50 protein-coding genes and 1 pseudogene (1 of these 51 running past the window's edge) are annotated in these 57,671 nt (G+C 71.0%); 28 read left to right on the top strand and 23 right to left on the bottom strand.

All coding sequences use genetic code 11. The annotated features are described in order from the left end of the window. Positions 1-203 precede the first annotated feature (203 nt). Together HW837_RS42005 and HW837_RS42000 are read left to right on the top strand one after the other, a co-directional pair. Entirely contained in the window at positions 204-1,148 is a 945-nt protein-coding gene (locus HW837_RS42005; protein ID WP_045560291.1) for an alpha/beta fold hydrolase, read from the top strand. A gap of 322 nt (positions 1,149-1,470) precedes the next feature. Continuing rightward, positions 1,471-2,478, top strand: a complete 1,008-nt coding sequence (locus HW837_RS42000; RefSeq protein WP_177262175.1) for an NAD(P)H-binding protein — start codon at positions 1,471-1,473, stop codon at positions 2,476-2,478. 121 nt (positions 2,479-2,599) lie between these two features. Here the strand turns inward: HW837_RS42000 and HW837_RS41995 are convergent, their stop codons facing one another. Next, positions 2,600-2,923: a hypothetical protein gene (locus tag HW837_RS41995; protein ID WP_177262174.1), complete on the bottom strand. Its 324-nt coding sequence runs from the start codon at positions 2,921-2,923 to the stop codon at positions 2,600-2,602. Between the two features lie 542 nt (positions 2,924-3,465). Here HW837_RS41995 and HW837_RS41990 point away from each other — a divergent pair. From HW837_RS41990 to HW837_RS49295, 4 genes and pseudogenes are all read left to right on the top strand, one after another. Then, entirely contained in the window at positions 3,466-3,789 is a 324-nt protein-coding gene (locus HW837_RS41990; protein WP_196790105.1) for an LLM class oxidoreductase, read from the top strand. A gap of 269 nt (positions 3,790-4,058) precedes the next feature. Continuing rightward, positions 4,059-4,835, top strand: a pseudogene (locus tag HW837_RS50165) (protein-L-isoaspartate O-methyltransferase family protein); the annotation flags it as partial. 232 nt (positions 4,836-5,067) lie between these two features. Continuing rightward, the gene (locus tag HW837_RS50160) at positions 5,068-5,367 is read left to right on the top strand and encodes a hypothetical protein (RefSeq protein WP_313895662.1); all 300 of its coding nucleotides are present in this window, start codon (positions 5,068-5,070) and stop codon (positions 5,365-5,367) included. A 632-nt stretch (positions 5,368-5,999) separates the two neighbouring features. Further along, complete coding sequence (locus HW837_RS49295; protein ID WP_313895659.1) at positions 6,000-6,737, top strand: phosphotransferase; 738 nt, start codon at positions 6,000-6,002, stop codon at positions 6,735-6,737. Between the two features lie 159 nt (positions 6,738-6,896). Here the strand turns inward: HW837_RS49295 and adh are convergent, their stop codons facing one another. The 5 genes from adh to xylB all read right to left on the bottom strand — a co-directional run bounded on the left by adh (position 6,897) and on the right by xylB (position 13,811). Beyond that, positions 6,897-8,420, bottom strand: a complete 1,524-nt coding sequence (adh, locus tag HW837_RS41975) for an aldehyde dehydrogenase (RefSeq protein WP_045560294.1) — start codon at positions 8,418-8,420, stop codon at positions 6,897-6,899. Positions 8,421-8,560: 140 nt separating this feature from the next. Next, positions 8,561-9,844, bottom strand: a complete 1,284-nt coding sequence (locus HW837_RS41970; protein WP_045560295.1) for a GAF domain-containing protein — start codon at positions 9,842-9,844, stop codon at positions 8,561-8,563. An 85-nt stretch (positions 9,845-9,929) separates the two neighbouring features. Continuing rightward, entirely contained in the window at positions 9,930-10,529 is a 600-nt protein-coding gene (locus HW837_RS41965; protein WP_193381820.1) for an N-acetylmuramoyl-L-alanine amidase, read from the bottom strand. Between the two features lie 333 nt (positions 10,530-10,862). Further along, positions 10,863-12,071, bottom strand: coding sequence for an ROK family transcriptional regulator (locus HW837_RS41960; RefSeq protein WP_193381819.1), 1,209 nt, complete (start codon positions 12,069-12,071; stop codon positions 10,863-10,865). Positions 12,072-12,365: 294 nt separating this feature from the next. Continuing rightward, the gene (gene xylB / locus HW837_RS41955; RefSeq protein WP_193381818.1) at positions 12,366-13,811 is read right to left on the bottom strand and encodes a xylulokinase; all 1,446 of its coding nucleotides are present in this window, start codon (positions 13,809-13,811) and stop codon (positions 12,366-12,368) included. Between the two features lie 145 nt (positions 13,812-13,956). Between xylB and xylA the strand changes: the two genes are divergently transcribed. Both xylA and HW837_RS41945 read left to right on the top strand, forming a co-directional pair. Continuing rightward, positions 13,957-15,123 carry a xylose isomerase gene (gene xylA, locus HW837_RS41950; RefSeq protein WP_045560299.1) on the top strand — a complete coding sequence of 389 codons (1,167 nt, stop codon included), beginning with the start codon at positions 13,957-13,959 and terminating at the stop codon, positions 15,121-15,123. A 350-nt stretch (positions 15,124-15,473) separates the two neighbouring features. Continuing rightward, the gene (locus HW837_RS41945) at positions 15,474-15,779 is read left to right on the top strand and encodes a hypothetical protein (protein ID WP_045560300.1); all 306 of its coding nucleotides are present in this window, start codon (positions 15,474-15,476) and stop codon (positions 15,777-15,779) included. 21 nt (positions 15,780-15,800) lie between these two features. Here HW837_RS41945 and HW837_RS41940 read toward each other — a convergent pair whose 3' ends face one another. Then, positions 15,801-17,102, bottom strand: coding sequence for an SWIM zinc finger family protein (locus HW837_RS41940; RefSeq protein ID WP_045560301.1), 1,302 nt, complete (start codon positions 17,100-17,102; stop codon positions 15,801-15,803). Further along, complete coding sequence (locus HW837_RS41935) at positions 17,099-19,966, bottom strand: DEAD/DEAH box helicase (protein WP_045560302.1); 2,868 nt, start codon at positions 19,964-19,966, stop codon at positions 17,099-17,101. The genes HW837_RS41940 and HW837_RS41935 overlap by 4 nt, the downstream gene beginning before the upstream one ends. A 221-nt stretch (positions 19,967-20,187) precedes the next feature. On the opposite strand from HW837_RS41935, the gene HW837_RS41930 reads away from it, so the two are divergent. Then, positions 20,188-20,400, top strand: coding sequence for a hypothetical protein (locus HW837_RS41930; protein WP_078853702.1), 213 nt, complete (start codon positions 20,188-20,190; stop codon positions 20,398-20,400). A 43-nt stretch (positions 20,401-20,443) separates the two neighbouring features. On the opposite strand, the gene HW837_RS41925 is transcribed toward HW837_RS41930, so the two are convergent. The 3 genes from HW837_RS41925 to HW837_RS41915 form a co-directional block, all read right to left on the bottom strand. Then, positions 20,444-21,301: a hypothetical protein gene (locus HW837_RS41925; protein ID WP_045560303.1), complete on the bottom strand. Its 858-nt coding sequence runs from the start codon at positions 21,299-21,301 to the stop codon at positions 20,444-20,446. A gap of 158 nt (positions 21,302-21,459) precedes the next feature. Next, positions 21,460-21,756: a hypothetical protein gene (locus tag HW837_RS41920; protein WP_045560304.1), complete on the bottom strand. Its 297-nt coding sequence runs from the start codon at positions 21,754-21,756 to the stop codon at positions 21,460-21,462. A 156-nt stretch (positions 21,757-21,912) separates the two neighbouring features. Then, entirely contained in the window at positions 21,913-22,512 is a 600-nt protein-coding gene (locus HW837_RS41915) for a class I SAM-dependent methyltransferase (protein WP_045560305.1), read from the bottom strand. A 152-nt stretch (positions 22,513-22,664) separates the two neighbouring features. On the opposite strand from HW837_RS41915, the gene HW837_RS41910 reads away from it, so the two are divergent. The 7 genes from HW837_RS41910 to HW837_RS41880 all read left to right on the top strand — a co-directional run bounded on the left by HW837_RS41910 (position 22,665) and on the right by HW837_RS41880 (position 29,509). Next, positions 22,665-23,441: an MHYT domain-containing protein gene (locus HW837_RS41910; protein ID WP_045560306.1), complete on the top strand. Its 777-nt coding sequence runs from the start codon at positions 22,665-22,667 to the stop codon at positions 23,439-23,441. A gap of 48 nt (positions 23,442-23,489) precedes the next feature. After that, positions 23,490-26,024: a sensor histidine kinase gene (locus tag HW837_RS41905; RefSeq protein ID WP_193381817.1), complete on the top strand. Its 2,535-nt coding sequence runs from the start codon at positions 23,490-23,492 to the stop codon at positions 26,022-26,024. Then, positions 26,021-26,458, top strand: coding sequence for a roadblock/LC7 domain-containing protein (locus HW837_RS41900; RefSeq protein ID WP_045560308.1), 438 nt, complete (start codon positions 26,021-26,023; stop codon positions 26,456-26,458). Before HW837_RS41905 ends, HW837_RS41900 begins: the two co-directional genes overlap by 4 nt. 20 nt (positions 26,459-26,478) lie before the next feature. Next, positions 26,479-26,895, top strand: a complete 417-nt coding sequence (locus HW837_RS41895) for a DUF742 domain-containing protein (RefSeq protein WP_193381816.1) — start codon at positions 26,479-26,481, stop codon at positions 26,893-26,895. Positions 26,896-27,082: 187 nt separating this feature from the next. Then, on the top strand, positions 27,083-27,688 hold the full coding sequence (locus HW837_RS41890; protein WP_060885654.1) for a GTP-binding protein: 606 nt from the start codon (positions 27,083-27,085) through the stop codon (positions 27,686-27,688). 224 nt (positions 27,689-27,912) lie between these two features. Further along, positions 27,913-28,326: a roadblock/LC7 domain-containing protein gene (locus tag HW837_RS41885; RefSeq protein ID WP_045560310.1), complete on the top strand. Its 414-nt coding sequence runs from the start codon at positions 27,913-27,915 to the stop codon at positions 28,324-28,326. A gap of 130 nt (positions 28,327-28,456) precedes the next feature. Continuing rightward, positions 28,457-29,509: a DUF6397 family protein gene (locus HW837_RS41880; protein ID WP_237270611.1), complete on the top strand. Its 1,053-nt coding sequence runs from the start codon at positions 28,457-28,459 to the stop codon at positions 29,507-29,509. A 33-nt stretch (positions 29,510-29,542) separates the two neighbouring features. Here the strand turns inward: HW837_RS41880 and HW837_RS41875 are convergent, their stop codons facing one another. Beyond that, positions 29,543-30,418 carry an acyl-CoA thioesterase gene (locus HW837_RS41875; protein WP_193381815.1) on the bottom strand — a complete coding sequence of 292 codons (876 nt, stop codon included), beginning with the start codon at positions 30,416-30,418 and terminating at the stop codon, positions 29,543-29,545. A gap of 19 nt (positions 30,419-30,437) precedes the next feature. Next, entirely contained in the window at positions 30,438-32,951 is a 2,514-nt protein-coding gene (locus HW837_RS41870; RefSeq protein ID WP_060885658.1) for a DEAD/DEAH box helicase, read from the bottom strand. A 166-nt stretch (positions 32,952-33,117) separates the two neighbouring features. Here HW837_RS41870 and HW837_RS41865 point away from each other — a divergent pair, with 166 nt between their 5' ends. Further along, complete coding sequence (locus HW837_RS41865) at positions 33,118-33,912, top strand: metal-dependent hydrolase (protein ID WP_045560508.1); 795 nt, start codon at positions 33,118-33,120, stop codon at positions 33,910-33,912. A gap of 65 nt (positions 33,913-33,977) precedes the next feature. On the opposite strand, the gene HW837_RS41860 is transcribed toward HW837_RS41865, so the two are convergent. The 3 genes from HW837_RS41860 to HW837_RS41850 form a co-directional block, all read right to left on the bottom strand. After that, positions 33,978-34,448: a DUF5709 domain-containing protein gene (locus tag HW837_RS41860; RefSeq protein ID WP_193381814.1), complete on the bottom strand. Its 471-nt coding sequence runs from the start codon at positions 34,446-34,448 to the stop codon at positions 33,978-33,980. Positions 34,449-34,934: 486 nt separating this feature from the next. Beyond that, positions 34,935-36,716, bottom strand: coding sequence for an ABC transporter ATP-binding protein (locus tag HW837_RS41855; protein WP_045560315.1), 1,782 nt, complete (start codon positions 36,714-36,716; stop codon positions 34,935-34,937). Beyond that, positions 36,713-38,617, bottom strand: coding sequence for an ABC transporter transmembrane domain-containing protein (locus HW837_RS41850; RefSeq protein ID WP_045560316.1), 1,905 nt, complete (start codon positions 38,615-38,617; stop codon positions 36,713-36,715). The genes HW837_RS41855 and HW837_RS41850 overlap by 4 nt, the downstream gene beginning before the upstream one ends. A 372-nt stretch (positions 38,618-38,989) precedes the next feature. Between HW837_RS41850 and HW837_RS41845 the strand changes: the two genes are divergently transcribed. The 3 genes from HW837_RS41845 (at position 38,990) to HW837_RS41835 (ending at position 43,073) form a co-directional block, all read left to right on the top strand. Beyond that, positions 38,990-39,685, top strand: coding sequence for a hypothetical protein (locus HW837_RS41845; RefSeq protein ID WP_193381822.1), 696 nt, complete (start codon positions 38,990-38,992; stop codon positions 39,683-39,685). Positions 39,686-39,764: 79 nt separating this feature from the next. Beyond that, a complete protein-coding gene (locus HW837_RS41840; protein ID WP_237270609.1) occupies positions 39,765-41,468 on the top strand; it encodes a peptide-N4-asparagine amidase in 1,704 nt (567 codons plus the stop codon). Between the two features lie 144 nt (positions 41,469-41,612). Next, positions 41,613-43,073 (top strand): cation:dicarboxylate symporter family transporter, encoded by a 1,461-nt coding sequence (locus HW837_RS41835; protein WP_045560318.1) that lies wholly within the window; start codon positions 41,613-41,615, stop codon positions 43,071-43,073. 100 nt (positions 43,074-43,173) lie between these two features. Here the strand turns inward: HW837_RS41835 and HW837_RS41830 are convergent, their stop codons facing one another. Beyond that, positions 43,174-43,629, bottom strand: a complete 456-nt coding sequence (locus tag HW837_RS41830; RefSeq protein ID WP_060885662.1) for a MarR family winged helix-turn-helix transcriptional regulator — start codon at positions 43,627-43,629, stop codon at positions 43,174-43,176. Between the two features lie 158 nt (positions 43,630-43,787). Here HW837_RS41830 and HW837_RS41825 point away from each other — a divergent pair, with 158 nt between their 5' ends. Further along, the gene (locus HW837_RS41825; protein ID WP_045560320.1) at positions 43,788-45,626 is read left to right on the top strand and encodes an ABC transporter ATP-binding protein; all 1,839 of its coding nucleotides are present in this window, start codon (positions 43,788-43,790) and stop codon (positions 45,624-45,626) included. Between the two features lie 43 nt (positions 45,627-45,669). Further along, positions 45,670-46,557, top strand: coding sequence for an endolytic transglycosylase MltG (gene mltG, locus HW837_RS41820; RefSeq protein ID WP_045560321.1), 888 nt, complete (start codon positions 45,670-45,672; stop codon positions 46,555-46,557). Between the two features lie 158 nt (positions 46,558-46,715). Here the strand turns inward: mltG and HW837_RS41815 are convergent, their stop codons facing one another. Further along, positions 46,716-47,792, bottom strand: coding sequence for an NAD(P)-binding domain-containing protein (locus HW837_RS41815; RefSeq protein ID WP_093789972.1), 1,077 nt, complete (start codon positions 47,790-47,792; stop codon positions 46,716-46,718). Between the two features lie 201 nt (positions 47,793-47,993). On the opposite strand from HW837_RS41815, the gene HW837_RS41810 reads away from it, so the two are divergent. Beyond that, positions 47,994-48,416 (top strand): secondary thiamine-phosphate synthase enzyme YjbQ, encoded by a 423-nt coding sequence (locus HW837_RS41810; protein ID WP_093789971.1) that lies wholly within the window; start codon positions 47,994-47,996, stop codon positions 48,414-48,416. A 1,208-nt stretch (positions 48,417-49,624) separates the two neighbouring features. Here the strand turns inward: HW837_RS41810 and HW837_RS41805 are convergent. The 5 genes from HW837_RS41805 to HW837_RS41785 form a co-directional block, all read right to left on the bottom strand. Next, complete coding sequence (locus HW837_RS41805) at positions 49,625-50,896, bottom strand: Nramp family divalent metal transporter (RefSeq protein WP_045560324.1); 1,272 nt, start codon at positions 50,894-50,896, stop codon at positions 49,625-49,627. 178 nt (positions 50,897-51,074) lie between these two features. Then, positions 51,075-51,803, bottom strand: coding sequence for a GntR family transcriptional regulator (locus tag HW837_RS41800; RefSeq protein WP_045560325.1), 729 nt, complete (start codon positions 51,801-51,803; stop codon positions 51,075-51,077). A 105-nt stretch (positions 51,804-51,908) separates the two neighbouring features. Further along, positions 51,909-52,655 (bottom strand): alpha/beta hydrolase, encoded by a 747-nt coding sequence (locus HW837_RS41795; protein WP_093789970.1) that lies wholly within the window; start codon positions 52,653-52,655, stop codon positions 51,909-51,911. Beyond that, positions 52,648-53,733 (bottom strand): maleylacetate reductase, encoded by a 1,086-nt coding sequence (locus HW837_RS41790; RefSeq protein ID WP_045560326.1) that lies wholly within the window; start codon positions 53,731-53,733, stop codon positions 52,648-52,650. The genes HW837_RS41795 and HW837_RS41790 overlap by 8 nt, the downstream gene beginning before the upstream one ends. A 110-nt stretch (positions 53,734-53,843) precedes the next feature. Then, positions 53,844-54,800: a VOC family protein gene (locus HW837_RS41785; RefSeq protein WP_045560327.1), complete on the bottom strand. Its 957-nt coding sequence runs from the start codon at positions 54,798-54,800 to the stop codon at positions 53,844-53,846. 215 nt (positions 54,801-55,015) lie between these two features. Here HW837_RS41785 and HW837_RS41780 point away from each other — a divergent pair, with 215 nt between their 5' ends. The 5 genes in view from HW837_RS41780 to HW837_RS48220 are tightly spaced (at most 5 nt apart) and all read left to right on the top strand, a layout consistent with a single transcriptional unit that may run on beyond the window. After that, entirely contained in the window at positions 55,016-55,894 is an 879-nt protein-coding gene (locus HW837_RS41780) for an N-acyl homoserine lactonase family protein (RefSeq protein ID WP_196790107.1), read from the top strand. Beyond that, positions 55,891-56,817 carry an NAD(P)-dependent oxidoreductase gene (locus tag HW837_RS41775; RefSeq protein ID WP_093789969.1) on the top strand — a complete coding sequence of 309 codons (927 nt, stop codon included), beginning with the start codon at positions 55,891-55,893 and terminating at the stop codon, positions 56,815-56,817. The genes HW837_RS41780 and HW837_RS41775 overlap by 4 nt, the downstream gene beginning before the upstream one ends. After that, complete coding sequence (locus HW837_RS41770; protein ID WP_045560329.1) at positions 56,814-57,212, top strand: cupin domain-containing protein; 399 nt, start codon at positions 56,814-56,816, stop codon at positions 57,210-57,212. The genes HW837_RS41775 and HW837_RS41770 overlap by 4 nt, the downstream gene beginning before the upstream one ends. Before the next feature lie 5 nt (positions 57,213-57,217). Continuing rightward, the gene (locus HW837_RS41765) at positions 57,218-57,667 is read left to right on the top strand and encodes a carboxymuconolactone decarboxylase family protein (RefSeq protein WP_045560330.1); all 450 of its coding nucleotides are present in this window, start codon (positions 57,218-57,220) and stop codon (positions 57,665-57,667) included. Then, a protein-coding gene (locus tag HW837_RS48220; RefSeq protein WP_045560331.1) for an NAD(P)-dependent oxidoreductase crosses the window boundary here: on the top strand, positions 57,660-57,671 show its 5' end (the start). Its footprint extends 909 nt past the window's final position; only the first 12 of its 921 coding nucleotides appear in the window; it begins with the start codon at positions 57,660-57,662; its stop codon lies off the right edge, out of view. Before HW837_RS41765 ends, HW837_RS48220 begins: the two co-directional genes overlap by 8 nt.

Genomic DNA, 57,671 nt, shown 5'->3' with positions numbered 1-57,671 from the left:
GGCACGCCGTGCTTGGTCTGGCCATACATCGAAGGCAAAGCCGACCCACCCTTCTTGACAACCCAGTACAGAACCGCCTAGGTTTCTTACTGTTCAGTCCACAACGGTCCTGAGCTCACCAGCTGCTTCAGAACCAAATACTTCGGAGGACCTCATGACCGCGGTCAGTACGTACAGCCCCGCACCGGAAGGCGCGATGTCCCGTGATTGCTGCTGACGAGACGTTCGACGGCACGTGGCCGTATCCCGCCCGCTTCAACGAGGCGGCCGGATTCCGCCAGCACTACGTCGACGAGGGCCCCGAACAGCCCGGTCAGACGATCGTCATGCTGCACGGTGAGCCCACGTGGGGCTACGAGTGGCGCCACCTGATCGGGCCGCTGTCACGTCACCATCGGGTGGTAGTTCCCGACCACATGGGCTTCGGCAAGAGCGAGACCCCGCCGGACCGCACGTACGACGCGAGCGAACACATCCTCAATCTCGAATCGCTGCTCGTCGACACGCTCGACCTCACGGACATCACCCTGGTGGTCCGTGACTGGGGCGGCCCCATCGGCACCGGGTTCGCATTGCGTAATCCCGGCCGGATCTCCCGGATCTTCGCGGTGAACACCGTGCTGCCTCTCGCCGAGGGCATCGAGGATCTGATGAAGGCCAACGGCGCCGAGAGCCGGTGGTTCCAATGGGCCCACTCGGCGCTCGCGGACGGTTCGTTCGAGCAGATCCTCGGAAACGCGGGTCACACCATCGCCCAGCTGATGATCGACCTGCAGCATGTCGCCCGGCCGGAGATCGCCACGCCGACCTGGATCCGCGCCTACTCCAGCCCCTTCCCCACCCCCGCCGAGTCCCGCGGTGTCATCGCTTTCCCCCGGCAGGTCCTGGAGGGCCCGCAGGGCCCCCCGCCCGGCCCGCCGCCCATGGAAGCCATCGCCGCACTGCGCGCCGTGCCGGCAATGCTGGCCGTCGGGATGCGCGACACCGCACTGCTGCCCGAGTACGTGATCCCCTCGTTCCGGCTCAGCTACCCCGACGCACCCGTGGTCGAGATCCCGGGCGCCGGCCACTTCCCGACCGAGGACGCTCCCGAGACGCTGCTGGCACTGCTGGAGCTGTTCCTGCAGACGACGCCCGCCCGCACCTGAACCCTCAATGCCGAACGGGCGGCTCCGCGCGTGCGAAGCCGCCCGTTCACCGTGCGGCAGGTCGTGGCTACGAAGCCGAGCCGCCGCCGGGACGACGGTGCCCGGCCACGACACTCCGTCGTCGACGGCGCCCCCGTCCTCCGACTACACCTCGCCCAATCAGTTTCCAGACGGCTTTCAGTCATGCCCAGCGAGCAGGCAGCAGGAGCATCGCGCCGAGGTCAACGCCACCCTCCTCGACGTCCTCGCCCGCTTCGGCGACTCCACATCCTCGGCTTCCTGAACGGCCGACCCACCCCCCCACTAGATGAAGGACACAACAATGACGGAACGCAATCCCATTCTGATCACCGGCGCCGGCGGCCAAGTCGGCGGCGTGAGCAGGCTGATGATCGACATGCTGCTCGAACAGGGCCACCCGGTGCGCGCGTTCGTGCGACGGGACGACGAACGCGCGCAGTCGCTGCGCGAGGCCGGGGCCGAGGTCTTCGTCGGCGACCTGCTCAAACTCGCGGACGCGGCCGCCGCGCTGAAGGGTGTCAAGCGCATCTACTTCAGCATGACCCCGCAGCCGTACTACGTCGATGCCCTCACCGTGATGGCCGCGGCGGCGCGAGCCCAGGGCGACATCGAGGCCTTCGTGCACCTGTCCAACTACGAGCAGTCGTACATGACGCTCGAGAAGATGACCGCACCGGATGAGGAGCGGCATTCTTGGCTCGGCGGACTGGTCACGGACTGGTCGCCGCAGCAGCGGGCGCACTGGGTCTGCGAGCGGGTGCTGGACTGGTCCGGCCTGCCGACCGTCAACGTGCGTCCGACCCTGTTCGCCGAGAACCCCCATCTGACCTGGATGCAACAGGGCCCGCTGAGCAACGGTGAACTGCGCCTGCCCTTCGGCAAGCAGCGGCTCGCGCCCATCGCCGTTCATGACGTGGCAGAGGTGTGCGTGAAGGTGCTGGTCGACCCCGCACCGCACATCTCGAAGTCCTACGCGCTCACCGGCCCGGAGCTGAAGGACATGTACGGGTTCGCTGAGGACTACGCAGCCGTGCTGGGACGCCAGGTCACCTATATCCCTGAGGAAGTGGAGGCCTGGAACGAGGCCTTCCTTGACGAGACCCTCCTGCAGGAGGCCCTGGGCGATCCGGGTGCGGCCCGGCACGTGGCGGCGCACCTGAGGATCCAGACCAGGCTGATCGCCAGCGGGCGGTACGACGTCCTCTCCGACCAACTGGAAACCCTGCTCGGGCACCCACCGCGGACCGTGCGGTGGGCGCTGGAGAACAATACTCGCCTGCGCGAACTGGCGGGTGCTCCGAACCACTGAGCGCTCCGGAGCAGAACATGACGCCACACCGGAGTCCTCGGCCTGAGAGTGCGGAACGTGATCTCTTGTCCGTTTCGTGGTTGAGGTTGGGGAAGGATCGCTGGGCGCGGGTGGGCGGCTCTCAGGCGTCGGGGCGGGCGAACGAGCCGGGTTCGGCTTCGATGAGGATGCCCCGGCTGAGCAGGCGTTTCAGTGTGGAGCGGATGCCTTCGGTGTGCTTCGGGAGGATCGGCAGGTCGAGTGCCTGGCAGAGGTCGCGGGCGCGCACCGGTCGGCCTGCGTCTGCCAGGGCGGTGAGGATCTGCTGGTAGGCGGGGTGGTCCGGGATGTCGGGGCGGTCCGGGCCGCTGGCGGGTGAGGGCGGCGGGAGGGCGAGGAGGGTCTTGCGGGTGATGCGCAGGTTCTCGCTCTCCGCGTCGAGTTGGACAGCACCTACGCTGCCCACATCATGCCCGGCGTGATCCTGCTGGGTCCCGGCCCCGGCGGGGTGATGACCGCGGCCTTCCAGGGGACGACCTCAGGCCTGCACCGCGATGACACGGGCGTCACCTCAGCGCTGATCAACACCGGTCAGCAGGTGGGCGGCTCGATCAGTACGGCGCTACTGACCTCCGTTGCCTCGACGGCCACGACCGACTACCTGACTTCGCACAGGGCCAGCGCGCCGGCCGCGGCGCAGGCCGGGATCGGAGGGCTACACGGCCACCTTCGCGTGGGGCTCCGGGTTCTTCGTGGTCGGTGCGGTGATCGCGGCGCTCCTGATTCCGAATCGGGCTCTGGAGCCGTCCGAGGGCGAGCCAGTGATGGCCCACTGAGCCTGGATCCACCCTGGAGATGCCCTGCCACCTGCGATGACTGTAGTTCTCAGGACATGCATCAGCACAGGAAGGCAGGGCATCTCCAGGGTGGTGGACGGCCTCTACCGAACGGACGCCTCCTGCCCGCCTTTGCCGTGTGCGACAGCCCGGCCCCATCATCGGGCCCGAAGTGTTCCTCGCACCGGAGCACAAGGTGGTGTTGGCCGGCGACACCGAGGAGGCGCGCGCCATCGGTCGCCAGACGCTCGAGATGTACCTCGGCCTGAAGAACGCCCTCGCCAACTGGAAACGGATGGGGTTCAGCGACGAAGACCTCGCCAAGCCTGGCAGTAACCGCCTCGTGGACGCAGTCGTGGCCCACGGCATCGCCGATGCCATCGCGGCGAGGGCGAAACAGTACCTCGATGCGGGCGCGGATCACATACCGCTGCAGGTACTGACGTCACCCGACAAGCTCGTGCCCGCACTCGCCGGGCCACTCGGCCTGCAGTGAACCGTGAGCGCTCGGAGGATCCTGGCGTTCTGGAGGCGGTCAGCCGAAGTCGGGACCACTCCCGCGGATGCGGGTCGCACGGACGCAGAGGTGCTTCCACACTTCGGGCTGGGGGCCATCCCCGCGGGTACGGGGAGCACGTCAAGGTCGGCACCGCCGGGATCGGAGACGCGGGACCACCCCCGCGGGTGCGGGGAGCACGACGGGCTTCGGCCCACGGCTTCCCTCGCACTGGGGCCGGTTCCTCCAGACGGGAAACGCGAAGACCGATGGACTCGCTGAGGTGTTCGGCGGGCAGCGATGGGCGGACACCGCGGCGAGCATCCCGCGACGGACCGCCTCGTCGGACTGTACGCCGGCCGACTCCAACGACTGCGACCCGGAGAACACGAGGCCTGCGACCCTGCGTACGACTGAGGAAAGGAAGGCCGCAAGCGATGGAATGGCTAGCGCATGCCCAGCGCCTGGCGCGCGAGGTCGTACGGCCGGAATCGCGCTGGCACTCCGCCGTGGCCACCGTGCCGCGACACACGTACGTCCCTCGGTGGTGGGAAGCGGACGGCGACGTCTGGATCCTGCGGGACGGCCAGAGCAACCCCGACGCCTGGCTGGAGAACGTCTACACGGACACGACACTCGTCACCCGCGTCGACACCTGTCACGCCGACACCGCCAGCATCGAAGGCATCGGCATCATCAGCGACGGCACGCCCACGTCCTCATCGACGCTGCCCAGCCTCGTCGTCCGGATGTACCGGCACGCGATGATCGCCGACGACAATCAGATCCTGGTCACCACGGGCACCGGCTACGGGACCGCTCTCGCCTGCGCCCGGCTCGGCAGCGACCACGTCACGAGCGTCGACGTCGACGAGTGGCTGGTGAACATCGCCCAGGACCGCCTGAGTCTGATGGGCGAGCGCCCGCGCGTCGAGGTCTGCGACATCACTGGGCCGCTGCCCGGCGAGTACGACCGGATCGTGGCCACGGTGTCCGTGCGGCGCGTGCCGGTGTCCTGGCTCCAGGCGCTCCGGAGGGGCGGGCGGTTCGTGACGACGCTCGCCGGCACGGGCCTGATCCTTACCGCGGACAAGACCGAGGACGGCGGCGCCGTGGGGCGTATCGAGTGGGACCGTGCCGGGTTCATGCCCACCCGGCAAGGCGACGACTACGAGCACCCGGCGGACGACGTCTGGAGGGGAGCGATGAAGGGGGAGGGAGAGGTGACCTCCACCAGCCGGTACCCGCTGCTGTACCCCCCCGGATGCCTGGGACGTCATGTCGATGCTCGCGCTCACCCTCCCCGGCATCGACTACCGGCACGCCCAGGACAGCGACACCCGCACGGTGTGGCTGCTCCACCCGGACGGGTCATGGGCTCGCGCCACAGCATCCGGGTTCCTCGACTCGCCCACAGTCCATCAGAGCGGCCCGAGGCGCCTGTGGGACGAGCTGGAACGGATACGGCACCGGCTCAACCGCGAAGGCGCGTTGCCGGTCTACGGGGCGCAGGCCCAGGTCGACCCGGACGGCACCCTCACCCTCTCGCGCGGCGCGTGGTCGATGACCGTGAACTGACGCCGCGTCTCGAAGGCGTTGCCCGGTTGTCCCGCCTGCGTAGTGACAGCCGACTTGGGCCTTCGGCGCATGGCAGCGGCCCGGCCTCCGGAGGGGGAGGAGGAGGCCGGGCCGCTGCTGGGGGATGGAAAGTGGTCTACGGGGGATATGCCGCCGGGGCCTGCTCGCCGGTTTGCCGTACGCCAAGAACGCGGTGGAGGTCGGCGGTCACGACCTTGTACGCGACCCGCTCACCTCAACACCTCGGCGAGAGCCGCGCCCCGGGGCAGCCGAAGGTGCCGGAACCGGCGGAGGGGTGTGGGCGTGCATCCCTCCCGGAGCAGGGCCCGTACTGTGGTACGGGGCACCGTACGGAGCATGTGATGCACCTCGGACAGCGCCCGGGCCGGGCAGCCGGATCCTTTTCCAGACAGCGCGCGACGATGCTTCGCAGCGGTTCGCGGACTCCGTCCAGACATGGTGGCTCGTGGATGATCTGGAAGCACGTCATGTAAGGACTCTCGGCGTCGAACGGGCCTCCGCCGGTGGCCGCGAACACAAGGACTGACCCCAGGGAGAACACGTCCGAGGCCCCGGTGACGTCGCGTGGCGAACTGCACTGCTCCGGAGACACGACTTTTGATCGAGTTCGCGTGCTCACAGCGGAGCTGCCCGTCGAGGCCGGCGGCCACCCCGTGACATTCTGGGGTGAGATTCCGGCGCACGAGGTCGGCAGCGCCATGGATGTCGTCATGCTGCTGAAGCAGCTGCACCGATTGCCCGTGCCGGATCTGCCACGTGACCGGCTGGACCCGTTCGTCCGAGTGGCAGAGCGGATCGAGGCGGCCACGTCGCTGTCGGAGGACGATCGCGCCTGGCTGCGTGATCGGCATGCCGGCCTTCGCGAGCAGTGGGAGCAGCGGCCTCAGGGTCTGCCTGAGTGCGTCGAGCACGGGGATGAGTGGGTGGGCAACGTCGCCCGCACGACAGTCGGGCCGGTACCGGTACTTGTTAGCATGCTGCGCGAGCACATCCAGTGCTTCGGTGTCGCAGCCGACGGAAGAGTGTTCCAGAACGCAGCCGGGAACTACGTCGATTTCGCTGCGTACGGCATCACGTGGAGGCGCGCACGCGAGGCCCCCCTCACGCTCGAGGAGCACGCCCTCGAACTTGTCAAGCGCCCCTACGACCTGCGTCATGCCGGCATCTCGTTCTGGCTGGCATCAGGTGTTGACCCCGCAGAGTGCGCACGCCGAGCCGGGCAGAGCATCCAGGTCCTCTTCCGCTACTACGCAAAGTTCCTGGCCGAAGCACGGGATCACGCCAACCGGCTGATCGAGGAGTCGATGAAGCAATGGGAGGCACCGGACAGCGGTCGTGAAGGCGTGTAGGCGGGAACTGGCCCGGATATATCCCGGAACAGCTGGTCAGACATGGGATAGCTGCGCAAGATATTGGGAGTAGAGGTGCATATCGTCTCAGGGGCCAAGTCTTGGCCCCGGAGGGCGCCTGACTGATGTTTGACCAGGTCAGGCGCCCTTTTCCTGTGCCTAGAAGAAGCCCAGCTTCTTCGGTGAATACGACACCAGAAGATTCTTGGTCTGCTGGTAGTGGTCCAGCATCATCTTGTGGGTCTCGCGGCCGATGCCGGAACCCTTGTAACCGCCGAACGCGGCGTGTGCCGGGTAGGCGTGGTAGCAGTTCGTCCAGACGCGGCCCGCCTGGATGGAACGGCCCGCGCGATACGCGGTGTTGGTGTCGCGCGTCCAGACGCCCGCGCCCAGACCGTACAACGTGTCGTTGGCGATCTTGATCGCGTCGTCGAAGTCGTTGAACGAGGTCACGGAGACGACCGGACCGAAGATCTCCTCCTGGAAGATCCGCATACGGTTGTCACCCTCGAAGATCGTCGGCTGGACGTAGTACCCGCCCTTCAACTCGCCGTCGTGCTCGATGCGTTCCCCACCGGTCAGGACCTTCGCGCCCTCCTGCCGACCGATGTCCAGATAGGAGAGGATCTTCTCCAACTGGTCGTTGGAGGCCTGGGCGCCGATCATGGTGTCGGTGTCCAGCGGATGCCCGGTCTTGATCTGCTCGGTGCGGGCGACGGCCGCCTCCATGAACTCGGCGTAGTTGCCCCGCTGCACCAGCGCCCGCGACGGACAGGTGCACACCTCGCCCTGGTTGAGCGCGAACATCGTGAAGCCTTCGAGGGCCTTGTCGCGGAAGTCGTCGTTCGCCGACCAGACGTCGTCGAAGAAGATGTTCGGGGACTTCCCGCCTAGTTCGAGGGTCACCGGCGTGATGTTCTCCGAGGCGTACTGCATGATCAGACGCCCCGTCGTCGTCTCGCCCGTGAACGCCACCTTCGCCACTCGCGAACTGGACGCCAGCGGCTTGCCCGCCTCCACCCCGAACCCGTTGACGATGTTCACCACGCCGGGCGGCAGCAGATCCGCCACCAGGCTCATCCAGACGTGGATGGACGCCGGGGTCTGCTCGGCCGGTTTGAGCACGACCGCGTTGCCCGCCGCCAGCGCCGGCGCCAGCTTCCAGGTCGCCATGAGGATCGGGAAGTTCCACGGGATGATCTGGGCGACCACACCCAGCGGCTCGTGGAAGTGGTACGCCACCGTGTCGTCGTCGAGCTCCGCCAGCGAACCCTCCTGCGCGCGGATCGCCCCCGCGAAGTACCGGAAGTGGTCGATGGCGAGCGGGATGTCCGCGGCCAGCGTCTCCCGCACCGGCTTGCCGTTCTCCCAGCTCTCCGCCACCGCCAACTGCTCCAGATTCGCCTCCATCCGGTCGGCGATCCTCCGCAGCACGTCCGAACGCTCGGTCACGGACGTGCGCCCCCAGCCGGGCGCGGCCGCGTGCGCCGCGTCCAACGCCCGCTCCACGTCCTCGCTCGTCCCGCGCGCGATCTCCGTGAACGGCAGCCCGTTCACCGGACTCGGGTTCTCGAAGTACTGCCCGCGCGCCGGCGGCACGTACTCACCGCCGATGAAATGGTCGTAACGCGCCTCGAAGGAGACGACCGCGCCTTCCGTACCGGGCGCTGCGAAACGGGTCATGAATACCTGCCTCCCGAGAAGCGCCACCCGCCGTTGGGCGGCTCTCGCGAAGAGGCTAGGAACCGCGATGTTGCATCGACGTTGCGCTTCGAGGAGCGCCGCCGCCCTCGAACGACCGAACCGCCCCCTACGTCGCAGCCCTACGTTCGCCGAGCCCGACGGTCTCCCCAGCCCGGTGGTGCCGACAGTTCCGACTCCAACTCGCGCAGCCGGGACCGTACGGCCGGAGCGGGTCGTACGGCCGCCAGTGCCCGCCACACCTCCAGATCGTCCTCGCCCCAGGGGGCGTGCGCCCAGTCCGCCAGCAGGTCGGGGTCGTGCCCGGCTATCAGCGCCGTGCGCAGCCCGTCCGCGAGTCTGCGCCGCAGCCGTACGACGGCCGGCGCCTGCGAGCCCGGCAGCAGCGGCCCCGCGTACGCCGACGCCGCCGCTGTCACCGCGCCCGTCTCCAACCGCCGTTCCACCACCGACACATCGGACTCGACGGGCACGGTCAGCCGATACGGCCGTGACCCCAGCAACCCCGACCCGAGGAGACGGCGCAGCCGCGCCAGTTCGGCCCGCAGCGTCACCGGCGTCACCGACTCGTCCTCGTACAGCGCGCAGAGCAACTCGTCGCCGGACAGCCCCTCCGGGTGGCGGGCGAGCAGCACCAGGATCTCGCTGTGTCGACGGCTGAGCCTGATCTTCCGTCCCCGGACGAGGAGTTGGGCCTCGTCGCGGCCCAGAGCGGTCAGTTCGAGCGTGTCCGCCGCAGCGCCGGGCGGCGCGAGCAGGGCGAGCTGGGACTCGGCGGCACGGGCGACCGCCTGGACGAAGCCGAGACTGTGCGGATGCGCCAGGCCGTCGCCGCCGGTGATGTCGACCGCGCCGAGCACCCGCCCGGTGCGTGGATCGTGCACCGGAGCCGCCGCACACGTCCATGGCTGCACCCGCCATATGAAGTGCTCGGCGGCGAACACCTGAACGGGCCGGTCCACGGCGACCGCGGTGCCCGGAGCGTTCGTCCCGACCGCGGACTCCGCCCATCGCGCACCCGGTACGAAGTTCATCCGGTCGGCCCGCCGTCTGGTCGCCGCGTCTCCCTCCACCCACAGCAGCCTGCCCTGCGCGTCGCACACGGCCAGCAGATGCTCGCCGTCGGACGCGAACGTGCCCAGCAACTCGCGGACCAACGGCATCACCCTGGCCAGCGGATGTTCCGCGCGGTAGGAACCGAGGTCGCCGTCCGTCAGTTCCACCGGAGCGGTGCCCTCCGGTCCGACACCCGCCTTCGCCGAACGCCGCCACGAGTCCGCGACGACGGAACGCACCGGTCGTGCCACCGTGCCCCGCTGTGTGAACACCTCGTGCGCGCGCCGCAGCACCCGCACCCGCTCGACGGGGTCGGCTCCCGGCTCCAGAGCCACCCATGGATCGGTCAACTCGGCCTCCTGGACATGCGCTCGTGGCTGGAACCCATCGTCACCGCCCGACCCGCACCCCGACAAGCCGCGCGCTCCGACAGCGTCAGGCGGCGCCGACCAGACGTATGTAGCGGTCCCAGTCCCAGTGCGGCCCCGGATCGGTGTGGTCGGTGCCCGGCACCTCGTGGTGGCCGATGATATGGGCGCGGTCCTTCGGGATGCCGTGCCTGTCGCAGATCTCCGCGGTGAGCGCCGCGGACTGCTCGTACATGGCGGCGGTGAAGTACTCGGGCCGGTCGATCCAGCCCTCGTGCTCGATGCCTATGCTCCGCGCGTTGTAGTCCCAGTTGCCCGCGTGCCAGGCGATGTCGTGTTCTCTGACGCACTGGGCGACCAGTCCGTCGCCCGACCGGAGGAGATAGTGCGCGGAGACCTGCTTCGCCGGGTTCCAGAAGACGGGCAGGGCGTTCTTGTAGGTGGTCTGCGTGACGTGGATGATCACCAGGTCGATGGGTTGTCCGGCCGGCCGGTCGGCCGCGGTGTAGTTGGCCGTGCTCGCGGGCTCCCACCGGGCGGGGGTGTGGTCGAGGGGCGGAGACTCGGCGTCGGCCCGGGGGCTCGGGAGCAACGCGTAGGGGATCGCGGCGAGGGCGGTGCCCTGCAGCAGCAGCCGCCTGCTCGGCAGCGGCCTGGCTCGCTCCATGTGACTCTGCCTTTCCTGCCGGTGGGTGGGTGGGTGGTCCTGTGCTGGTCGTCGCATCCGTGATCGAAGACGCAGCAGTACGCCGAGACGCAGCAGTACGCCAAGAGGCGTCAGTACTCGAAGACGCAGCCGCAGGTCGAATGGCTGCGCCTCACGTGGATCACGGTACGGCGATCGTGGACCGGGCCGTCCGAGCATGTGGATAACGGTGGAAAACCGGCGAGTTGTGGAAAACTCCGTCACCCGGCAGAGGGAACACGCGCTCACGGAGGCCGGTCGAGGACTGTGCCGACGCGCTGGCCGGGCACAGCCCTCGACCGCTTGTCCTCAGCGCTACGGCCGCACCCCGACTGTCGCCGGATCGTCCAGCACCCCACGCACCACCGAGTGCGCCGCGCCCAGCAGGGGTCCGTCGGAACCCAGCCGGGACACGGTCACGGAGCACGCCGGACCGGCCGTCCGCCGCGCCAACTCCCGCTCCAGCGAGGGCAACAACCAGGGCGCGAGGGCGGCCAGAGCGCCGCCCAGCACCACGGTCCTTGGGTCCAGCAGATTCACCGCGCCGGTCAGTGCCACCCCGAGCGCGGTGCCTGCGCCGCGCAGGGCCCGGTGCACATGCTTGTCGCCGGCGGCGGCCCGCTCGGCGAGGAACTCGACCTGGTGTTCGCCCGGTTCCAGTCCGGCCGCCCGGAGCACGGCCTCCTCACCGGCGTACTGCTCCAGGCAGCCGCGGCCACCGCACGCGCAGTCGGGGCCTTCGGGCCGCACGGGAACATGCCCCAACTCGCCCGCGAATCCACGTGTCCCACGGAGCAGCCGACCGTCCACGACGACCGCGCCACCGATGCCGATCTCCGCGGAGACGTGCAGGAAGTCGGACGGTGTGCCGTCCCCGAGCCAGAGCTCCGCGAGACCGCCGAAGTTGGCCTCGTTGTCCACGGTCACCGGCAGATCGTCGGGCAACAGGGCGCCCACGTCCGTGTCGTGCCAGTCGAGGTTCGGGGCGCGGACCACCGTACGGGTGTCGCTCGCCACCAGCCCGGGCACGGCGACCGCGAGCCCCGCGGGCCACAGTCCCTCGCCCTCCGCCTCGGCGACCACCTGTCGGACGAGCTGGGTCAATTCCTCGATGACCGGCTCCGGCGCCCGGCCGCGGTTGGTGCCGTGCCGCTCCGCCCGAGCCCGCACCTCGCCCCGTAGGTCCACGGCGCAGACCGCGAGATGATCGACGCCGATCTCCGCGCCGATACCGGCGGGGCCGCGCCCGCTGAGGGCCAGCGCCGAGCCGGGCCGTCCCACCCGGCCCGGACGCTCGGGGCCCAACTCCTCCAGGAGCCCGGAACGGATCAGCTCGTCCACCAGCGTCGACACGGCGGCCCGGGTCAGGCCGATGTGCGAGGCGACGCCGGCCCGGGACAGCGGCCCCTCGGCGTTGACGGTGTGCATGACCCGGGAGAGGTTGCGGCGCCGCATGCCCTGCTGGTTGTCGGGCAGGCGGCGGCCGGAGCCGCCGGCGTGGGTCTCGTGCAGTGGTGCGGTCATGCCTCCCTCGGCTCCCGTCGATGCGTCCCGGTGGGTGTCCCCGCCGATGTTCCCGCGGGTGTCCCTGTGCGTTTTCCTGTCCGTGCTCTGTAGATCATGCCGGAATCGGATTTTCCCACTCGGGAGACCCCCTCGCCGCTACGGGACGGCGCCCGCCGCTTCGTGACAGCCCTCGCTGCAACGGGACAGCCCCTCGTCGGCCAGTCGGTGGCAGCCCGGTCGGTCTCTGCCCGGTCGGTCTCTGCCCGGTCGGTGGCAGCCCGGTCGACCGCTGACCGGTCGGAGGCAGTGCGGTCAGTCGCTCTCCGGTCCGCGTTCCAGCAGCGGTGCCGCGTCGGACAGCACCCGGGAGATCCTGGCGAGCGTCTCCTCGTCCCGCTCCACGGCCTCCAGTACCGGCCCCCGGGTGGTGTCCCAGCGGCGGGCCACCGCGGCGGGGTCCTCGCCGGTGAGCAGCCCGGCGGCCTGCGCGGCGGCGCCCAGCGCGACCAGTTCCTTGGCCTCGGGGACCTGCACGGCCCGTCCCGAGAGGCGGCGCACGGTCTGCTGCCAGGCGGTGCCCCGCGCGCCCCCGCCGATGAGCAGCAGCGGTGCGGAGGTGTCCGCGTCGGAGTCGAGCACCAGGTCCAGGGCGCCGAGCAGCGAGTGCACGGCGCCGTCGTACGCGGCCTGCAGCAGCTGTCCGCCTGTCGTGTCGTGGCGCAGCCCGTGCAGCAGGCCCGAGGCGTGCGGCAGGGCCGGGGTGCGCTCGCCGTCCAGGTAGGGGAGGAGGGTGACCTCCCTGCCGGGCTCCACGGACTCGCGGTCGAGGCCCAGCAGGGCGGCGACCCGGTCGACGGCCTGGGTGCAGTTCAGGGTGCAGGCCAGCGGCAGCCAGTCGCCGTGCGCGTCGGCGAAGCCCGCGACCGTGCCCGTCGGATCGGCGGGGCGGTGCCTGGAGACGGCGTACACCGTGCCGGAGGTGCCCAGGCTCAGCACCGGGGTGCCGGGGCGCAGCCCGAGCCCCAGCGCCGCGGCCGCGTTGTCACCCGTGCCGGCGGCCACCAGGGTCCCCTTGGCGAACGGCAGCTCCTGGGCGTCCCGTACGGTCCCGGCGACCTCGCCCGGACGGACCACCCGGGGCAGCAGCGCCGGGTCCAGCCCCACATGGGCGAGCACCTCGGCGTCGTACGCCTCCGTCGCCGACGCCCACCAGCCCGTCCCGGAGGCGTCGCCGCGATCGGTCGTGCCCTGGCCGGTGAGGCGCTCGGTGAGGTAGTCGTGCGGCAGACGCACGGCGGCGGTCGCGCGGACCGCCTCGGGCTCGTGCTCGGCCAGCCAGGCCCACTTCGTCACGGTGAAGGACGGGCCCGGCACACTGCCTGCGCGCTCCGCCCAGGCCTTCGCGCCGCCCAGTTCCTCGACCAGGCGGGCCGCCTGCGGCGCCGAGCGCACGTCGTTCCACAGCAGCGCAGGCCGCACCGGCTCGCCCCGGGAGTCGAGGGTGACGAGGCCGTGCTGCTGGCCGCCGATCGACACCGCGGCGGCCTCGCGTGCCGCCTCCCCGCACTGGTGCAGCGCCTCGCACAGCGCGTCCCACCACTGCCGGGGGTCACTCTCCCGGCCGGCCCCGGAGGACACGGTGTGCGATGCCTGCCCGCTCGCCACGACCCGGCCGGTCGACGCGTCGACGACCAGGACCTTGGTGGACTGTGTGGACGAGTCCACACCGACGACAAGCGGACCCTCGGCAGCTGACATCGGGCTCTCCTTCTCACGCGGCTCGCGACGGCCGCTGACGCGGCTGACGTCTCCGTCCGGCGACATCTTGTCTTCCCAGAGACGCGTCCGCATACTAATTTGTAAATCGCCATGACGAAATAGTCGGAGCACAAGGAGCCGCGGCATGAACTACCAACCCACCCCCGACGACAGGTTCACCTTCGGCCTGTGGACCGTCGGCTGGCAGGGAAGGGACCCGTTCGGCGACGCCACCCGGCGCGCCCTCGACCCGGTCGAGACGGTGCAGCGTCTGGCGGAGCTCGGCGCCTACGGTGTGACCTTCCACGACGACGACCTGATCCCCTTCGGGTCCTCCGACAGCGAGCGCGAGGAGCACATCAAGCGCTTCCGCGCCGCCCTGGACACGACCGGCATGACCGTGCCCATGGCCACCACCAACCTCTTCACGCACCCCGTCTTCAAGGACGGCGCGTTCACCGCCAACGATCGCGACGTCCGCCGCTACGCGCTGCGCAAGACGATCCGCAACATCGACCTGGCGGTCGAGCTCGGCGCCAAGATCTACGTCGCCTGGGGCGGCCGCGAGGGTGCCGAGTCCGGCGCCGCCAAGGACGTCCGGGACGCGCTCGACCGCATGAAGGAGGCCTTCGACCTCCTCGGCGAGTACGTCACCTCCCAGGGCTACGACCTGAAGTTCGCGATCGAGCCCAAGCCGAACGAGCCGCGCGGCGACATCCTGCTCCCCACCGTCGGCCACGCGCTGGCCTTCATCGAGCGCCTGGAGCGCCCGGAGCTCTACGGCGTGAACCCCGAGGTCGGTCACGAGCAGATGGCCGGGCTGAACTTCCCGCACGGCATCGCGCAGGCCCTCTGGGCGGGCAAGCTCTTCCACATCGACCTCAACGGCCAGTCCGGCATCAAGTACGACCAGGACCTCCGCTTCGGCGCGGGCGACCTGCGCTCCGCGTTCTGGCTGGTCGACCTGCTGGAGAGCGCCGGTTACGCGGGGCCGAAGCACTTCGACTTCAAGCCGCCGCGCACCGAGGACCTCGACGGTGTGTGGGCGTCGGCCGCGGGCTGCATGCGCAACTACCTCATCCTCAAGGAGCGTGCGGCCGCCTTCCGCGCGGACCCGGCGGTCCAGGAGGCGCTGCGTGCCGCGCGGCTGGACCAGCTGGCCCAGCCCACGGCCGTCGACGGACTGCAGGCCCTGCTCGCGGACCGGACGGCGTTCGAGGAGTTCGACGCCGAGGCCGCCGCCGCTCGCGGCATGGCCTTCGAGCAGCTCGACCAGCTGGCGATGGACCACCTGCTGGGTGCGCGCGGCTGATCACGCGCGCGTGGGGCCCCTTTCGGTCGTTCTCTGCGCGGGAATTCTCCGGAATCATGCGATCCACGGCATGAGTCCTGTCAACTCCCGTGCAGGGCTCGCGTCCTGGCTGTTTCGCGGCGACTCTGGACGGTATGGGCATGCCGCCGCCACCGTCCCAGCCGCCCCGACCGCCGGACGGCACACCGCCGTCGCCCGGCGGCGGTTTCGGGCCCCCGTCAGGGAGCTTCGGTCCGCCGCCGGGCGATCCGACCGGGGGAGGTGGTGGCTGGCAGCCCCCGGGTCAGGGCGGGGGCTGCCAGCCACCCGATCCGCCCGGTGGGCCCCCTCCCTACGGGCGTCGCAGGCTGGTGCTCATCGCGCTGGCCGTGGTCCTCACCCTGGGTGCCGTCCTCGCCGTGGTGCTGGTGGCCTCCGGGGGTGAGGGATCGCCGGACGACAGGCGGTCGGGCGGGCCCGGTGGAGGCGCGAGTTCTTCGCCGACCCCGTCGCTGAGCCTCCCGTCCGGACTGCCCAGCGGCCTTCCGACGCTGCCCTCGGGTTTCCCCAGCGAACTGCCCAGTGGGTTCCCGAGCGATCTGCCCTCCGGATTCCCGACCGGGTTGCCCAGCGACCTGGACTCGCTGTTCCCGGACCCGGTCGGCCGCACCGGCTGACGGGCGCGCTCTCGGGAGACGTCAGCTGTCGGGCTCACCGGCGACCGAGGCCAGTGCCGTCGCCGGATCATGGGCCGCCGGGCCCGCCGGCGCCCACCGGCCGCGCTCCTTGCGGTACGGCCACCAGCGGCCGTCCCGTCCGAGGCGCAGCTGCGCCGACCCATCCACGACGGTCCAACGGTTGTGCGCGGCCCTCAGTGGAGGCCGCTCGCCCTCGTCCCACGCCGCCTCCAGAGCGGCACGCGCGCGTGCGAGTGACTCCGCCGGTACATGCCACTCCTCGTCCAGTGCGGCGAGACCGGCCGCCCCGCCGTACCGCCAGGCACGGACGGCGAGCGCCAGCCCCTCCCGGCCGCGTCCCGACCCCTCGGCCAGTCGCGCCCCGATGCCCGCCCCCGGGGCACCGGCGGCCAGCCGCACCACGTCCTGGCGGAACGGCGACTCGTCGTCGAGCGGCTGCTGCCCGTGACCGGGGTGGAGAGCCTCGGACAGCAGCCGATGTGCCTCCCGGGCCGTCTGCGCCGCCAGGAACTCGAGTGCCACCGGGTCGAGTCCCGGCGCCGGCCCGGCCTCGGTGTCCAGGGAGGGCGGCAGGCCGGGCTCCGTGGGCAGCTCGGGCGGCTCGGGGAGCGGCGGCAGGAGATCTCCCGCCGCGAACGCCTCCGCGGCGTCCACGCCGCCCCGGTGGTCTTCCCCGAGGATCGTCCCGGGACCGCTCGGCGCATCCTCGGCACCCGCCGCGGAAGCGGTTCCCCGCACGTGGAGGTCATCCAGCAGGGCGCGTTCGGCGCGGCCGCGCATCAGCAGCAGGACGAACGGGTCCTGATCCAGCAGGCGGGCCACCTGGTAGCAGAGCGCCGCGGTGTGTCCGCAGTGGTCCCAGGCACCGCAGTCGCACTCGGCCTCCAGATCACCGAGCCCGGGCAGCAGTTCGACCCCGGCCGTCGCGGCGTCCTCGACCAGATGCGGCGGCATCTCACGGTCGAGCAGGGCGGCGACGTGCCCGGCCCGCTCGACCGCCATGTCCAGAAAACGGTCCCACTGATCCCCGGACAGCTCCTGGAGCAGGACGTCGGCACGGTGGCCGGTGCCGTCGCGGTCCTGGACGACCGCCGTGACGCGCCCGGGGCGCACCGACACCGCGCCCACGGCTCCCGCACGCGCCAGCCTGCGCCCCGCCTTCACCTGCTGCCCGTCCAGCGCCGCGTCCTCGAGCGCCCGCAACCAGGCCCGGCCCCACCACGTCCGCGCGAAGCCCCCGCCGCGTACGGGAGCCAGTGCGGCGAACGTGCGCTCCTGGTCATGTCCCGCGTGTTCCGTCATCCCGCGCCCCCTCGCAGCTCCACCAGATCGGCCAGCTCGGCGTCGGACAGCTCGGTCAGTGCCGTGTCGCCCGCGCCGAGCACCGTGTCGGCCAACTCCCGCTTGCGCAGCAGCATGTCCGCGATGCGGTCCTCGATCGTGCCCTCCGTGATCAACCGGTGCACCTGCACCGGCCGTGTCTGTCCGATGCGGTACGCCCGGTCCGTGGCCTGCGCCTCGACGGCCGGGTTCCACCAGCGGTCGTAGTGCACGACATGCTCGGCCCGTGTCAGGTTCAGACCCGTGCCGGCCGCCTTCAGCGACAGCAGGAAGACGGGCACCTCGCCCGCCTGGAAGCCGTCCACCATCGCCTCGCGCTCGGGCACCGGTGTCCCCCCGTGCAGGAAGCGCGTGGTCACCCCGCGCGCCGCCAGATGGCGTTCCAGCAGCCGAGCCATCCGGACGTACTGCGTGAAGACCAGCACGCTCGCGCCCTCGGACAGGATGGTGTCCAGCAGTTCGTCCAGCAGTTCCAACTTCCCCGATCTGCCCGGGATCCGCGGACTGTCCTCCTTGAGGAACTGGGCGGGGTGGTTGCAGATCTGTTTGAGCCCGGTCAGCAGCTTCACGATCAGTCCCCGCCGCTCCATGCCGTCGGCCGCGGCGATCTCCGCCATGGTCTCGCGCACCAACGCCTCGTACAGCCCCACCTGTTCCCTGGTGAGCGACACGGCGTGGTCGGTCTCGGTCTTCGGCGGGAGCTCAGGCGCGATCCCCGGGTCGGACTTGCGGCGGCGCAGCAGGAACGGCCGTACGAGCCGGGAGAGCCGCTCCGCGGCGGCGGGGTCCCGGCCGTTCTCCACGGCGTGTGCGTACCGGGAGCGGAAGGTGCCGAGGCGTCCCAGGAGACCCGGGGTGGTCCAGTCGAGGATCGCCCACAGTTCCGACAGATTGTTCTCCACCGGGGTGCCGGTGAGCGCCACACGCGCGCGTGCGCCGATGGTGCGCAGTTCCCGCGCCGTGGCCGAGTAGGGGTTCTTCACGTGCTGCGCCTCGTCCGCCACGACCAGACCCCAGGGCACGTGGGCGAGCCGGGGTGCGTCGAGCCGCATCGTGCCGTACGTGGTCAGGACGAACTCCGCGTCGGCGAGCCCGTCCAGACCGCGTCCGGATCCGTGGAAGCGGCGCACGGGAACGCCCGGTGCGAATTTCTCGATCTCCCGCTGCCAGTTGCCCATCAGGGACGCCGGACAGACGACGAGGGTGGGGCCCGCGGTCGAGGTGTCCGACTGCCGGTGCAGATGCAGGGCGATGAGAGTGATCGTCTTGCCGAGCCCCATGTCGTCGGCGAGACAGCCGCCGAGCCCCAGGGAGGTCATCCGGGCCAGCCAGCCGAGTCCGCGCAGCTGGTAGTCGCGCAACGTCGCGGCGAGCGCGGGAGGCTGGCCGACGGGTTCCTGCCCTTCGGGGTCCGACAGCCGTTCCCGCAGCGTCGCCAGCCATCCGGTGGGCAGCACGTCGACCACCCGGCCGTCCACCTGCGTCGTACCCGTCAGAGCGGCGCTGAGCGCGTCGACGGGCGACACCTTGCGGTCCTGCTGCGCACGGGCGTGGCGGATCTCCTCCGGATCCACCAGGACCCACTTGTCGCGCAGTCGCACCAGCGGGCGGATCGCCTCCGCGAGCTGGTCGAGCTCCTGCCGGGTGAGCCGCTGATCGCCCAGCGCGAACCGCCAGTCGAAGGCGAGCAGCGCGTCGGCCGACAGGTACGACGGGGTGGCCGACGTCGTTCCGCCGGGGCCCTGCTCGTCGTCGTCCGGGGGACCGACGACCGCGCGGGCGGTCAGCCCACGGGCCGGCTCCCTGGGCCAGTGCACCTCGACACCGGCTGTCGCGAGCAGACGGGCACCCTCGCCCAGCAGTTCGGTGACCTCCTCGTCGGCGAGTTCCACGGCGTCCGGCACGGCTGCCGACAGCAGCGGGCCGAGCGGGGCCCAGACGCGTGCGGCGCGGCGCAGAGCCAGCAGGGCGTCCGTCCGCGCGCGCGGGCCGAAGGCGGCCGCGTCGGCCCACACCGCGGAGGCGTCCGCGACGAGCGCGGGGTCGCTCACACTGTGCAGCTGGGGAACGACACGGAACGTGGGCTTCGTCCCGGCCGGGTCGTCGTCGGGGAGCGAGGCGAGCCCGGGAATCTCGACGCGCAGGGAGACGCGGACCCCGGCGTCGTGTCCGGCGGCAACGTCGGCGGCCCAGGAGCGCTGTTCCGGAACGGCCTGCGGATCGCGGGCGGCGAAGGCCGGGCCGCCCGCCGCGACGCTCGCGGCGGGGGAGCGGGGCAGTGAGTCCACGACGGCGTCGAGGAACGCGCGCAGCAGCCGCTCCGGCTCGGGCAGCCGCAGTGGCTCACCGTCGTCCACCGGCAGCGCGTGCGCCTCGGGAGGCATAGCTGCGGCCAGCTCCCTGACTCGGTCCAGGTCCTCCGCTCGCAGCGGTCCCGCCCGCCAGGCGTCCTGTCCGTCCGTGGTGACGCCGGGCAGCAGCAGACCGCGCGCGGCGAACCGAAGGGCCAGCAGTGCCGCGGCGCCCCAGAAGGCCGTCGAGCGGTGGGCGCCGGTGCGGGCACGCGCGCGCGTGAGCACCGGAAGCGCGGCGTGCACCGGGAGCGACACGACGGGGACCGTGAACCGTCGGACGCCGACGCCGTCATCAGACCGGACGAGTGTCAGCTCCCCGTCGCAGCCGTGGGCGACCGGGGGCGGTGCCGAGCCGTCCGGTCGCCAGAAGGCGACGCGTCCGACGCGGGCGAGGTCCGCGGGCACGAAGACGGCGTGGCAGCGGGCCAGTTCGAGGACTTCGGGGAGGGTTGCCACGGGGTTCGTCGGCACTGGGATACCGGACTCCTCAAATTTGACTACTCTAGTCGGAATCGCCGAGGTTACCTCACCTCAAACCGCCGCCCGGCGTGTTGCTGAGTGACGTGGGTCACTTTTCCCGCCCGGCGGGAAGGGCATCTCAGGGTTGTACGGGGGTTCGACTCAGGGACGCGTCAGGGTCGTGGTCCGGAACCGCGGGGAGTCCGATCCCGTTTTCAGGACAGAGAGCGGCAGTGGCCGCGAAGGAGGCGACGGAGATGTCGAAGAGCACGAAGATCGTCGCAGGGGGTGCGGCAATCGGGATCGTCCTGCTGATCCTGCTGCCGTTCCCCTTCTGGGCCAATCTCCTGATAGTCCTGGGGATCCCCACGGCCGCGTATCTGGCGCTGGACCCCTCGCAGCGGCGCCGGCTGCGCCGCACGGGGCGCAAGGAGCTCGGCCGCTGAGGTGGCACCGGCCCGCGTCGGCGGGCCGGTGCGGCACACGAGATCAGTTCGGGCGTACGGCGATCTTGTCGAGGGACTCCAGGAGACCGGGCAGTTCCGGGCCCCTGCCCACCGGCAGCACCTCGCCGGGTTCCTCGTCGAGAAGGACGAAGGCGATGTCGTCGGTTCTGGCCACCATCGACCAGCCGGGACCGTCGGCACGAAGCGTCCGGGCGTCGCCCGGCGCGAACGAGGAGCGGACCCGCCCGAGAGGGGGAGGGGACTCCACGTAGGCCCGCGCCTCCGCGAGCACACGGCGGATGCCCGTGCGGGGAGCGCCGTCGTCCTGGCCCGCACCCGGCCCGGTTTCCGCCGTGTCGCCGGTCGCCGGACGGCCCGATCCGTCCTGCCCGGCGAACGCGGAGTCGTCGATCTGCTCCCGCCACATGGCCCACTGCAGAGCGATCTCGTCGGCGCCCAGCCGCCGCTGGGCGGGACCCCAGACGCCGGTGTCCGGCGGACTCAGCGGAGGCCGGTCCGACACCTCGGGATCGGGGTCGTGCGGAGCGGGCACCCCCGGGGCCGCCACGGCGACCGCGAGGGGCCAGCCCGGCAGGGCCGCCACGACGGAGTCCTCGTCGGGCGACAGGTCGTACTCCATACCGCAGTCCCACGACGCGATGGCCACGGCGACCAGTGACACGTCGTCGACCGCCACCGTCCACCTCGCCCCCTCGCCGTCCTGGCCCAGGACGATCCCGTAGCCGTCCGCGAGCGGCGCGAGGCCCAGGGCCGCGCAGGCCTCCGGGTAGTCGTCCCCCAGCACACTGGGGAAGTTCGCGGGCGTGAGCAGTACCGCCGTCAGCACATACAGCGCATCGTCGTCCCCGGCGGTGACGGCGTCCTCGTCCGTCCCGGCCATGCCGGCCTCCCATCGCTCTCGCTCGTCCGTCGGCGCACCCTAATGCGCCCGGCGGGCCCTTGTCACGAGCGGGAACCCCGTGCGGAGCTGCGGATATCCGGGGCGAGCTGCAGGTATCCGGGTGGACAGGGGCGAAACGACCGGAGACCCTCACTCGTTCAGGCGGCGGGCAGCCCCAGAAGTGACCGCGCGACCGTCTGCGGCGACTCGTCGCGCTCCCGCGCCAGGGCGATCACCGCCCGGCACGCAAGCTCGCTCACCCCGAAGGACAGGGCCTCGGGCGACACCCAGGTCGTGGCCTCGTCGATCTGGTCCTGGTCGTCCTCGGCGCACGCCGCGATGTAGACGGCCGCCGCCTCGAACAGGTTGTGTGTGCGTTTTGTCTCCTGCGCGGTGGTCTCCGCGCGCAGCGAGTCGAGGAATCTGCCGAAGGACTTGCGCATGCTGCCGAACATATGGGCTACCTACCCCCGCGTCAGTATCACAGCTCGTCTCGTCCTACTCAACGTAGAGACGGACCCGCGGCCACAGAAGGGGGAGGGCGGGGTGAAGCGCGGCGAACGGCGCATTCGGGACCCTGCGCGGCGCGATACCCCGGGCGAGAGCGGTGCTCAGCCCACTCGCGCGGCGAGCGCCAGGAAGCGGTCGTCCTCGTCGGCGTAGGACGTCATGCGCCAGCCCGAACCCGCCAGCAGCGGCCTCAGGTTCGCCTCGGCGCGCAGGTCCTCCGGGGTGAGGTGCCGTCCCTGCCGCGCGGCGAGCGCCGCCCGGCCGATGGGGTGGAACAGCGCCAGAGTGCCGCCCGGCCCGACCACCCTGGCCAGCTCCCGCAGACCCTCCGCCGGGCTCGGGAGATGTGCGACGAGCCCTGCGGCGAACACCGCGTCCAGCGACGCCGTCCGCAGCGGCAGGCGGCCGGCGTCGGCGCACACCAACCACCCGTCACGGCCCCGCCCGGCCCGTACGGCGGCCGCCAGCATCGCGGCCGTCAGATCGGCCCCGAGCACCACTCCCGAGGCCCCCACGGCGGCGCGCAGCGGCGGCAGCGCCCGTCCCGTGCCGCACCCCGCGTCGAGCACCCGGTCGCCCTCGCGCAGACGGAGCTCGGCGACCGCTGCGGCATAGGCGGGCCCGTCGTCGGGGAAGCGGGCGTCCCAGTGGGCCGCCCGTGCCGTGAAGAACTCCTGGACGTGTGTGCGGTCGTCGCTCATGCTCCGCATGATCCCTCACCGGAACGGCGGACGAGGTGACGCGCATGTTCGGACGGGACGCGATCGCTCCCGTGCATATATGCGCCACATTCCAGCAGCTTTCGAAATGCGCCCCCTCCGTCCTCCCGTGCCCCCACTAGCGTCCCGGGGCCATGGGACACCTGGACCACGCCACCTTCGGCTGGCTGACCCCCGCGCTGTCGTACGCCATGGCCTGCATCGGCGCCGCCCTCGGACTGCGCTGCACGGTCCGCGCGCTCGCCACCACCGGCAGGGCCCGCCGCAACTGGCTCGTCACCGCGGCGTCGGCCATCGGCACCGGCATCTGGACCATGCACTTCGTGGCGATGCTCGGCTTCGGCGTCAGCGGCACCGAGATCCGCTACGACGTGCCACTGACCGTCCTGAGCCTCCTGGTCGCCATGCTCGTGGTCTGCGCCGGCGTCTTCGCCGTCGGCTACGGCCGCGACCGTGCCCGGGCGCTCCTGCTCGGCGGGCTGACCACCGGCCTCGGCGTCGCGAGCATGCACTACCTGGGCATGGCGGCCGTACGGCTGCACGGCGACGTCACCTACGATCCGGCGCTCGTCGCTCTGTCCGTCGTGATCGCCGTGGTCGCGGCGACCGCCGCCCTCTGGGCGGCACTCAACATCAGGTCGCCCGTCGCGGTCACCGTCGCCTCCCTCGTCATGGGCGGAGCGGTGAGCAGCATGCACTACACCGCGATGTGGGCGGTGAGCGTGGAGGTCACCCCTTCTGCGACGGTCCTGCCCGGGGCCACGGCGATGCAGTTCATCTTCCCCCTCGCCGTCGGCCTCGGGTCCTACCTCTTCCTCACCTCGGCGTTCGTCGCGCTGTCGCCGACGGCCGGGGAGCGCGAGGCCTCGGCGTCGGCCCAGCGGCCGGTCGAGAACGCCGCCGCCCACTAGCCGCGCCACGGCCTTCGAACCCGCCCCCGAACCCTGATCGAGGAGGCCATGCGTACACCCCGCAGGACCCCGACAGCCGCTGCCGAGGCGCCGGCCCAGCCCGCGATACGGGGACGCCGCGCCCACGCCGGGCCACCGGCCGACGAGCCGCTCGCACCCGACGGGACCGGCGCCCCGGCGACCGGCCCACCCACCTCGGCGGGACGCCGGCACCTGCGTCCCCGCACCGTCCGGGCCAAGATCGTCTGTCTGCTGATGGTGCCTGTCGTCTCCCTGCTCGCACTGTGGGCGTACGCCACCGTCACCACCGCCCAGGACGTCGCCCGCCACCGCCAACTGCAACGCGTCGACGCCTCCGTACGAGGCCCCGTCGCCGACGCTATCGCCGCGCTCCAGGCCGAACGCGCGGCCGCCGTCCGGTACGCCACCGGACCCTCCACGGAGCGCGGGAACACGCTGCGCGGACTCACGCGGCGCACCGACCGGGCGGTGGACGCCCTGCGCCTGGGGGACCGCCACACCGTCGCCGACGGCACCGACCTGCCCGCAGGGGTGGCCGAACGCCTCGCCGGCTTCGTGACCGGCGCCGAGGATCTGCGCCCGCTGCGGACCTCGGTCCTCGACCGCCGCAGCGGCTGGGCCGAGACCTACGAGCGGTACACCACGACCATCGCCACCGCCTTCGGCGTGGGCGGAGCGCTCACCGGCATCCAGGACGCCGAACTCGGCTCCGACGCGCGCGTGCTGCTCGAGTTCTCCCGCGCGGGCGAGGCGCTGGCACGGGAGGACGCGCTCCTGTCCGGCGCCCACATCGCCAGAACCCTCGACCGCGAGCGGTTGCGTCTGTTCACCGGCGCCGTCGACACACGCCGCACCCTGACCGAAGCCGCCGGCGTGGACCTGCGCGGCACGGAACGCGCCGCCTGGCAGGAGCTCGCCGGAGGAAACGCCTACGCCGACCTGCGCGCCCTGGAGGACGAAGTGCTTGCGAGTCACGCCGGGTCCCAGGTGCTCCGGGCCGTCCCCGAAGCGGCCTGGACGTCCGCCCACGCGCGCGTACAGAAGGACATGCGCGCCATCGAAGTGGACGCCGGCCGCGAAGTCGCCGACCGGGCCGACCCGTTCACCCGCGCACTGCTCACCCCGGCCGGGGCCGCCGTGCTCCTCGGCCTCGCCGCGGTAGTCGCCTCCCTCGTCATCTCCGTACGCATCGGACGCGGTCTGGTCGTGGAACTGGTGAGCCTGCGCAACGGCGCCCTGGAGATCGCCCGCCGCAAACTGCCCCACGCCATGCGCAGACTGCGCGCCGGCGAGGAGATCGACGTCGACACCGAGGCCCCGCCCGGCCCACCCGCGGAGGACGAGACCGGCCAGGTCGCCGAGGCCCTCGGCACCGTGCACCGAGCGGCCCTCCACGCGGCGGTCGAGCGCGCCGAACTCGCCAGCGGCATCTCCGGAGTCTTCGTGAACCTCGCCCGCCGCAGCCAGATCCTCGTCCACCGCCAACTCGGTCTGCTCGACAGCATGGAACGCCGCTCCGACGATCCCGACGAACTCAGCGACCTCTTCCGCCTCGACCACCTCACCACCCGCATGCGACGCCACGCGGAGAGCCTGATCATCCTCTCCGGCGCCGCGCCGGGGCGTGCCTGGCGCATGCCCGTCTCCCTGACGAACGTGGTCCGGGCGGCGGTCTCCGAGATCGAGGACTACGCGCGCGTGGAGCTGCGACAGCTCCCCGAAGCGAAGATCGCCGGCGCCGGGGTCGCCGACCTCACCCACCTCCTCGCGGAACTCGTGGAGAACGCCGCCCAGTTCTCTCCACCCCACACGCGCGTGCGGGTCACCGGCGAACCGGTCGGCAACGGCTACGCCCTGGAGGTCGAGGACCGCGGCCTCGGCATGGGCAAGGAGACGCTCGCCGAGGCCAACCGCCGCATCGAACAGTCCGAGGCCCTCGACCTGTTCGACAGCGACCGGCTCGGCCTGTTCGTCGTCAGCCGCCTCGCCGCCCGCCACGACATCAAGGTCCACCTGAGGCCCTCCCCGTACGGCGGCACCACGGCCGTGGTGCTCCTGCCCACCAGCCTGCTCCACAACGGCGCGCCGGAACGTTCCCCCGAAACCCGCGCCGAAGCACCTGCGCGGCCCGAGGAACGCGAGTACGCGCGCGTGTCCGCGGCCCCGCACCCGGAACCCGTCGAGCAGTCCGCGGAACGCCGCGCCCTGACGGCACCCGTCGCCTCCACCGGTCGCGGCACCGGGGACGATCCACCCGAACCGCCGCCCGGCGTCACCGCCCTGAGGCCGCACCGCCGCCCGCCGGAACCGGAGGACACGGGCGACCTGCCGCGCCGCGTACGCCAGTCACACCTCGCGCCCCAACTGCGCGAACGGCACACCGGACAGCCCGCGTCCGCGGCCCCGCCCGGAGCGGACGACGAGCGGACCCCGGAACTCGTCAGGGACCGCATGGCGGCCTACCGCGACGGCTGGGCACGAGGCGGCGGCAGAGCACCCGGCCGATCAGCGGGCCACGGCCCCACGACGGGCAGCGACAGCAGCGAAGGAGACCCCGCATGATCCAGGACCCGAGCACCAGGGCCACCGAGCGCTCCGGTGAACTCGACTGGCTGCTGGACGACTTGGTACTGCGCGTGCACGAGGTGCGGCACGCCGTCGTCCTGTCCAACGACGGCCTCGCCGTCGGCGCCTCCAGCGACCTCAGGCGCGAGGACGCCGAACACCTCGCCGCGGTCGCCTCCGGCTTCCACAGTCTCGCCAAGGGCGCGGGCCGCCACTTCGGCGCCGGGGGCGTACGCCAGACGATGGTGGAGATGGACGACGGCTTCCTCTTCGTGGCAGCCGCCGGGGACGGTTCCTGTCTCGCCCTCCTCACCGCCGTCACCGCCGACATCGGCCTGGTGGCGTACGAGATGGCGCGGCTGGTGAAACGCGTCGGAGAGCACCTCCGCACACCCACCCGCGCCGGCGCACGCCCGCCCACGGCCGGATGAGCCAGGGACGGGCCGTGCTCATGACCGAAGGCAGTGACACCGGCGTCCCGCACGAACCGCCGGGCGGCCGTTGGTACGACAATGAGGCCGGGCCGCTCGTCCGCCCCTACGCCATGACGGGCGGCCGCACCAGGCCCGGCCCCGGCGGGACCGGCTTCGACCTGATCGCCCTGGTCTCGCTCGACAGCGGCGCACCCGCGGGTGACGACACCCTGCTCGGTCCGGAACACCGGGCGCTCCTGGAACTGTGCCGGACCGAGACCCAGTCGGTCGCCGAACTCGCCGCGGGTGCCGACCTGCCCGTCGGAGTAGTACGCGTGCTCCTCGGGGACCTCCTGGAGTCGGGCCGAGTCACCGTCAGCCGCCCCGTGCCGCCCGCGCAACTGCCGGACGAACGGATCCTGCGCGAGGTGATCGAGGGCCTGAGGGCGCTGTAGACGAACACACACCCGGCTCCGGCCCGTACCGACTTGCGCATCCAACTCGGCACTGAACGAGCACAAGCGGTCGGTGACATGAAATACCGGTCCAACGCCCCACGGACGAGTGGCAGTTGCCAAGATGCTGACTCCTCACAGCCGTACCGATGTCGACCACGGCCGACACTCCCGAGAGAAGTGATCGATGGTCTCCGAGCACTCCGATGAGACAGACGACGACACGGGCGCCCTGGCCTTGAAGATCCTCGTCGCCGGCGGTTTCGGCGTCGGCAAGACGACGCTGGTCGGCGCGGTCAGCGAGATCAAGCCGCTGCGCACCGAGGAACTCCTGAGCGAGGTGGGCCAGTCGGTGGACGACACCGACGGAGTGGACCAGAAGGTCACCACCACCGTCGCCATGGACTTCGGCCGCATCACCATCCGGTCGGGGCTCTCGCTCTACCTGTTCGGCACACCCGGGCAGGACCGGTTCTGGTTCCTGTGGGACGAGTTGGCGCAAGGGGCGTTGGGCGCCGTCGTCCTCGCGGACACACGGCGACTGCAGGACTGCTTCCCGGCCGTGGACTACTTCGAGCATCGGCACATCCCCTTCGTGGTGGCCGTCAACTGCTTCTCGGAGGCCCGCGCCCACGGCGCCCAGGACGTCTCACGCGCCCTCGACCTCGACCAGGGCACCCCCGTGGTCCTCTGCGACGCCAGGGACCGCGACTCCGGCAAGGAGGTGCTGATACGGCTCGTCGAATACGCCGGCCGGATGCACACCGCCCGGCTGCTCGACTCCGTGGGCTGAACCGGCGGCAACACGCCTGCCCCTGGCCGGATACGGTCCCTTGACACCGCTGTTTCGGGTGGGGAAGCACCCGTTGTCGCTGTTCGCGCGGAAGGACCGGCATGCCTTGTCGGTCATCTTCCCTGCCATGTTCCGATCCTGCTTGCTCCGGCCGCAGCGGTGGGGAAGGCTGAATCGTCGGATCCTCCGCGTCCGGGGGAACGACGAAACGGGGAGTGCGAACGATGTCGCAGAACGCGGGGCTCGGTTGGCTGTTGGACGACCTGACCGAGCGCGTGGAACCCATACGGCACGCTCTCGTGCTGTCCAACGACGGACTGGTCACCGCGGCCAGCACCGGGCTGCGGCGCGAGGACTCCGAACACCTGGCCGCGGTCTCGTCGGGTCTGCAGAGTCTCGCCAAGGGCTCGGGGCGCCACTTCGGCGCCGGGGACGTGCGGCAGACGATGATCGAGTTCGACGACGCGGTGCTCTTCGTCACCGCCGCCGGGCCGGGCAGCTGCCTGTGCGTCCTCAGCGCGGCGGAGGCGGACATCGGTCAGATCGGCTACGAGATGACGCTGCTGGTGAACCGCGTCGGCGAACACCTCCGAGTGGACGCCAGGCACCCCGAACGCTCGGCCGCGATGGACCGCTGACCTGCGGTTCTCTCTGTCGCGGGCAGAGTTATCCACAGGCCCCACACGGCTTTCCGCGAACGGGCTACGGTTTTTCCCGAGGCGAGCGCGAGACCAGCGCGAGCACCACACCGCACGGGGGAGAACCGCCATGTCCGGCGACACCGTCACGCAGTCCGTCATGATCACCACGCCCACCACGCCCACCGAGACCGGTGCGTGCGTCGATGCCGCCACGCTCAGCACACGGCGCGCCGCCCCGGCATCGGCCGGGGCGGCCGGCGGCACCCTGGCACTGGGCCGAGCCGCCCGCGAGCTGGGCCTCAAACGAAGTGAGGTCGACATCGCCGTACAACTCGGCTTCCTTCGCACGGTCGTCGACGACGGAGGCGGAGGCCGCCGCGTCACTCGGGCGGAGATCGACCGGCTCCGAGCCGAGAAGGGCTTCCCGGAGGGCCTCCGGGACAGGGCCTGTGCCGTGGGATCCAAGGCAGCCGCCGAGATCCTGGGCGTGCCGCCCTCCCGGTTCATGCGTCTGGCACGCCTGGGCCTGGTCACTCCGGTCAAGTTCACGCTCAACCGCTACCGCGCAGTGATCTGGCTCTATCCGGCGGCCGAACTACGGCAGTTCGCGGCCGACGAGAGGAACGCCCCCTGGCTGACGGGCCGTATCCCGGAGGATCTCAGGCGCCGGCTGGACGCGGGGCTGGACCTGCGCCCCCGCAACTGGCGAGGACGTCACCTCGGATTCCTGCTGCGGCAGGCCGAAGATCCCTGGAGCCGGGCGGCCGCTCCCGCCTCCCTGCTCGACCCCCTCCAGGTCGCGGAGATCGTCCAGGACCCCTACGAGCGCGCCCATCTGCACTTCCACCGGCCCGCACGAGCCGACCACGGGTCGCCCGACTCGCCCGCCGCGCGGATCACCGCGCGGATCATGACGGCGGACGACTCCGACGAGATCGCCTGGCTGCGGACGGACCTCCAGCAGTGCCTCATCGAGGCCCGGGCGCACCGACTCGCCCCACGACCCCGCCGGAAGCTGCCGCCCTCGGCGGCCCGGCACAAAGCACCCGCCACGTCGGAGCGACCGGCACCGCGACCGCGCCGGGGCCGACGGCGTCCGGTGCCGCCGGTGGCCGGCGCCGGGAGGGCTCCCGAGGGGCGACGCGGTCTGCTGGGCTGGCTCCGGCGCGGACACCACTGAGCGAGCCGGTCGGACGCCCGGTCCGCCCACCGGTCAGGTGCCGAGCTTGCGGAACAGCCCTTCCTGGACGACCGACACGAGCAGACGCCCCTCCAGGTCGTAGATACGGCCGCGGGCCAGTCCGCGGCCGCCGACCGCGATCGGGGACTCCTGGTCGTACAGGAACCACTCGTCCGCGCGGAACGGCCGGTGGAACCACATCGCGTGGTCCAGCGACGCCATGTCGAAGCCACGGGGCCCCCACAGGGGTTCCACCGGGATACGGACGGCGTCCAGGAGCGTCATGTCGCTCGCGTACGTCAGCGCGCACGTGTGCACGAGGGGGTCGTCGCCGAGGGGACCCACCGCGCGCATCCACACCGCGCTGCGCGGCTCAGCGTGCTCGACCTCCTCGTGTGTCCACCGCAGCCGGTCGACGTACCGGATGTCGAAGGGCTGACGCCGGGCCATGCGCTCGAACTGCTCCGGCAGCGTGCCCAGATGCTCGCTGATCTCCTGCGTCACCGTCGGCAACGACTCGGGGTCCGGCACCTTGCGGGCCGGCGGCAGCTGGTGCTCGAAGCTCCCCTCTTCAGGCTTGTGAAAGGAGGCGGTCAGATTGAAGATCGTGCGGCCCTGCTGCACGGCGGTGACCCGGCGCGTGGTGAACGACCGCCCGTCCCGCACCCGCTCGACCTGGTACACGATCGGCACCCCGGGACGGCCCGGACGAAGGAAGTACGCGTGCAGCGAATGCACCGGCCGGTCGCCCTCGGTGGTGCGTCCCGCGGCGACCAGCGCCTGGCCGGCGACCTGGCCGCCGAAGACCCGCTGGAGGGACTCCTGCGGGCTGCGCCCACGGAAGATGTTGACCTCGATCTGCTCCAGGTCGAGCAGGTCGACGAGCCGCTCGGCGGGGTTGGTCGTCATGTGCTGGCCTCTCCTGTGCTCACAGCTGACCGACGTCGGTGACCTTGACGACGGCGCGTCCCTCGGCATCGGAGGCCGCGAGGTCGATCTCCGCGCTGATGCCCCAGTCATGATCGCCGTTCGGGTCGGCGAAGGTCTGCCGGACGCGCCACAGCCCGTTCTGCGGCTCCTCCTCGATCATCAACAGCCGCGGGCCACGGGCATCGGGACCGGTGCCCAGCTCCTCGTACTCGTCCCAGTACTTGTCCATCGCCTCACCCCACCGCTCGGCGTCCCAGCCGGACTCGGCGTCCATCTCGCCCAGCTCGTCCACGTGGTCGAGCGCGGCCAGTTCGACGCGGCGGAACATGGCGTTGCGGACGAGCACCCGGAAGGCACGCGCGTTGGAGGTGACCGGCTTGACCTGGTCGGCCCTCTCCTGGGCCTCCTCCGCCGTCATCTCCTCGGGGTTGGCGAGCTGCTCCCACTCGTCGAGGAGACTGGAGTCGACCTGGCGCACCATCTCCCCGAGCCAGGCGATCAGGTCCTCCAGATCGTCCGACTTCAGATCGTCGGGGACCGTGTGGTCGAGGGCCTTGTAGGCGCCGGCCAGGTAGCGCAGCACGATGCCCTCGGTTCGAGCCAGCTCGTAGTAGGACACCAACTCCGTGAAGGACATGGCCCGTTCGTACATGTCGCGGATCACGGACTTCGGCGACAGCGGATGATCGCCGACCCAGGGGTGGCTCTTGCGGTACGTGTTGTATGCGTGGAAGAGCAGCTCCTCCAGCGGCTTGGGGTAGCTGACGTCCTGCAGCCGCTCCATGCGCTCCTCGTACTCGACCCCGTCCGCCTTCATCGCGGCGACGGCCTCGCCGCGCGCCTTGTTCTGCTGGGCGGCGAGGATCTGCCGCGGGTCGTCCAGCGTCGACTCGACGACGGACACCATGTCGAGGGCGTACGACGGGGATTCCGGGTCGAGCAGTTCGAACGCGGCCAGCGCGAAGGTGGACAGCGGCTGGTTGAGCGCGAAGTCCTGCTGGAGATCGACCGTCAGCCGGACGATACGGCCCTCGGCGTCCGGCTCGTCGAGCTTCTCGACGATGCCGCCGTCGAGGAGCGAGCGGTAGATCGCGATCGCCCGACGGATGTGCCGCAACTGCTGCTTGCGCGGTTCGTGGTTGTCCTCCAGCAGATGCCGCATCGCCTCGAAGGCGTTGCCCGGCCGGGCGATCACCGACAGCAGCATCGTGTGGGTGACACGGAAGCGCGAGGTGAGCGGTTCCGGATCGGAGGCGATGAGCTTCTCGAAGGTGTTGTCGGTCCAGCCGACGAACCCTTCCGGAGCCTTCTTGCGGACCACCTTGCGACGCTTCTTCGGGTCATCGCCGGCCTTGGCGAGCGCCTTCTCGTTCTCGATGACGTGCTCAGGCGCCTGCCCCACCACGTAGCCCGCCGTGTCGAAGCCGGCCCGTCCGGCGCGGCCCGCGATCTGGTGGAACTCACGGGCCCGCAGGGTCCGCACCCGATTGCCGTCGTACTTGGTGAGGGCGGTGAACAGCACGGTACGGATGGGGACGTTGACGCCGACGCCGAGCGTGTCCGTGCCGCAGATGACCTTCAGCAGACCGGCCTGGGCGAGCTTCTCCACCAGACGCCGGTACTTGGGCAGCATGCCGGCATGGTGGACGCCGATGCCGTGCCGTACGTAACGCGAGAGATTGCGGCCGAACTTGGTGGTGAAGCGGAAGTTGCCGATCAACTCGGCGATCTGGTCCTTCTCCTCCCGCGTGCACATGTTGATGCTCATCAGCGCCTGCGCCCGCTCCACGGCCTGCGCCTGCGTGAAGTGCACGATGTAGACCGGCGCCTGCTTGGTGGCGAGCAGTTCGGTGAGCGTCTCCGTCAGTGGCGTCAGGACGTACTCGTAGGACAGCGGCACCGGGCGCGTCGCCGAGCGGACCACGGAGGTCGGGCGACCGGTGCGACGGGTGAGGTCCTTCTCGAACATGGAGACGTCGCCGAGCGTCGCCGACATCAGGATGAACTGGGCCTGCGGCAGTTCGAGGATCGGGATCTGCCAGGCCCAGCCCCGATCGGCCTCCGCGTAGAAGTGGAACTCGTCCATCACGACCTGGCCGACGTCGGCGTGCTTGCCGTCGCGCAGCGCGATGGAGGCGAGGACCTCGGCGGTGCAGCAGATGATGGGGGCGTCGGCGTTCACGGAGGCGTCGCCGGTGAGCATGCCGACGTTCTCGGTGCCGAAGATCTTGCACAGCTCGAAGAACTTCTCCGAGACGAGCGCCTTGATCGGGGCCGTGTAGAAGGTGACCTCGTCGCGGGCGAGGGCCGCGAAGTGGGCGCCCGCCGCGATCATGCTCTTGCCGGAGCCGGTGGGCGTCGACACGATGACGTTCGCGCCGGAGACCACCTCGATGAGCGCCTCCTCCTGATGCGGATAGAGGGTGAGACCGCGTTCCTGGGCCCACGACTCGAAGGCTTCGTAGAGGGCGTCGGGGTCGGCGGTCCGCGGCAGCTGATCGATGAGGGTCACGCCCCCATCTTGCCTGCCCGCGCGCCCGATGGGGGAATCGGCTGCAGGCCCGAAGATCGCGAACGCTACGCTGTGGCGCCGACACGGCGTCAGCGCACCTGGACAACTGGACAGCGGCACAAGGCGCCTGGACAGCGGCACGAACGGAATGGGACGGGGCACGGCCATGATGGGACCAGCACACTCACTCTCGGGAGCCGCGGCCTGGCTCGGCGTAGGAGCCGCGGCGGCCGCCACCGGGCACACGATGCCCTGGCCGGTGCTCCTGGTCGGTGCGCTGATCTGCGCGGGCGCCGCACTCGCTCCCGACCTGGACCACAAGGCCGCCACGATCTCCCGTTCCTTCGGTCCGCTGTCACGCTGGGTGTGCGAGATCGTCGACAAGCTGTCGTACGCCGTCTACAAGGCGACGAAGAAGCAGGGCGACCCGCGCCGCTCCGGTGGGCACCGCACGCTGACGCACACCTGGCTGTGGGCGGCGCTGCTCGGTGCCGGTGCCTCCGTCGCCGCGATCACCGGTGGCCGCTGGGCGGTGCTCGCCATTCTCTTCGTGCACCTGGTGCTGGCCATCGAGGGCCTGCTGTGGCGGGCGGCCCGGGGTTCGAGCAGCGATGTGCTGGTGTGGCTGCTGGCGGCGACCAGTGCCTGGATCCTCGCGGGTGTCCTGGACAAGCCGGGCAACGGGGCGGACTGGCTGTTCACACAGCCGGGCCAGGAGTATCTGTGGCTGGGGCTGCCGATCGTCCTGGGCGCTCTGGTGCACGACATCGGGGACTCGCTGACCGTCTCGGGGTGCCCGATCCTGTGGCCGATACCGATCGGGCGCAAGCGCTGGTACCCGGTGGGGCCTCCGAAGGTCATGCGGTTCCGGGCCGGCAGCTGGGTCGAGCTGCGCGTGCTGATGCCGGTGTTCATGGTGCTCGGGGGCGTGGGCGCGGCGGCGGCGCTGAACGTCATCTGACCGGGCGCGGGCACTCCTGGCGGCGCACCGGCCGCCCGGCCCCGGACGGCAGCCGCGCGTGGGCGTCAGCTCGGCCGGGAGTCCTCGTCCACGATGTGCATGGCGGCCTCCTCGGCGGAGGCGGCCGCTCCGTCGATACCCACGTCGGTGGCGATCAGCCCGCTCTCCTCGTCCTCGTGCGCGCCCTCGTCGGGGGCGACCAGACGACCGGAGCGGAGGGCTCCCACCTCGTTGTCCAGCGGCTCGCCGTCCGTCTCCTGGGAGTCGCCGATGCCGTCCCCGGCGGGGTAGGCGATGTCCGGGAGCTCTTCGGCGAGGCGCTGCTCCAGGGTCTCGCCGCGCAGCCGCTCCGCCGCCGTCACACCGGTGTGCTCCACTGCCCATGGCCGTTCCGGTGGGGACCAGCCCCGGTCGAGGGGGTCGGCCACACCGTCGGCGACCAGGGTGTCCTCGGCGTCCAGCAGCCCCGCGTCGTCCTGGATCTCGGATCCGTCTGGCTGGTAGACGTCGTCTCCCCATCCGCCGGCTCTGTCCACGGGTACCTCCAGTGGTGGGGCGGGCCCGGTGCCACCGTTCGGCGACGGTGGGCGCGCGGACCGCTGGGCGACGGCCCGAACCCCGCGAACCGGGCGGTTCACGGGCGTCCCCCGAATCAGTGCCCACCACCAGCCTTCCACTCGCGTTCGGCACCGCGCAACGGCAGGGCGACAGCGGCCGCCGGACCCGGCCGGAACCGGCCGGCACGGGCGGGGCGGAGCAGGCCGTCGGGCCGGGTGCGGAGCGGACCACCGTCGGTGCTGGTGCTGGTGCTGGTGCTGGTGCTGGTGCTGGTGCTGGGGCTGGGCCGGCGGCCGAGGCCGGCAGGGAGCCGACTGCCCAGGCAGGTGCCGGGCTTCCCCGGCGCGGCCCCGCCACCCCCGGTCGCCGCGCACGGGCCGGTCAGGGATCGGCCACGGCCGCCCGTCGGCCGGGCGGTGGTGGCCGTTCCGCGCCGGTGGGAGGGGCCCCCGCGCCGGTCCGGGTCAGCCGTGCCAGGACCTCCACAGCGCGGCGTACGCGCCGTCCGCCGCGACGAGCTGGTCGTGGCTGCCCAGCTCGCTGATGCGGCCGTTCTCGACGACGGCGATGACGTCGGCGTCGTGGGCGGTGTGCAGGCGGTGCGCGATCGCGACGACGGTGCGGCCGTCGAGGACACGGGCGAGGGAGCGCTCCAGATGGCGGGCCGCCCGCGGGTCGAGGAGCGAGGTCGCCTCGTCCAGGACCAGGGTGTGCGGGTCGGCGAGGACCAGCCGGGCCAGCGCGATCTGCTGGGCCTGCGCCGGGGTGAGCGTGAACCCGCCGGAACCGACCTCGGTGTCCAGCCCCTCGTCCAGGGCTCGCGCCCAGGCATCGGCGTCGACCGCGCCCAGTGCCGCCCACAGCTCCGCGTCCTGAGCGCTCGTGCGTGCCAGGAGCAGGTTGTCGCGGAGGGAGCCGACGAAGACGTGGTGCTCCTGGTTGACCAGGGCGACGTGGGAGCGGACGTCCTCGGCGGGCATCCGGGACAGCTCGGCACCGCCGAGGGTGATACGGCCGTCGCGGGGAGCGTAGATCCCGGCGAGCAGTCGGCCCAGGGTCGACTTGCCCGCGCCGGACGGACCGACGAGGGCGAGCCGGGTGCCGGGCGGGACCTCCAGGGACACCTTGCGCAGGACGTCGACGCCTTCGCGGTACCCGAAGCGCACCTGGTCGGCGTGGACATGGCGTCCCTCGGGGGCCACGGCCGGGTCGCCCTCGTCCGGCTCGATGTCCCGCACCCCGACCAGCCGGGCCAGCGACACCTCGGCGACCTGGAGCTCGTCGTACCAGCGGAGGATCAGGTTGACGGGGTCGACGAGCATCTGGGCGATGAGCGCGCCCGTGGTCAGCTGCCCGAGCGAGATCCAGTCCTGGAGGACACAGACCCCGCCGATGATCAGGACGGATCCGAGAACCGTGGTGTGGGTGAAGTTGATGACGGGGAAGAGCACCGACCGCAGCCACAGGGTGTACCGCTCCCACGCGGTCCATTCGCGGATCCGCTGGTCGGAGAGGTCGATGCGGCGGGTGCCGAGGCGGTGGGCCTCGACGGTGCGGCCGGCGTCCACCGTCTCCGCGAGGACGGCGGCGACGGCGGCGTACCCGGCGGACTCCGAGCGGTAGGCGAAAGGGGCGCGCTTGAAGTACCAGCGGCAGCCGACCACCAGCAGCGGCAGGGCCAGCAGGACCGCGAGGGCCAGCGGGGGCGCGGTCACGGCGAGGCCGCCGAGGAGCAGCGCCACCCACACCACGCCGATGGCCAGTTGGGGCACGGCCTCGCGCATGGCGTTGGCGAGCCGGTCGATGTCCGTGGTGATGCGGGAGAGCAGGTCACCCGTGCCGGCGCGTTCCAGCACACCCGGCGGCAGGCCGACCGACCGCACGAGGAAATCCTCGCGCAGGTCGGCCAGCATCCGCTCGCCGAGCATGGCGCCGCGCAGTCGTACCTCCCGTACGAAGACGGCCTGGACGACGAGGGCGGCGACGAACACCGCCGCGGTGACCTCCAGATGGAGTTCGCGCGCGCCGTCGGAGACCCGTTCGACGAGTGCGCCGAGAAGGTAGGGGCCCGCCATCGAGGCCACGACGGCGACCGTGTTGACGGTGATGAGCAGGACGAACGCCCGGCGGTGCCGGCGGAACAGTTCGGCCACGTAGGCGCGTACGGTCGCGGGGGCGCCGACGGGCAGGGTGTTCGCCGTCGTCGGGGCGGCCGGGTCGTAGGCCGGGGGCGCCACGCCGATCATGCGGTCTCCTCGATCTCTTCCAGTTCGTCCAGCACGTCGCTGAGAGCGGTCTTGCGGTCGTTCGGCCGACTGGTGAAGGCGGTCTTCCTGTCGGCTTTCCTGTCGGTCTTTTTTCCGGCCTGCCTGTCGAGCTTCCGGTCGGGGCCTCCGTCGGTCGTCTCGCCGGTCTCCTCGTCGGTCTCGCGGGTGACGACGGCCCGGTACCGGGGTTCCTTGTGGATCAGGTCGCGGTGCAGACCGACCGCCGCCACCTCGCCGTCGTGGACGAGGACCACGCGGTCGGCGAGGTCGAGCAGGAGCGGCGAGGAGGTGAGAACAACCGTCGTGCCGCCCGCCCGCAGCGAGCGGATGCCGTCGGCGACCCGGGCCTCGGTGTGCGAGTCGACGGCGGAGGTCGGCTCGTCGAGGACCAGCACGTTCGGGTCCGTGATCAGGGAGCGGGCCAGGGCGAGCCGCTGGCGCTGGCCACCGGACAGGGACCGTCCGCGCTCGGTGATCCGCGCGTCCAGCGGGTCCTCGGCGTCCAGTGAGCCCTGGACCAGGGCCTCCAGGACGTCACCGCACTGGGCGGCGGTCAGCGCCTCCTCGGCGGTGACCTGGCCCGAGGAGGGGACGTCGAGGAGGTCGCGCAGGGTGCCGGAGAGCAGCACCGGGTCCTTGTCCTGGACGAGGACGGCCGTGCGGGCGGAGTCGAGCGGCAGTTCGTCGAGCGGTACGCCGTCGAGGAGCACGGAGGTGCCCTGTTCGGGGGCGTGGCCGCCCAGCCGTTCCGCCAGTCGTCCGGCCGCGTCGGGGTCACCGCACACCACCGCCGTGAACCGCCCGGCGGGCGCGAGCAGCCCGGTGGCCGGGTCGTACAGGTCGCCGGTGGGCACGGTGGCCTCCCGGGACCCCGCGGTGTCCGTGGCCCGTTCCAGCGCCAGCACCCCGGCGGCCCGCTTGGCGGACGGACGGGAGAAGGAGTACGCCATCGCGATCTCCTCGAAGTGCCTGAGCGGGTACGTCAGGAGCATGACCGCGCTGTACACGGTGACCAGTTCGCCGATCGTGATCCGGCCCTCGCGGGCGAGACCCACGCCGTGCCAGACCACCGCGATCATCAGCAGTCCCGGCAGCAGCACCTGGATGCCGGAGATGAGGGCCCACATACGGGCGCTGCGGACGGCGGCGTGCCGGACCTCCTGGGAGGCGCGGCGGTAGCGGTCCAGGAAGAGGTCCTCGCCGCCGATGCCGCGCAGCACACGCAGGCCCGCGACGGTGTCGGAGGCCAGCTCGGTGGCGCGCCCCGCTTTCTCGCGCTGGAAGTCGGCGCGGCGGGTCGCGCGGGGCAGCAGCGGAAGCACGGCCAGGGCGAGGACGGGGACTCCGACGGCGACGACGATGCCCAGGGCCGGCTGGTACACGACCAGGCCGACACAGACCAGCACCACCGTGAGGGCGGCGGCGGTGAAGCGGGAGACGGCCTCGACGAACCAGCCGATCTTCTCGACGTCACCGGTGGAGACCGCGACCACCTCGCCGGCCGCGACCCGGCGGGTCAGCGCCGAGCCGAGCTGGGCCGTCTTGCGGGCCAGCAGCTGCTGGACGCGGGCGGCGGCGGTGATCCAGTTGGTGACCGCCGTCCGGTGCAGGAAGGTGTCGCCCAGCGCGATGGTGAACCCGCAGAGCAACATCGCCACGCCCGCGAGGGCGAGGCGGGATCCGGAGCGGTCGACCACGGCCTGGATGGCGAAGCCGACACAGAAGGGCAGCGCGGCGACGGAGGTGAAGTGCAACAGCCCCCACGCCAGCGCCTTGAACTGTCCGCCCAGCTGATTCCGGCCGAGCCACCACAGGAATCGGGGGCCCGAGCGCGCGTCCGGCACGCCGGGGTCTTCATACGGAAGGTCTTGAATCTGCATGACGTCCCAGAGGCTCGTGTCAGGGGTGGGGGAGAAGGGGGAGGAGTGGGGAGAAATGGGGCGGCGAGGTCCAGCCACCGGCCGTGAAAGGTTCGCGTCGCGGAGTGGTCGGAAGCAAACGGTTTTCCGGGGCCCGGCAAAGTTTCGGCCTGGACCGTCCGCGGGACGCCCGACGCGCGCGCAGGCGGGCGCCCGCGTCCGGTGAGCGGTGCGACGATGGATCGCATGCGAATAGGCGGTACGAGGCGGGGACGAACCGGCACGGTGAATGATGCGGGCGCGGGTGGCACGGGCGGAGTGGACGGCGTGGGCGCGAAGAGGGCAGGCGCGGCTCGTGTCGGGCTCGCCGTGGTGGTCTGCGGCGCGCTGGTGATGTCCGCCGCCGCGTGCGGCGGTTCGGGTGACACGGGCGACGGGGCGAGGGCCGACGCGAACGCCACGAAGTCCGGGGGCAAGACGGATCGTGCCGCGGCCGAGGCCGCGGACCCGACCCGTGTCCCGGATGTCGGCGACCGTCTCCAGAAGCAGATCCCCGCGGAGTCCCGTCAGGTAGTGGCCGTCTACGGAGAGGGCCGGAACGACGCCGACGCGACGGTCGTGCTGTACACGAAGAGCGGCTCCGCCTGGAAGAAGACCCGCAGTTGGGAGGGCCACAACGGCAAGAAGGGTTGGACCACCGACCATCGGGAGGGCGACAGGCGCAGTCCGGTCGGCGTGTTCACCCTGAGCGACGCGGGAGGGGTGCTGGCCGACCCGGGGGCCAAGCTGCCGTACAGCCGGTCGGCGTCGTTCCAGGCGCCGCACTACTGGGCCAAGTCGCACTGGCACGACTTCGACTACGTCATCGCGATCGACTACAACCGGGTCGAGGGCACCTCGCCGATCGACCCGACGCGTCCCGAGGGCCAGTCGAAGGGCGGCAGCATCTGGCTGCACATGGACCACGGCAGCGGCACCTCGGCCTGCGTCAGCCTGTCCAAGTCGGGCATGGAGTACCTGCTGCGCACGCTCGACCCGGCGCTGCACCCGGTGATCGTCATGGGGGACAGGGCTGAGTTGAAGGCCTGATACGCCCGGTGGGCGTGTGCCCGCTTGTGGCCGGAGATCCCATTGCGGCGGGGTGTCGACTCCCCGTAGAACTCCGGCCATGAGAAGCCGGATCATCATGTCCATGTTCGCCGGAGCGACCCTCCTGGCGAACACCCTCCTCGGGGCCACCCCCGCCCAATCCGCCGACGCCCTTTCCCGATCGGCCGACACCCCTTCCCGATCCGTTGCCACCCCCTCCCGCCCCATCGCCTCGCCCTCCCGAACCGATGGATCCCCAGCCGGATCCCCAGCCGTACCCGCCGAGTTCGGCACGGACTGGCACGATCCGATCACCGCCGCCCCTCCCGTCTCCCGGCCCGAGAACACGAGGTCGTGCGAAGTGACGGTCGCCGAGGCCCGGTTCAAGGACTTCACGCCGTACCGGGGGACCTACACGCCACCGGCGGAGTGCGGGAGGAAGTGGAGCAAGGTCGTCCTGCGGCTCGACGGCAAGGTGAAGGGCCGCCAGTTCGACCGGCTGGGCCATCTGCGGATCGGCGGCGTCGAGGTGTTCCGGACGTCCACCCCGCAGCCCTCTCCCGACGGCATCGAATGGTCCGTGGAGAAGGACGTCACGCGCTACGGCGAGACCCTGCGCAGCGAGCAGCCGGTCGAGATGCTCATCGGCAACGTCGTCGACGACACGTACACCGGGATCATCGACGTCAAGGTCACGCTCACCTTCTACACCGGCCGGCCCGACGCGAGCACGGCGAGAACCGTCCCCGACCGCGTCCTCACCCTCCAGGACGGCACCGGCCTCACCACCCCGCGCAACAGCGAACGCATCGTCGCCGAGGTCTACGCGACCGGGTCCGGCGGCGGTTGCGAGGAGTACTGGTACCTGACGGTGCCCGACGAGGCGCCGTACTCCTGCAAGGCTGACGACGGGCCCTACCGTGAGGTGCGGATCGAGGTGGACGGACAACTGGCCGGAATCGCCGCGCCGTTCCCCAACGTCTGGACCGGCGGCTGGTCCAACCCCTTCCTCTGGTACGTCGTCCCCGGCCCCCGGGCCCTCGACATCCAGCCCCTCCGCTACGACCTCACCCCCTTCGCGGGCCTCCTCAACGACGGGCGCCCGCACCGGATCGAGGTGTCCGTCGCCGGAGTGCCCGAGGGGCAGAGCGGCTGGAGCACCCCGGTCAACGTCCTGGTCTGGCAGGACGAGAAGAGTGAGCACGTCACCGGCGCGCTCACGAAGGTGCGGGAGGGTGACTTCGTCAACTCGTCCACGTACACGCCGGGCGCGGAGCACCGCCTCGACACCGAGGGGAGCAACCGGCTGACCGTCGCCGGATACGTCGACACCTCCCACGGCCGGGTCACGACCACCGTCCGCCGCAGCCTCCTCAACACCTCGACGCACACCTGGTCGGACGGCGAGAACCGCGACGCGCTCGAAGCGAGTTGGAGCGACGACGAGACGGTCACCGTGAACCACCGGACGACGCGGGTCCGGCGGTCGTACACGATGGACGGAACGACCACGCTCGGCGCGGGCGATCGGCTGCGGACCGTGCTCACGCTCGGCGACCGGGCCACGGTCACCGAGACGCACGGTGGTCGGCGCACGGCGTGGTCCCGGCTCGACGACACCTACACCGGTGACGCCACGTACACGGCGAACGTGCCGCGCGACCAGCGGCATGCCGTCGGGACGACGAGCGAGCGCTACCGGACGTACGGGTCGGACGGCTGCTACGACCGTTCGTTGGTCTCCGTACAGGGAGTGCTGACGGAGGACCGTATGGGCTGTTGATGCCCCATGTGTGCGATGTGACGTCTGTTCGATGATTTACCTCTGCGAAACACGGCGGTCTTCCCCGCGAGCGACGACTCCCCGATAGTGATCGACGCGGAAGCGCTTTTCCGCATGACAGAAAGTCCCCTCGGAGGAGTGCCCGTGCCGCAGTCCGTACCGTCCCTGCCGCGACGCGTCGCACGCATGCTGCGTACCTCATTGTTCGCGCAAGTCGGAGTCGCGCTTGTGCTCGGAATCGTCGTCGGAAGGTTGTGGCCCGACGCGGCCACGACCTTCCAACCGCTCGGCGACGGTTTCATACGGCTCATCAAGACCGTCATCTCGCCGTTGGTCTTCTGCGTGGTCGTCGTCGGCATCGCCAAGGCCGGCAATCTGAAGGCGTTCGGGCGGATCGGGCTCAAGGCCCTGATCTGGTTCGAGATCGCCTCGACGGCCGCGCTGCTCATCGGTCTGGTCGCCGCCAACGTCTTCGGTCCCGGCTCCGGCATGAACGTCGACCCCTCGAAGCTCGACACCTCGGCGGTCGACGCGAAGACCGCCGGTGGTGAGCTGCCGACGACGAGCGAGTTCATCCTCAACGCGCTGCCGCAGAGCGCGATCGGCGCGTTCGCCGAGAACGCGTTGCTCCAGGTGCTCGTGCTCGCGTGCCTCACCGGTGCCGCGCTGCTGCACCTCGGCCACACCAAGGTGCCCAAGATCCTGCCCGCCATCGAGCAGGCCCAGGAGGTCATCTTCGCGATCGTCGGCTTCGTCATGAAGCTGGCCCCGCTCGCCGTGTTCGGCGCGATGGTCCACCTGGTCGGTGAGTACGGCCTCGGCGTGATGAAGACCTACGCGAAGCTGATCATCCTCTGCTACGCCGTCGCCGCCGCGTTCCTGGTGCTGCTGGGCGTCGCGCTGAAGCTGATGACCGGACTGAGCCTGTGGAAGTTCGTCCGCTACACACGGGCGGAGATGCTGCTCGCCCTGGGCACCGCCTCCAGCGAGTCCGTGATGCCGCGCATGATGCAGAAGCTGCGGCAGGCCGGTGCGCGTGACGACGCCGTGGGTCTGGTGCTGCCCACCGGGTACTCCTTCAACCTCGACGGCGCCTCCATCTACCTCTCCATCGGCACGCTGTTCATCGCGCAGGCCGTGGGAGTGGACCTCAGTCTCAGCCAGCAGATCACCGTCGTCCTGGTCCTCATGCTGACCAGCAAGGGCATGGCGGGCATCCCCGGGTCGGCCTTCCTCGCACTGTCGGCGACCGCCTCCTCCCTCGGCGCCATCCCGGCCGGCGCCGTCGCCCTGCTCCTCGGCGTCGACCGCATCATGGACTCGATGCGAGTCGTCACCAACCTCCTCGGCAACTGTGTCGCCGTCTTCGCGGTGTCGAAGTGGGAGGGCGCCCTGGACACCGACCGGGCGAAGAAGATGCTCGACGGTGAGATCGAGTTCGTGGAGGAAGAGGACGAGCCCGGGAGGACCTCTGCGAAGGCGGAGGACCAGCGCGGGGACACTCCCGCGGAGGCGGCGGACCAGCCCGGTGACGCTCCTGCGGACGCGGTGGCTCCGCCCTTCTCCAAGGCGGAGGCCAAGGAGACCTCGTCCGGAGTGAGTTGACCCTGCCGGCTGACGTCCTCACTCCTCCCCTCGTCCGTATGTGAAGGCCCGGCGCGGTAACCGCGCCGGGCCTTCACTCATGGGACGTGGGCATCGGCGCTCAGCAGCGCCGCTCCGCCGTCGGCGCCCCGTCGACCAGCGTGTCGAGCAGGCCTTCGAGCACTCCCCGCTGATCGTCCGACAGCGGCGCCAGGATCTCCTCCGCCGCCGAGCGGCGCGCGTGGTGCAGCTCCCGCAGGACCTTGAGGCCCTCGTCCGTGACCTCTATCCGGATCACCCGCCGGTTGGTGGGATCGGGTGCCCGGCGCACCCGCCCGCTCTCCTCCAGCGCGTCGACCAGGGTCGTCACGGCTCGGGGCACGACCTCCAGCCGCTCCGCCAGATCCGCCATCCGCGGCGGCTTGTCGTAGTGGGCGAGGGCGCGCAGCAGTCGCGACTGCGCCGGGGTGATCTCCAACCCGCTCTGCTGGAGGTGGCGCTTCTGGATGCGGTGCACACGGCGGGTGAGCCGCAGCAACTGTTCGGCGAGCAGTCCGTCGGCGTCGGGGTCGGTCATACCGGGAACAATATCAGGACGATGTTCATTGTGAGTATAGGTAACAATGAGCTAGGCTCCGCAAGCCTCCGAAAGTCCCGGCCGCACACAGCACACGGCACGGCAACCGAACTGCACCGAACCGCACTCAACATCCGTCTCACCTCCCGTAGGAGCCCATGCATCCCCACCACGAACCCACCTGGGCGCCCTCCGCCGACGCGCGCGAACAGCCCCGACAGGTGCGCCGCATCCTCAAGCTCTTCCGCCCCTATCGTGGCCGGCTCGCGATCGTCGGCCTCCTCGTCGGCGCCGCGTCGCTCGCGTCGGTCGCCACGCCCTTCCTCCTCAAGGAGATCCTCGACACCGCGATCCCCGAGGGCCGCACCGGGCTGCTGAGCCTGCTGGCCCTCGGCATGATCGTCAGTGCCGTCCTGACCAGCATCTTCGGTGTTCTCCAGACACTGATCTCCACGACCGTCGGTCAGCGTGTCATGCACGATCTGCGCACCGCCGTCTACGGCCGGCTGCAGCGGATGTCGCTCGCCTTCTTCACCCGGACCCGCACCGGCGAGGTGCAGTCCCGCATCGCCAACGACATCGGCGGCATGCAGGCGACCGTCACCTCCACAGCCACCTCCCTGGTGTCCAACACCACCAGCGTGGTCGCGACGGTCGTCGCGATGGTCGCCCTCGACTGGCGCCTCACCGTGGTCACCCTGCTCCTGCTGCCGCTCTTCGTGTGGATAAGCCGCCGGGTCGGCGACGAGCGCAAGAAGATCACCACCCAGCGGCAGAACCAGATGGCCGCCATGGCCGCGACGGTCACCGAGTCGCTCTCCGTCAGCGGCATCCTGCTCGGGCGCACCATGGGCCGTGGCGACTCGCTCACCAAGTCCTTCGCCGAGGAGTCCGAGGGGCTCGTCGACCTGGAGGTCAGGGCCAACATGGCCGGGCGCTGGCGCATGGCCATCATCACCGTCGTCATGGCCGCGATGCCCGCCGTCATCTACTGGACCGCCGGCATCGCGTTCCAGTTCGGCGGCCCGTCCGTCTCCGTCGGCACGCTCGTCGCCTTCGTCTCGTTGCAGCAGAACCTGTTCCGGCCGACCGTGAGCCTGCTGTCCACGGGCGTGCAGATCCAGGCCTCGCTCGCCCTCTTCCAGCGCATCTTCGAGTACCTCGACCTGCCGATAGACATCACCGAGCCCGAGAACCCGGTCCACCTCGACCGGATCAAGGGTGAACTCCGCTTCGAGAACGTCGAGTTCCGCTACGACGCGACATCGCGCCCGATCCTCGACGGCATCGACCTGACCGTTCCGGCGGGCGGCAGCCTCGCCGTCGTCGGGCCGACCGGTGCGGGCAAGTCGACCCTCGGCTGCCTGGTGCCCAGGCTGTACGACGTCACGGGCGGCCGGGTCACCCTCGACGGGATCGACGTACGCGACCTGGACTTCGACACGCTGGCCCGGGGCATCGGCGTCGTCTCGCAGGAGACGTACCTCTTCCACGCCTCCGTCGCCGACAACCTGCGCTTCGCGAAGCCGGACGCCACCGACGAGGAGCTGCACGCGGCCGCGCGGGCGGCCCAGATCCACGACCACATCGCGGCCCTGCCCGACGGCTACGACACGATCGTCGGCGAACGCGGCCACCGCTTCTCCGGCGGGGAGAAGCAGCGTCTGGCCATCGCCCGCACCATCCTGCGCGACCCTCCGGTCCTCATCCTCGACGAGGCGACCAGCGCCCTCGACACCCGTACCGAGCACGCGGTGCAGGAGGCCATCGACGCGCTCTCCGCCGACCGCACCACCCTCACCATCGCGCACCGGCTCTCCACCGTCCGCGGGGCCGACCAGATCGTCGTGCTCGACTCCGGGCGCGCCGTCGAACGCGGTACGCACGAGGAACTGCTGGAGAGCGACGGGCGGTACGCGGCCCTGGTCCGGCGGGACGCTCGGCTGAAGCCCGGTCGGGAAGTGGCCAAGGTGCCGAAACTGGAACCGACAAGATGAAGATATGCCGGGTTTGAGGTGATATGCGGGTTACCGTGCCCGCATGCAGATGAACACTCCGCCACGGAGCACGATTCGACTGACGCGTCGGGGCCGGGCCGCCCTCATCGCGGCCGGGGCCGTCGTGGCGGCCACCGCCGTGGCGGTGCCGCTGCTGAGCGTGGGGGGCGGTGACGGCGCGGCCGAGCGCCCGGCGTCCCTGGTGATCCCGGAAGGCTGGCGCTCCGGCCAGGTCTACGAAGCCGTCGACAAGGCCCTCGCGCTGCCCGCCGGATCCACCAGGAAGTCACTGTCCAAGGCCAAGCTGTTGCTGCCCGAGGACGCCGAGGGCAACCCGGAGGGCTATCTCTTCCCGGCGACCTATCCGCTGCGGGAGAAGTCGACCCCCGAGTCCCTGCTGGCGGCCATGGTCGAGACCGCCAACAAGAAGTTCAACGGCGGCCAGGTCACGGCCGGGGCCCAGCGCAACGCGATGAACGTCTATCAGGCGGTCACCATCGCGAGCATCATCCAGGCCGAGGCGGCCACCGAGCAGGACATGGGCCGGGTGGCCCGGGTCGTCTTCAACCGCCTCGAACGCGGGATGCCGCTGCAGATGGACTCCACCATCAACTACGCGCTGAACCGCTCCACGCTGAACACCACGGTCGACGACACGAAGATCGACAGCCCGTACAACTCGTACCGGCGCATGGGCCTGCCGCCGACGCCGATCGCCAACCCGGGTGAGGCGGCGATGCGCGCCGCCGTCAACCCGACGGAGGGCGACTGGCTGTACTTCGTCACGGTCAAGCCCGGCGACACCCGCTTCACGGCGAACTACCAGGAACACCTGCGCAATGTCACCGAGTTCAACCAGAACCGCCGGAAGGCGTCACCGGAGGCCGGGGCGGGCAGCGGATCGCCGTCGTCGTCACCGGCGACCGGCTGACGCATCGGTGGCTGGCTGAGGCGCGATCAACTTTTCCGGGTCCATTGGCCTTGCCGGTCCTGCCGGTCAAGGCTCGGGACGCCAGACGGGGCCGGTTCGGGACGCGTCAGACCGTGGCCGGTTCGGGACGCGTCAGACCGTGGCCGGTTCGGGACGCGTCAGACCGTGGCCGGTTCGTTCGTCAGGAGTCGGCGGATGTCCCGTACCGCCGTGCGGCCGGCGCGGTTGGCGCCGATGGTGCTCGCCGAGGGGCCGTACCCGACCAGATGGACGCGCGGGTCGGCGACCGCGCGGGTGCCGTCGACGCGGATGCCGCCACCCGGCTCGCGCAGCCGCAAGGGGGCCAGGTGGTCGACGGCGGCGCGGAAACCGGTCGCCCAGAGGATGACATCGGCGTCGGCACGGCGGCCGGCGTCCCACTCCACGCCGTCGGGGGTGATCCGGTCGAACATCGGCAGCCGGTCCAGAACGCCGTCCGCGACGCCCTGCCGGATCGCGTCGTTGAGCGGCAGCCCCGTCACCGACACGACACTCCGCGGCGGCAGCCCCTGCCGCACCCGCTCCTCCACCAGGGCGACCGCCGCCCGCCCGGCGCCCTCGTCGAACGGTCCCTCGCGGAACACGGGCGCACGCCTGGTCACCCAGGTCGTCGCGGCGGCGTACGGCGCGAGCTCCAGCAGATGCTGCGTCCCGGACGCGCCCCCGCCGACCACGACCACCCGCAGTCCCGCGAACTCCTCGGGGCCCGCGTACTGGGCGGTGTGCAACTGCCGCCCCCGGAAGGTCTCCTGGCCGGGGTAGCGCGGCCAGAACGGCCGGTCCCATGTGCCGGTGGCGTTGATCAGCGCCCGCGTCGACCACGTCCCGTCCGAGGTCTCGACGAGCAGCCGCCCGCCCTCGCCCTCACGCACGGTCCGGACGTCCACGGGACGCCGTACCCGCAGGTCGAAGGTGCGTTCGTATGTGTCGAAGTACTCCCGGACGACCTCGGCAGACGGTCGCGCCGGATCGGCCCCCGTCAGCTCCAGGCCCGGCAGCGCGTGCATCCCGTGCACCTTGCCGAAGGTCAACGACGGCCAGCGGTACTGCCAGGCGCCGCCCGGCCCGGGGGAGTGGTCCAGCACCACGAAGTCGTGCTCCGGCAGGTAACCGGTGCGGCGCAGGTGATGGGCGGCGGCCAGACCTGCCTGACCGGCACCTATGACAACCACTTCGACCTCACGCGTGTCGTTCACGCTTCTCCCAACGGACAGGAGACGCCGGATCTTCCCGCGCCGCGCACGACGCAGCCGCCTGGCCGGGTGGTCGTACCCCTCGCAACGGGCGGGCCACCGATTACAACTCCCCGATTACAACTCCCCGCTTACGCCTCCCCGCTCACGGCTCCGCGTCCACGGCTCCGCGTCCACGGCGTCCCGGTGCGCGAGGATGGAGTCATGTCCGATGCCTTCACCACCCGAGTCCTGAACATCGCCTCCGGCTCCCGCGAGCGGGTCGTCGACCTCACCCACGACTGCGAGGCGTTCCTCCGCGAGGCGGCGGTCGGCCGGGACGGTCTGCTCAACGTCTTCGTCCCGCACGCCACGGCCGGCATCGCCATCATCGAGACGGGCGCCGGCAGCGACGACGACCTCCTCGCCGCCCTGCGCACCCTGCTGCCCGCCGACGACCGCTGGCAGCACCGCCACGGCACCCCCGGCCACGGCCGCGACCATGTCCTCCCCGCCTTCGTCCCACCCCACGCCACCCTCCCGGTCCTCGCCGGACAACTGGAGCTGGGGACCTGGCAGTCGGTGTGCCTGGTGGACACCAATAAAGACAATGTCAACCGTCAGGTTCGACTGAGCTTCCTGGGCTGAGCAAGGTCGTCCTGGGCGCGGCCGATCTCCGTACCTTGCTTGTTCGAAACGGAGATGTCTTGCTGTCGGGATGAAACTCGCCACGTCGTCACCAGAGCGGCAACGCGAGGACGTGCTGACCGCCGCCGCGTCTGTCGGGGCCACATCATTGGCTGGGCCGACTATGAGGAGGTGTCCGGCGCCACCGACACGATGACCCGGCCGAAACTGGGCCCGTGGCTCGCGACGAGAGGGGTCCGTACGGCGGGTTGGCGGCCGCAACCGTGGACCGGCTCGGCCGCAACGTCGTGGAACTGCCTGAACACCGGCTACAAGTTGCTTGCGGGGCGTGCCGGTCAGCTCGGGGTGCTGCAGGTCGGGGAGCGTGAGGGGGCGAGAGTCCTTGGCTGACCATCCGCGTTGCCGGGGCAGGCCTGGGCCCGGTTGATGATCTGCGGGGTGGAGCGCTGCCCCCTGGCGTTCAGCCGCTACGGAGATCGTCGTGGGCCCCCGCACCGGAACGCGTAGCGCTCGACGCACCCCGGGCGGGGCCATAGCCTCCGCACGTCTTGTTCGGCACACGGACCGTTGCGGCCGCTTTCGCCTGTACTGCTGGAGTCGAGGGAGAGGGGGGCGGGGGATCGGCGGCATGGCCGCGGCTGAGGACCGGCGCACGCTCGGCTGGTTTTGCGTGCCGGGCGGGGCCGCCGACGGCGCGGCGGCCGGGGTCAGGAGTCGTCGGGGGTGGAGTCGGTGATGCCGAAGAGGCGCGGCTACCGAGCAGCAGAGGCGCGGCTACCGAGCAGCTACGTCCGGGTTTCGTACGCCGTCGTCCGAACTCCCCTGAGATAAGGCCCGCACTTCCATGACGGCCCGAACACGATCTGCTCGGCGACCGCGACGTACCCGCCGAGGCGTCCTGGGGCAAGGCGGCCCATGCGGTCGGCCAGGGTTCGAGGACGAGGCGGCACGCTGACGCCAGGCCACCGCGGCCGAGGCGGGTCGCGATACGCCGACGCCGCCCGTCAGGCCCCGGTTCAGATCAACCGCGGGCGCTGATGCCCCCGGCCGCAAGGCCCGACATCATGGTTGCCCTCGCACAGGCCGGCCAGCAGCGGCCGCTCGATGCGCGGCTGGGCGACGGTGTGGGGGAGGCCGCCCGGCCGGGTGTCAAGGGCGTCGGACTCCGTCCGCCTGACAGCGGACCGGCGGGGCCCGACGCCTTGACCTCAGCCGAAGAAGACCTGCTGCAGCAGATAGATGTTGATACCGGAGATGAGCAGAGCCGCCACCCACCCCACGAAGGTGGTCACGGGCCGGTTGACCAACTCTCCCATCAGATCCCGGCGGCGGCTGATCAGCACCAGGGGGATCAGCGCGAACGGGATGCCGAAGGAGAGCACCACCTGCGACGCCAGCAGGACCTTGTCCGGCGACATGCCGAGCGCGAGGACGACCAGCGCGGGGGCCATGGTGATGGCCCGCCGGAGGAACAGGGGGATCCGCATCCGGAGGAAGCCCTCCATGATGACCTGGCCGGAGTAGGTGCCCACGCCTGAGGACGAGAGGCCGGATGCCAGGAGCGCGGCGGCGAAGGCGAGCGCGGCACCGCCGCCGACGAGACGGTCGAAGCCCTGGTGGGCGCTGCCGAGACTGCCGTCGAAGTCCCCGGCGGCACCGTGGAAGACGGCGGCCGCGACGCAGAGCATCGAGAGGTTGATCAGTCCGGCCAGGCTCAGGCCCAGCGTGGTGTCGACGCGCAGGGTGCGCAGGGCACGCTTGCGCTCGGCCGGGCCCTCGGGCGCCTGCCGCTGCGCGGTGAGGGCCGAGTGCAGATAGATGACGTGCGGCATGACCGTCGCACCGATGATGCCGATGGCCAGCACCACGGAGTCGGTGCCGTGGAAGGCCGGTGTCATCCCCGCAGCCAGCCCCGAGGCGGACTGGCCGCCGGCGGCGACGAGGGTGTACGCGAAGCCCAGGGCGATGATTCCGAGCAGGAAGACGATCGCCAGCTCGAAGGGACGGTAGCCGCGCCGCTGGAGGGCCAGGATGGCGAAGCTCACCACGGCGGTGATCAGCGCGGCGGGCAGCATGGGCACGCCGAAGAGCAGATAGAGACCGATCGCCGCGCCCACGAACTCCGCCAGGTCGGTGGCCATGGCCACGACCTCGGCCTGCGCCCACAGTCCCACCACGACCGGGCGGCGGAAACTGTCCCGGCACAGCGTCGGCAGGTCACGTCCGGTGGCCAGACCGGTCTTGGCCGACAGGTACTGGATGAACATGGCGACCGCACAGGCCGAGACGAGGACCCAGACGAGCAGGTAGCCGTGCCGGGCTCCCGCCTGGAAGTTGGTGGCGAAGTTGCCGGGGTCGACGTAGGCGACGGCGGCGACGAAAGCGGGCCCGTAGAAGGCGAGTCGGCGCCGGCGGACGGCTCGACTGAGGACCGGGTTCTGGGTGAGGGGCGGGGCTGCTGCGGAGGTGCCGGTGCTCATCAGAGGGCTCCTGCGAGTCGGGAAGGGGGAGCGGGTACGCATGCCGACACCGACGGACAGACGTCACGTCAGACCGTGTGTGCGTATTATTGTCATACAATACTTGCGAGCGTGAGTCCGAGCAATGGAGTGGGATCAAAGGAGTGGGATCAAAGAGATTCGGGCCCTCGGGCCGCGCTCAGTTCAGCGCGGTGCCGGGCTCGGGGCCGCCGAGGGCGGCCAGTGCCCGGAAGCCCGCTTCGTACGAACGGTCCACATGCGTGGCGCAGGCGAGGACGGCCCGTTCGGCGTCGCGGTCGGCCAGCGCCTCGTAGACGGCGCGCAGTTCGGCTCCCGCGGCACGCGCACGGCCGGGCGAGCACAGGGAGGCACACATCAGCACGATGATCCGCGCCCGCAGTTTCGCCAGGGCGTCCAGCGTGACCATGACGCCGGCGGCACGCAGCAGCAGTCCGTAGAAGTTGTCCCGTGCCTGGAGCAGGGCCGACGGGTCCGGCGGGAGCTCCGCCAGGTCCTCGAACTCCATCAGGGCGCCGTGCAGTGCCCTCAGCTGCGAGTCGGAGGCGTGTGCGACGAAGCGCCGCACGGTGACCTCCTCCAGGGCGCGCCGGACCTCGTCGATCTCGGCGGCTTCCTCCGGCGAGGGCACGCCCACCACGCATCCCTCGTCCACGGTGGTCAGCCAGCCCTGGTCGCACAGGTCACGGAGGGCCTGTCGTACCACGCTCCGCGAGACGCCGGTGCGTCCCACGACGAGGTTCACGTCGAGCCGCTGCCCTGGAAGGAGCCGTGACCAGCAGATGTCCTCGCGCACCGTCCGCAGGACGCGGTCCCTGGAGTCGGCCATCACCGAGGCCGACTCCAGGCGCGAGTGGGGCTTCCTCGCCCACGAGCCTTCGTGCTCCACGGCAGCGAGGCTACGGCCGGCTCGTCATACAATCAATGCCTTGTGTGGCGCGATTTCGCCGTATGCGCCCGTACGGGGCGTCGGGGGCGCTCGCCGCGGTCGTCGTCACGGGGCGGGACGGCTCTCGCTCGGGTGCGCGCTCTGCGTGACCACCTCGGCCCGCTCCAGCAGGCGCGTGCGCAGCATACGCCGCAGACGGACGACCGAGTCCTCGTTGAGGTGGTGCAGCGGGTCGTCGTACGTGGTCAGCTCGATCCTCGCGCCCAGGGAAGCCAGGGCGCCGGCCGTCCGCTCGGCCCGCACGAGAGGGACAAACTCGTCCTCCTGCGCGCACAGCAGCACGATCTCGGTGCCGGGCAGGCCGCTTTCCGGTCGCGCGGGCCAGGGCTTGGCCACCGGCCCGAGATGGCCGCCGGTGTGCAGGAACGCGCCGGCACACGACGGCTGGTCCCGCAGCAGGTACTCGGAGAGCAGGCAGGCTCCCTGGGAGAAGCCGAACAGCACCACGTCCCGTGCGGCCCAGCCCATGCGTTCCAGGTCGGCGAGGTGGGTGCGTACCGTGTCGAGGGCATGGTCCAGGTGCGGCTGGTTCTCCTCCAGCGGTGCCAGGAAGCCGCGCGGATACCAGGTGTCGCTGTCGGCCCCCGGGACGACCCAGGCCACGCCCGGGAGGTTGACCCGTTCGGCCTGCTCCACCATGAAGCCCGGGCCCTGCCCGCGCCCGTGCACCGCGTAGACCACCAGCCCGGCCCGGTCGAGGGGCGCGCCGCGCAGCAGTGGTGGGCGCGCCAGGTGCGGGTTGTCGGGCGCGGTGGTGAAAGCCGTCGTCTCGGTCCCGGGCGTCTCAGGCATCTCGGACCGCCTCGCTGTCTCGTGGTGGCTCCCCGGCCCAGGCACGGGTGAGCAGGTCGGTCAGTTCCTCGGTGCCGACCGGGACGGGGTTGTCCTGCGGCACGTACGGCAGGATCAAGCCGGCCGCCTCGGGGATGTCCTCGCGGCGCATTCCGTGGTCGGCCAGTGCGCGCGGGGCGTCGAGCGTCTCGCGCAGCGCGTTCAGACCGCTGACCGGCGTAGAGCTGCCCAGAGCGGCGGCGATCCGGTGGGCCGCGTCCGGCGCACCCGGCGCGTTGAGCTGCAGCACATAGGGCAGCACGGTGGCGTGGGTCTGGGCGTGCGGCAGGTCGTACGCCCCGCCCAGCACATGACAGATCTTGTGGTGCAGCCCCGAGCCGGCGGAGGCGAAGGCCACCCCGGACAGGTAGCAGCCGTACAGCGTGGCGTCCCGTCCGTCGATGTCGTCCGGGTCCCGGACGATCCGGCGCAGCCCGTCCGCGACGGCCCGCAGGCCCTCCATCGCGAAGGCCTGGTTGACCGGATTGGTCCTCGGGGCCCACATCGAGTCGACGCAGTGGGCGATCGCGTTGAGTCCGGAGGCCACCGACAGTCCGACGGGCAGCGACAGGGTGAGTTCGGAGTCGTAGACCACGGCGACCGGGAGGACGGCGTCGTCGACGCCGGTGGTCTTGCGGGCGGCCTCCGTGAGTCCCCAGACGTTCGTGGCCTCGGAGCCGGCGTACGTCGTCGGCACCGCGACGATGGGCAGGCGGGTGGTGAGCGCGACGGCCTTGGCCAGTCCGGTCGTGGAACCGCCGCCCACGCAGACGACGAGGTCGGCGTCGCAGGCGGAGGCCGCGGCGCGGGCCGCCTCGGCCTGCTCCACGGGTACGTGTGGCCGGACGTCGGTGTGCCGCAGCACCACCGGGAGGTCCGCCGTGACGCGGTCGGCGATCGCGGATTCGGCCGGCGCGGCGATCACCATGACTCGGCGGGCGCCCAGGCGGTCGGCCTCCGCGGCGAGGTTGCGGGCGGCACGGCCGTACCCGAAGAGGACGCGTTGGCCGAGCGTGATGTTCTCGAAGGTGAGGCTCACTGTTCGTTCCTGTCGGGGACGGACGGGGAGGGCGGTGCGCGCCGGGGCCCGGGCGTGATGGGTGCGCCCGGGCCCCGGGCGGATACGGGAGAGCGGAGGGCGGGGGACCGTCAGTCGGTCGTGACCGGCTCCAGACGGGCGAGGATGTCGTCCCGCTCGCTCTCGAACTGCGGCGGCAGCATGAAGTTCTTGCCGAGCTCCTCGGGAGACTCGTCGCAGTCCCAGCCGCCCTCGTCGTCGGTGACCGCCAGCTCGAACAGGGCGCCGCCCGGAGTCCGCACGTAGTGGGACTTGAAGTAGGTGCGGTTCTTCAGCTCGGAGATGTCGGTGTAGCCGGCGCCCTCGATCTCGAACTTCACCGCGTTCTGGTTCTCCAGGGTGTCGAGGTTCCAGGCGAAGTGGTGGTAGGTGCCCGCGCCGTAGCGCCAGGTGCCCTGCTCGTCGGAGCGGTTCCCGCGCAGCTCGATGAAGTTGCCGTACTCCTGGGTGCCGGCCTGGAAGGAGGCGAGGTCGCCGTCCTCCTCGACCTTGCCCTGGGAGAAGAAGGCCTCGTTCCCGAAGTCGACCATGCGGTCCTGGTCGTACACGTGGATGCCCATGCCGTGGATGCCGTGGACGGCGGCCTCGGGGGACACGCCGTTGCCGGAGAAGCCCTCGCGCGGGTCGTTCTCGTTGCCGACCAGGACGTACTCGATGCCGGAGGGGTGGAGGAAGGCGACCCGGCCCCGGCCGAGGGCCTCGAAGCGCCTGGCCTCGATGTCGTGCTCGCCCAGCCGCTTCACCCAGTAGTCGAGGGAGCCGGCCGGAACGGAGAGGAGAACCTCGCGCGCCTGGTTGGTGCCCCGCTTGCCGTACAGCCCCGCCTGGGCCCACGGGAACGTGGTCACCACGGACGACGGGTCGCCGTTGGCGTTGGAGTAGTAGAAGTGGTAGATCGGCGTCGAACCGTCGTACAGCACGGTCTTCTTGATGAAACGCATGCCCAGGACTCGCGTGTGGAAGTCCACGTCCTCCTGCGCACCACCCACGGACAGCGTCACGTGGTGGGAGCCGACGAGATACGTCATAGCTCGGGTCTCCTTGTCTGGTAGTGCCGTGCCGGAAGTGAAGCTTTCAGCAGGGCCGTATGATTGTCATACGATATGACGCCGCCGGTCAATATGGAGTTCTGACATTTGCCTGCCATGCAGGCGATGCGAGGGTCGCTCCGACCGTTGCGGGACGCTCTGGTCTGCGCTAACGTGCGTCCCGAGTAATTGTCCGACAATCATACGGGGTGACAGTGAGTCCACCACTCGCCGACGACACGTACGAGGTCCTCATCGTGCGATACGCCTCCCGTACGACGACCCGCGGTCTGGTCTTCCTCAACCACCATCTGTACGGCGAGCCGGACGGCCCCATCGGGATGGACTACTACGTCTGGATCGTGCGCAACGAGCGGCGCACGATCGTCGTCGACACCGGTTACAGCGAGCTCGGCGGGCGCAACCGGAACCGGGGGCATCTCATCCATCCGGGGGAGGCGTTCCGCCGCCTGGGAGTCGAGTCGGCCGAGGCCACCGTGGTCCTCACCCACGCCCACTACGACCACGCGGGCAATGTGGACCTGTTCCAGGACTCCCGAGTGATCGTGCCGCGGACCGAGTTCGACTTCTGGACGGGCGACTGCGCGCGGCGGTTCCAGTTCCACCACACCGTGGAAGAGACCGAGATCGACCATCTGCGGGCCGTCCACGAGCAGGGGCGCATGGTGTTCCACCGCGGCCACGAGGAGATCGCGCCGGGTGTGGAGCTGATCGAGCTGGGCGGCCACTCGCCCGGACAGGCGATCCTCACCGTCAAGACCAGCGAGGGACTGGTGCTGCTCGCCTCCGACGCCACGCACTACTACGAGGAGTTGGAGCGCGACCTGCCGTTTCTGGTCGTGGCCGACCTCGAGGCGATGTACCGGGGCTTCGACTACATGAACCAGCTCATCGCCGACCGCCAGGCGATCCTCGTCCCCGGCCACGACCCGGGCGTGCTCGACCGCCACCGGCGGCTCGACGGCCCGATAGGCGAGTTCGTCGCGGTGATCGGCGGCCCGCGCGTCCCCGAGGACGGCCCCGGTGCCGCCGGCGGCGGCCCCCGAGTCCCCCAAGGTGGAGGAGCAGTATGACCAGCACGACAGCGCCGGTGGGCTTCATCGGCCTCGGCAACATGGGCGGGCGGATGGCCCGCCGCCTGGTGGCCGCCGGGTACGACGTCCTCGGCCACGACATGCGCACGGAGAACGTCACCGCGTGCGGGGCGACCCCCGTCGAGTCCGTCGCCGAGGTGGCGCGCAGGTGTGACGTCGTCCTTCTGTCCCTGCCGGAGAGCAAGGTCGTCGAAGCGGTGGTCCTCGGCGAGCAGGGCGTGCTGGCAGGCGCCCGCGAGGGTCAGGTCGTCGTCGACCTCAGCACCTCGGCGCCCACCTCCACCACGCACCTGCACGAACAACTCGCCCAGCGGGGCGCAACCCTGCTCGACGCCGGCATCTCCGGCGGCGCGGCCGCGGCGGAGAAGGGCGCCCTCACCCTCATGGTCGGCGGGGACGCCACGACCCTCGACCGGGTGCGCCCGCTGCTCGCGGCCTTCTCCGTCAACGTCTTCCACTGCGGACCCGTCGGCGCCGGCCACACGGCCAAACTGCTCAACAACTTCCTCAACGCCATCGCCCTGTCGGCGACCGCCGAGGTGATGGTCGCCGGACGCAAGGCCGGACTCGACCTCCAGGTGCTCCTCGACGTGCTCAACACCAGCTCGGGCGTCAACTTCGCGACACAGAACCGCTTCCCGAAGATCATCCAGGGCGACTACCTCAAGGGGGGCCTGACCAACGCGCTGATGATGAAGGACGTCCTCGCCTACGTCGACCTCGTCACAGGCCTCGGCGTCGCGAGCCCCAACTCCGCCGCCCCGCTCGCCTCCTTCGGCCTGGCCCTCCAACTCGGCTACGAGCAGGACATCAGCAACACCGTCGTCGACGCGATCGGCGACCTCTCCGGGCGCGTCCGCGTCCACGACGGCGCGTACGACGCCGGGAAGGACAAGTCGTGAAGCTCATCCACGGAACCACCCAGCACGGCCCCGGCACCAAGACCGGCTCGCTCTTCACCGGCACGGTGCACGCCCACCTCACCATGCCCGCCACCGACGGCGTCACCATCAATACCGTCAACTTCGCACCGGGCGCACGCACCTACTGGCACACCCATGAGCACGGCCAGATCCTCCAGGTGCTGGCCGGGAGCGGCTTCGTCGCGACCGAACAGGACGGCGTCCGCCCCCTGCGGGCCGGGGACACCGTGTGGTGCCCGCCGGGCGAGCGGCACTGGCACGGCGCCGCCCCCGACTCCTATCTGACCCACACGGCCATCTCGCTCGGGAAGACCGCCTGGGCCGAGGAAGTCGGCCACGAGCAGTACACCGCTCCCGTCACCGCAGAGGACTGAGACCCATGGCACCCGATCACCCGACCACCGCGACCGAGCCCCTGATCACCGACGTCAGCCCTCAGGACGCCACCCACCGCGACACCTACGAAGCCGGCCTCGCCATCCGCAAGGCGGTCCTGGGCGCCGAACACGTCGAGCGCTCGCTGGCCAACGTCAGTGAGTTCGCCCGGCCGATGCAGGAGCTGGTCACCGAGTACTGCTGGGGCGCCGTGTGGAGCCGTCCCGGACTCGAGCGACGCACCCGCAGCCTGGTGAACCTCGCCATGCTGACCGCCCTGGGCCGCAACCACGAACTCGGCGTCCACGTCAAGGGAGCACTCACCAACGGGGTGACGACCGAGGAGATCCAGGAAGTGCTCCTCCAGACGGCCATATACGTCGGAGTCCCGGCGGCACTGGAGTCCTTCCGTGTCGCCGAGCAGGTGATCGGTGAGGTCAACGGCGATGACTGACCGC

Origin of the sequence: Streptomyces caniscabiei (genome assembly GCF_014930365.1) — a bacterium.
Classification (GTDB): domain Bacteria; phylum Actinomycetota; class Actinomycetes; order Streptomycetales; family Streptomycetaceae; genus Streptomyces; species Streptomyces caniscabiei.
This window is presented reverse-complemented; position numbering and strand designations above follow the sequence as displayed.

What these genes read in the sequence shown, in the direction of transcription:
- HW837_RS42000 (WP_177262175.1), top strand. Translation starts at nt 1,471, where the DNA reads ATGACGGAACGCAATCCCATTCTGATCACCGGCGCCGGCGGCCAAGTC.
- HW837_RS50160 (WP_313895662.1), top strand. Translation starts at nt 5,068, where the DNA reads ATGTCGATGCTCGCGCTCACCCTCCCCGGCATCGACTACCGGCACGCC.
- adh (WP_045560294.1), bottom strand. Translation starts at nt 8,420, where the DNA reads ATGACCCGTTTCGCAGCGCCCGGTACGGAAGGCGCGGTCGTCTCCTTC.
- HW837_RS41965 (WP_193381820.1), bottom strand. Translation starts at nt 10,529, where the DNA reads ATGGAGCGAGCCAGGCCGCTGCCGAGCAGGCGGCTGCTGCTGCAGGGC.
- HW837_RS41960 (WP_193381819.1), bottom strand. Translation starts at nt 12,071, where the DNA reads ATGACCGCACCACTGCACGAGACCCACGCCGGCGGCTCCGGCCGCCGC.
- xylB (WP_193381818.1), bottom strand. Translation starts at nt 13,811, where the DNA reads ATGTCAGCTGCCGAGGGTCCGCTTGTCGTCGGTGTGGACTCGTCCACA.
- xylA (WP_045560299.1), top strand. Translation starts at nt 13,957, where the DNA reads ATGAACTACCAACCCACCCCCGACGACAGGTTCACCTTCGGCCTGTGG.
- HW837_RS41940 (WP_045560301.1), bottom strand. Translation starts at nt 17,102, where the DNA reads ATGACGGAACACGCGGGACATGACCAGGAGCGCACGTTCGCCGCACTG.
- HW837_RS41925 (WP_045560303.1), bottom strand. Translation starts at nt 21,301, where the DNA reads ATGGCCGGGACGGACGAGGACGCCGTCACCGCCGGGGACGACGATGCG.
- HW837_RS41920 (WP_045560304.1), bottom strand. Translation starts at nt 21,756, where the DNA reads ATGTTCGGCAGCATGCGCAAGTCCTTCGGCAGATTCCTCGACTCGCTG.
- HW837_RS41915 (WP_045560305.1), bottom strand. Translation starts at nt 22,512, where the DNA reads ATGAGCGACGACCGCACACACGTCCAGGAGTTCTTCACGGCACGGGCG.
- HW837_RS41910 (WP_045560306.1), top strand. Translation starts at nt 22,665, where the DNA reads ATGGGACACCTGGACCACGCCACCTTCGGCTGGCTGACCCCCGCGCTG.
- HW837_RS41905 (WP_193381817.1), top strand. Translation starts at nt 23,490, where the DNA reads ATGCGTACACCCCGCAGGACCCCGACAGCCGCTGCCGAGGCGCCGGCC.
- HW837_RS41900 (WP_045560308.1), top strand. Translation starts at nt 26,021, where the DNA reads ATGATCCAGGACCCGAGCACCAGGGCCACCGAGCGCTCCGGTGAACTC.
- HW837_RS41895 (WP_193381816.1), top strand. Translation starts at nt 26,479, where the DNA reads ATGACCGAAGGCAGTGACACCGGCGTCCCGCACGAACCGCCGGGCGGC.
- HW837_RS41890 (WP_060885654.1), top strand. Translation starts at nt 27,083, where the DNA reads ATGGTCTCCGAGCACTCCGATGAGACAGACGACGACACGGGCGCCCTG.
- HW837_RS41885 (WP_045560310.1), top strand. Translation starts at nt 27,913, where the DNA reads ATGTCGCAGAACGCGGGGCTCGGTTGGCTGTTGGACGACCTGACCGAG.
- HW837_RS41880 (WP_237270611.1), top strand. Translation starts at nt 28,457, where the DNA reads ATGTCCGGCGACACCGTCACGCAGTCCGTCATGATCACCACGCCCACC.
- HW837_RS41875 (WP_193381815.1), bottom strand. Translation starts at nt 30,418, where the DNA reads ATGACGACCAACCCCGCCGAGCGGCTCGTCGACCTGCTCGACCTGGAG.
- HW837_RS41865 (WP_045560508.1), top strand. Translation starts at nt 33,118, where the DNA reads ATGATGGGACCAGCACACTCACTCTCGGGAGCCGCGGCCTGGCTCGGC.
- HW837_RS41855 (WP_045560315.1), bottom strand. Translation starts at nt 36,716, where the DNA reads ATGATCGGCGTGGCGCCCCCGGCCTACGACCCGGCCGCCCCGACGACG.
- HW837_RS41850 (WP_045560316.1), bottom strand. Translation starts at nt 38,617, where the DNA reads ATGCAGATTCAAGACCTTCCGTATGAAGACCCCGGCGTGCCGGACGCG.
- HW837_RS41845 (WP_193381822.1), top strand. Translation starts at nt 38,990, where the DNA reads ATGTCCGCCGCCGCGTGCGGCGGTTCGGGTGACACGGGCGACGGGGCG.
- HW837_RS41840 (WP_237270609.1), top strand. Translation starts at nt 39,765, where the DNA reads ATGAGAAGCCGGATCATCATGTCCATGTTCGCCGGAGCGACCCTCCTG.
- HW837_RS41830 (WP_060885662.1), bottom strand. Translation starts at nt 43,629, where the DNA reads ATGACCGACCCCGACGCCGACGGACTGCTCGCCGAACAGTTGCTGCGG.
- HW837_RS41825 (WP_045560320.1), top strand. Translation starts at nt 43,788, where the DNA reads ATGCATCCCCACCACGAACCCACCTGGGCGCCCTCCGCCGACGCGCGC.
- mltG (WP_045560321.1), top strand. Translation starts at nt 45,670, where the DNA reads ATGCAGATGAACACTCCGCCACGGAGCACGATTCGACTGACGCGTCGG.
- HW837_RS41810 (WP_093789971.1), top strand. Translation starts at nt 47,994, where the DNA reads ATGTCCGATGCCTTCACCACCCGAGTCCTGAACATCGCCTCCGGCTCC.
- HW837_RS41805 (WP_045560324.1), bottom strand. Translation starts at nt 50,896, where the DNA reads ATGAGCACCGGCACCTCCGCAGCAGCCCCGCCCCTCACCCAGAACCCG.
- HW837_RS41795 (WP_093789970.1), bottom strand. Translation starts at nt 52,655, where the DNA reads ATGCCTGAGACGCCCGGGACCGAGACGACGGCTTTCACCACCGCGCCC.
- HW837_RS41785 (WP_045560327.1), bottom strand. Translation starts at nt 54,800, where the DNA reads ATGACGTATCTCGTCGGCTCCCACCACGTGACGCTGTCCGTGGGTGGT.
- HW837_RS41775 (WP_093789969.1), top strand. Translation starts at nt 55,891, where the DNA reads ATGACCAGCACGACAGCGCCGGTGGGCTTCATCGGCCTCGGCAACATG.
- HW837_RS41765 (WP_045560330.1), top strand. Translation starts at nt 57,218, where the DNA reads ATGGCACCCGATCACCCGACCACCGCGACCGAGCCCCTGATCACCGAC.